This window comes from Paraburkholderia phenazinium, assembly GCF_900141745.1.
Taxonomy (GTDB): domain Bacteria; phylum Pseudomonadota; class Gammaproteobacteria; order Burkholderiales; family Burkholderiaceae; genus Paraburkholderia; species Paraburkholderia phenazinium_B.
Map to the genome: position 1 here is coordinate 3,903,454 of NZ_FSRM01000001.1, position 56,317 is coordinate 3,959,770.

A 56,317-nucleotide genomic window follows, 5' to 3' on the forward strand; every position below is an offset into this window, starting at 1 on the left:
GGTTACGAACTGCTCTACCGGCTCGGCAAAGACTACGAAAAACCCGAATTCAACCTGCATCAGATTGTTAAGGATGGTCATAACATCCCAATCATCGAGCAGACCATCATTGAAAAGCCGTTCTGCCGTTTGCTGCGCTTCAAGCGTTTCGCTGACGACAGCGCCGCTGTCAGTCAACTGAAAGACGAGCCGGTGGTCCTGGTGTGCGCGCCGTTGTCCGGCCACCACGCCACGCTGCTGCGCGATACGGTGCGCACCCTGCTGCAAGACCACAAGGTGTACATCACCGACTGGATCGATGCGCGCATGGTGCCGCTCGAAGAGGGCCGATTCCAGCTCGACGATTACGTTGCTTACATTCAGGAATTCATCCGCCACATCGGCGCGAAAGATCTGCACGTCATCTCCGTATGTCAGCCGACCGTGCCGGTGCTGGCTGCCATCTCGCTGATGGCGAGCCGCGGCGAAGACACGCCGCGCACCATGACGATGATGGGCGGCCCGATCGACGCGCGTAAGAGCCCGACCTCGGTGAATTCGCTTGCCACGCAGCACTCGTTCGAATGGTTCGACAACAACGTGATCTACACGGTGCCGCCGAATTATCCGGGCGTAGGACGCAAGGTTTACCCGGGCTTCCTGCAGCACACGGGTTTTGTAGCCATGAATCCGGAGCGCCACGCGGCCTCGCACTGGGATTACTACCAGAGCCTGATGCGCGGCGACGAAGAAGACGCCGAAGCACACCGCCGCTTCTACGACGAGTACAACGCCGTGCTCGACATGGACGCGGAATACTACCTCGACACGATCCGCGTGGTCTTCCAGGAATTCCGCCTCGCCGAAGGCACCTGGGATGTGGCCGGCGAGCGCGTGAGGCCGCAGGACATCAAGAAGACTGCCCTCTTCACGATCGAAGGCGAGCTCGACGACATCTCCGGCGACGGCCAGACGCGCGCCGCGCAGGATCTGTGCAGCGGCATCCCGCCGGCGCACAAGCAGCATTTCACGGCGGAAAAGTGCGGCCACTACGGCATTTTCTCGGGCCGCCGCTGGCGCACCATCATTTATCCGCAGCTGCGCGACTTCATCCTCGCGCACAACAAGGCGCCGAAGACCGCGAAGGAAAAAGTCGAAGCCTGAACACAACGCAGCATGGCGGCCTTGCTGAAACCGGGCCGCCACGTCGAAAGTTGTGTGCGCATCAAATGTGAAGCAACGGCCCCTGCAGGGGCCGTTGTCGTTTGGAAGCGAACCCTGGCGTTTAACGCCTAAGCAGGTACGCGAGCAGCAACTCGGTGTTCATCTGCACGACTTCGCTGCGCTCCGCGGGTGCGCTGAAATCACGGGCGAGCGTTGCTTCCAGCGTGTAGCGGTTCGACACGATGTAGTAGCCCATGCCCGAAAGCGTGACGTAGAAGCGCAACGGGTCGACATTGGTTCGAAACAGGCCTGCTCGCTGACCACGCTCGAGAATGCCACCGAGTGTTGCAACAATCGGCGAGATCATTTCCCGGATGCGCGTGGACTTCTGCATATAGCGCGCTTCATGCAGATTCTCATTATTCACAAGACGCAGCAGCTCCGGATGATCCCGGTAGTAGTCCCACACGAAATGCGCAAGCCGCGTAATGGCCTCGACCGGCGCAATGCCGTTCAATTCCAGCGTGCGTTCCGCCTCGTTTAACGCGCCGAAGGCGTGTTCGAGCACAGCCGTAAATAGCTGCTCCTTGCTACCGAAGTAGTAATAGAGCATGCGTTCATTCGTTTCAGCTCGGCGGGCGATCTGGTCGACGCGTGCGCCGAACAACCCACCATTCGCAAACTCCTCGGCGGCCGCGAGCAGGATACGGCGCCGGGTGCCTTCAGGATCTCTTTTGATTTTGGGCTGATTCATGGTGGCATTATCGTGAGCCGCGTTATCCGGATCGTGCCGCCGGCCTCTCCTCGGGCCTTGCACCGACAGCACTAAACGGGCTGGTTGGGGGACACCCTTCTGCGGTCTTTCGGAAAAGCGCTTTGATTATGGCACATGGTTTGGTAATGGCAATCGGGGAAATCGGCGATAATGAAGCAATTTCCCTAAGCTTGATTGAGTCAGCCAATTCGCGCGGCTCCCGACTGTCGGCAGGCGCCTTTGGCGCCCCGCCGGCCAGTCTTACCGTCTTCACTGTGACCGATTCCATAACACTCGCAGATCGCATCGAAGATCTGCTTCCCCAGACACAATGTACGAAGTGCGGCTACGCAGCATGCCGGCCGTACGCCGAAGCTGTAGCCGTTGGCACAGCGAACTACAACCAGTGCCCGCCAGGCGGCCACGAAGGTGTCGCGCGGCTGGCCGCCCTGCTCGGCAAGCCGGTCATCCCGCTCAATCCCGCTAACGGCATCGAACGGCCGCGGCCGGTTGCCGTCATCGACGAGAGCCTGTGCATCGGTTGCACGCTCTGCATGCAGGCGTGTCCGGTGGACGCGATTCTTGGTGCACCGAAGCAAATGCATACGGTCATCGAGGCGCTGTGCACGGGCTGCGACCTGTGCGTCGCGCCCTGCCCGGTCGACTGCATCGCCATGCTGCCCGTCACCGGTGAGGCGACCGGGTGGGATGCCTGGACATCGGCCGAGGCCAACGCCGCGCGTGAACGTCACGATCGCCGCGAAGCGCGCCTCGCACGCGAACGCGATGCCGCCGAAGCACGCGCAGCGGCCCGCCGTGCCGCGGGTGGTACGTCGGTTAGCGCTGCCGCTCAGGCATCCGCTGACGGGACTGCTGCGTTGACCGGTACGTCCGCACGGGTTACCACCGACGACCCCGAAGCCAAAAAACGCGCGATCATCCAGGCCGCGCTCGAACGCGCGCGCAAGAAAAAGGAAGAGCTCGCCGCAAAAGGCGCCGGTCCGCAAAACGTGGAGCGCGTGAGTGCCGAGGTGCAGGCGCAGATCGACGCTGCCGAAGCGCGCCGCCGGCGCCTCGGTATCGAAGATAACGTTGCATCCGGTAACGAAGCCAATGAACCGACGCAAGCGGCCAAAGCCGACCCGATCGCCCGTACGCCTAAACCCTGACCTATCCGCCCCGGTATGAACGCGAACAAACGCCGCGCCATCTACGAGACGCTTCAGAGCCTCAACCCGCATCCGACAACCGAACTTGAGTACACCACACCGTTCGAACTGCTGATTGCGGTGATGCTGTCGGCGCAAGCTACCGATGTGTCGGTCAACAAGGCGATGCGCAAGATGTTCCCGGTTGCGAACACGCCGCAGAAGATCTTCGATCTGGGCGAGGACGGCGTGGCGGACTACATCAAGACCATCGGGCTCTACCGGACCAAAGCGAAGAACGTCGTCGCGACCTGCCGGATTCTGCTCGACCAGTACGGCGGCGAGGTACCGGACGACCGCGAAGCGCTCGAAAGCCTGCCCGGGGTGGGTCGCAAGACGGCCAATGTGGTGCTGAACACGGCCTTCGGCCATGCAACGATCGCCGTGGATACGCACATCTTTCGGGTTGCGAATCGAACCGGGCTGGCACCGGGCAAGGATGTGCGGGCAGTAGAAGCGGCGCTGGAGAAGTTCACGCCCGCCGAATTCAGGCAGGACGCGCATCACTGGCTGATCCTGCACGGGCGCTATGTCTGCAAGGCGCGGCGGCCTGAATGCTGGCACTGCGTGATCGAGCCGCTGTGCGAATTCAGGCCGAAGACTCCGCCGCCGGATCTGTGAGATAGTCGTATCTCGCACCCCTCACCACCGTTTTCAGTCCACGATGTTCAATCCCAGCCGCGACGAAGTCCGAAGCTTTTTCACCGAGACCTGGCGCAAGCAGCGCGAAGGCACGATCCTGACACCGCTCGAGGCAATCGCCGCCGACTGGATCGTCGAGCACCCCGAATACCACACCGAACTCACGGATGGCGAGGCCGCATCCGCCCAGGACTACTCGCCTGAACGCGGCCAGAGCAACCCGTTTCTGCATCTGTCGATGCATCTGGCGATCAGCGAGCAACTGTCGATCGATCAGCCGCCTGGCATCCGCGCCGCACATGAGCGGCTCGTGGGCCGCCTGGGCTCAACCCACGATGCACAGCACGCCATCATGGAGTGCCTCGGCGAGACGCTCTGGGAGGCGCAACGCACCGGCACACCGCCCGACACGGACGCCTACCTGCAGCGCATCGAGCGCCGCGCGTCGCGCGACTGACGCGGGTCGACTGTCGGGCGTCGACTAACGCGCATCCCGCGTTGGCACGTCGACCGGCACCAGACACGTCATTCAAGCACCTCGTTCAACCGCCCCAAAGCGAAACACCCCGCCAAGGCGGGGTGTTTCCGTTTTCACATCAGCAAAGCACGCCGCGAGGCGCGACGTGCTTACTTCTTCTCGACCAGGTCGCCACTCAGCGACTCGACATACGCCGCGATGTCCTTCATGTCGCTTTGCGACAGACTCTGCACCTGCGCCTGCATGATCGGGTTGTTGCGGCCGAAGTGCGGGTTGCCGTTGCCCATCTGATACTGGCGCAGCGCCCAGTACACGTAGTCGGCATGCTGACCGGCAAGCTTCGGGTATTCCGGGCTAACCGGTTTGTTCAGGTTCACGCCGTGGCAAGCTGCGCAATTGTGCGCATCGGCCAGCACCTTGCCGTTGCCGGCGTCGGCGGCATACGCCACGTTGGCTGCGGCCAGACCGAGCAATGCCGTTGCTGCACAGGCAGCCTTGAACATCGTATGGAGTGCCAGTTGAGGCTTCTTCATGAATTCTCCTATCCCGCGAAAGTAAATAGCCGAGTGACTGGATGGATGACCGCAGCCGATCACTTGTCGGGATTGTTTTTCGAAGCGGAGGTCTGCGCCGCGTAGTACGCAGCAATGTCGGCGATGTCCTGATCCGACAGCGACGTGGCGATGGCGTGCATCGTTTCGAAGCGGCGGTCGCCTTTCTTGTACTCGTGCAGTGCGTTCTCGATGTACGTCTGATTCTGGCCACCGAGGATAGGCACCCGATAGACCTCTGGGTACGCCGTGCGGTAGTCAGGAATGCCGTGGCAGCCAATACACATCGAGACCTTACCCTGGCCCGCCTTGGCGTTGCCGACGATATCCGCTGCCTGCACAGTGGCCGCGTAGCCCGCTAGCACCGACAGCGCTGTGATCACGACGTGTTTGACGACGAATTTATTCATAGCATGTAACCTGGCTTGAGGGGAAACGGGCGCCCGAAAAGGCAACGGCCTGCACCATTATTCTTCTAAGGTTGCCACGCAGGCCAAAAAAATCGGGCTAATTGTACCGCGCCGCTGCGCGGGGCGTCCACAGAGCGGGGAAGCGCCAGCCGGCGGGGCAAAGCGCCCCGCGAGGCACACGCACTAAGGGCAAACCCGCACGAGACAAACCGCCGCACGCGGCCCGCCCACCGGGCCGCGCACCGGTAGCCGGTGCGGGTGACACCATACGACAGCCCGAATCAGGCCAACAGGGCTTCTGACTTATACTGGAATTTTTCCCCGAAAGAGCGTCTCGTCATGCGTTTCGAAGGCTCATCGCAATACGTCGCCACCGACGACCTCAAGCTCGCGGTCAACGCCGCGATGACGCTGCAACGTCCGTTGCTCATCAAAGGCGAACCCGGCACGGGCAAAACCATGCTTGCCGAGGAAGTGGCGGCCGCACTTGGCATGCCGTTGATGCAGTGGCACATCAAGTCCACCACCAAGGCGCAGCAAGGCCTCTACGAATACGATGCGGTGTCGCGCCTGCGCGATTCGCAACTGGGCGACGAGCGCGTCAAGGACATCCGCAACTACATCGTCAAAGGCGTGTTGTGGCAGGCGTTCGAAGCGGACCAGCAGACCGTGCTGCTGATCGACGAGATCGACAAGGCCGACATCGAATTCCCCAACGACCTGCTGCGCGAACTCGACCGCATGGAGTTCTACGTCTACGAGACGCACGAACTGGTGCGCGCGAAGCACCGCCCGCTCGTCATCATTACGTCGAACAACGAGAAGGAACTGCCGGACGCATTCCTGCGCCGCTGCTTCTTCCACTACATCAAGTTCCCGGACCCGGTGACGATGCAGCAGATCGTCGAAGTGCACTTCCCCAACATCAAGAAAGACCTGCTGAGCGCGGCAATGGCGAGCTTTTTCGAACTGCGCAACGTGTCGGGTCTGAAGAAGAAGCCGTCTACCTCAGAACTGCTCGACTGGCTGAAGCTGCTACTCGCCGAAGACATTCCGCCGGAAGCGCTGCGCTCGTCCGATCACAAGCAGATCATTCCGCCGCTGCATGGCGCGCTGCTGAAGAACGAGCAGGACGTGAGCCTGTTCGAACGGCTCATTTTCATGAACCGCAACAACCGTTGAACGGAGTGCGTGCGCCTGAATCACACACGCACGCCTTGCGACGGCGCACCGGCATCCGGGTGCGCTGAAGCGGAGGAAACCGCATGCTGATCGACTTCTTTTACTCATTGCGCGCGGCCAGGCTGCCGGTCTCCGTCAAGGAATACCTGACGCTGCTTGAGGCACTCAAGAGCAACGTGATCGCGCCGTCGCTCGACGAGTTCTACTACCTCGCCCGTCTGACGCTCGTAAAAGACGAGCAGTATTTCGACAAGTTCGACCAGGCCTTTGGCGCCTATTTCAACGGCGTGGCGGCCAAATCCGAACTGGCGCTCGACGTCCCGCTCGACTGGCTGAAAAAGAAGCTGCAGCGCGATCTGTCGCCGGAAGAAAAAGCGCAGATCGAAGCGATGGGCGGCCTCGACAAGCTGATGGAGCGCCTCAAGGAACTGTTCGAGGAGCAGAAGGAGCGCCACGAAGGCGGCAACAAGTGGATCGGCACCGGCGGCACGTCGCCGTTCGGTAACGGCGGTTATAACCCCGAGGGCATCCGCATCGGTGGCGACGCGGCAGGCAACCGCACCGGCGCCAAGGTGTGGGAAGCGCGCGCCTATCGCGATTACGACGATCAGGTGGAAATCGGCACGCGCAACATCAAGGTCGCGCTGCGGCGGCTGCGGCGCTTTGCGCGCGAAGGCGCGGCCGAAGAACTTGACCTGCCCGACACCATCCGCAGCACCGCGGCGAACGCCGGCTGGCTCGATCTGAAGATGGTGCCGGAGCGGCACAACAAGGTGAAAGTGCTGATGCTGCTCGATGTGGGTGGATCGATGGACGACCACATCAAGCGCACCGAGGAACTCTTCTCCGCCGCGAAGGCAGAGTTCAAGCACCTCGAGTTCTATTACTTCCACAATTGCGTGTACGACTTCCTGTGGAAAAACAACCGCCGCCGTCATGCAGAGCGCATGCCCACCTGGGACGTGCTGCACAAGTTCACGCCGGACTACAAGCTGATCTTCGTCGGCGACGCCACGATGAGCCCCTACGAAGTACTGCAGCCAGGCGGCTCGGTGGAATACAACAATCCCGAGGCCGGTGCGGTGTGGCTGCGGCGCCTCGCCGACCATTTCCCGCATCACGCGTGGCTGAATCCCGAGCCGGAAGGGCTGTGGGAATATCGGCAATCGGTATCGGCGATCCGGGAAGTGCTGGGCCATCGGATGTATCCTCTCACCCTCGCCGGTCTGGAGACCGCGATGCGCACCTTAAGCAAGTGACTGACGCAAACCAGCCGCGCCAATAAGCTGCACCCGCCAGACCTTCACCCATAAGAAAACTGAGACCTCCTGTATGAGTTCGCCCTCCTCCCCCGAGCTGTCCCCTCCGACCTCACGGCCCACGCGCCTGCGGCCGTTCGCGGACACATCGCTATCGACGCTCGTGGCCGGCTTTGTCGCGATGATGACGGGCTATACCAGTTCGCTCGTACTGATGTTCCAGGCAGGTCAGGCGGCGCATCTCTCCGATGCGCAGATTTCCTCGTGGATCTGGGCGCTTTCGATCGGCATGGCGCTTTGCACGATCGGCCTGTCGCTGCGCTTTCGCGCGCCGATCGTGATTGCATGGTCGACGCCAGGGGCCGCGCTACTGGTGTCGTCGCTGCCGAACGTGGCATATCCACAGGCGATCGGCGCGTTTATCGTCTGCGCGCTGTTGCTCACGGTGGTGGGTTTGACCGGCTGGTTCGACACGCTGATGAAAAAGATTCCGGCCGGAATCGCCTCGGCGCTGCTGGCCGGCATCCTGTTCGAGATCGGCATCGAAATTTTCCGAGCCGCGCAATTCCAGACCGCGCTGGTGCTGGCGATGTTTTTCACCTACCTCGCCCTCAAGCGCCTCGCGCCCCGCTATGCGATCGTGACGACGCTGGTGGTAGGGACCGCCGTGGCCGGCAGCCTCGGCCTGCTCGACTTCAGCCACTTTCATGTGGCGCTCGCGCAGCCCGTACTGACCATGCCGGCGTTCTCGGCTGCGGCGATCATCAGCATCGGCATTCCGCTGTTCGTCGTCGCCATGGCCTCGCAGAACGTGCCGGGGATTGCCGTCTTGCGCGCCGACGGCTATACGACGCCGTCAGCGCCGTTGATCGCCACCACCGGCATCGCTTCGTTGCTGCTCGCGCCGTTCGGCTCGCACGGCATCAATCTTGCGGCCATTACGGCAGCCATCTGTACCGGCCCAGAGTCCCACGAGGATCGTAACAAGCGTTACACCGCCGCCGTCTGGGCGGGCGTCTTTTATCTGATCGCCGGCATCTTTGGCGCGACAATTGCTGCACTGTTCGCTTCGCTGCCCAAGGCGCTGGTGGTTTCGGTAGCGGCGCTGGCCCTGTTCGGCTCGATCATGAGCGGACTCGCCAACGCCATGCAGGATCTCAAACAGCGCGAGGCCGCGCTCGTCACTTTTATGGTGACCGCCTCCGGCCTGACCCTGCTGTCGATCGGCTCGGCATTTTGGGGCCTGGTGGCAGGCGTGCTCACGCAACTCGTGCTGAATGCGAGGCGGGCCTGAGCGAAAGCTGAGGCCAGGCATGGCGAAGGCTGAAAGGATCGGCAAATGCACATGTAAAAGCCGCAGCGACCGATCCGCCATAGAATAGAAGTATCGGGCGGCATTCCCCGGCCATATCATGAGGAATGCCGCAGCGTGAAATGCTGCAGTCAGGGGCACCGGAGCATCCGCTCCAGTGGCCTTTGCGGCGACCTCCACCTTTTGGACTATTGCGCCTGTGCGCCTAAAGGCTCGACATGACTACCGCACTCGATCAACTCAAGCAATTCACGACCGTCGTCGCCGACACCGGTGACTTCCAGCAACTCGCCCAGTACAAACCGCAGGACGCGACCACCAACCCGTCGCTGATCCTCAAGGCCGTGCAGAAGGCCGACTACCGTCCGCTGCTGGAAAAAACCGTGCGCGATCACGCGTCGAAACCGGTGGGCGCGATCATCGACAATCTGCTGATCGCCTTCGGCACCGAAATCCTCAAGATCATCCCGGGCCGCGTTTCGACCGAGGTCGATGCGCGTCTGTCGTTCGACGTCAAGGCGTCGATCGAGAAGGGTCATGAACTGATCAAGCTGTACGAAGCCGCCGGCATCGGCCGCGAGCGGATCCTGATCAAGCTCGCGTCCACGTGGGAAGGCGTCCGCGCCGCGGAGCAACTGCAAAAGGAAGGCATCCACTGCAACATGACGCTGCTGTTCTCGCTCGCCCAGGCCGCTGCCTGCGCCGAAGCGGGCGCGCAACTGATCTCGCCGTTCGTCGGCCGGATCTACGACTGGTACAAGAAGAACGCCGGCAGCGCATGGGATGAAGCGAAAGACGGCGGCGCGAACGATCCGGGCGTGCAATCGGTGCGGCGCATCTATGCGTACTACAAGAAGTTCGGCTACAAGACCGAGGTGATGGGCGCGAGCTTCCGCACACCGGGTCAGGTCCTCGAACTGGCCGGCTGCGATCTGCTGACCATCAGCCCGGATCTGCTGCAGAAGCTGCAGGACAGCACGGACAAGGTGGAGCGCAAACTGTCGCCGGAACTGGGCCAGAGCGGGAACATCGAACGCGTGCCGGTCGACGAATCGTCCTTCCGTTTCCTCGTCAACGACGAAGCCATGGCTACCGAAAAGCTCGCCGAAGGCATCCGCGCGTTCGCCGCCGATGCGGTCAAGCTGGAAAAGCTGATCGAAGAACTTCGCTAACTGCGTTAAGTACGCCTGAGCCATCCGGCCCTTCTCCAGGGACGGTCAACACGGCTTCGGCGGATTTCACCTGGTTTCACAAACAACGCCACGACAGACGACTACAATCGTTTGTCGTGGCGTTGTTTTGTCTGCCTCGGCAGCGGCTGCGTCGCGCGTGACCACTTTCGCAATCAGTTGCATGGGACAGGGAGACGACCATGGAAATCCAGCCTTACGTATTTTTTGAAGGCCGGTGTGAAGAAGCGCTGAGCTTCTACACCGACAAGCTAGGCGCCGAGTTGCAGTTCAAGATGCACTACAAGGACGCGCCGCCCAATCCCGACCAGACGCCCAATCCGAAATTCGCCGACATGGTCATGCATGCCTCGGTCAAGTTCGGCTCGACCATCCTCATGATGTCCGACGACTGTATGAGCGAAAGCGTCACTCATACCGGTTTCAGGCTGACTCTGACTGGCAACGACCTCGCCCACGCCGAGAAGCTGTACAACGCCCTGGCCGAAGGCGGCAAGGTCGACATGCCGTGGCAGGCCACCTTCTGGACCAAAGGCTTCGGCATGCTGACCGACAAGTTTGGGATCGGCTGGATGGTGATGGCCCCCGAACAACCCAACTGAGCACCCACTGAAAGTACGCGCCTGCCGCTGCCCGCTCAGGTGACCAGACAGCAAGGCGAAGCGACGCCTCACACGGCTCAGCCTGGCTTCGCCGCGGCGACACGGGCGGCCGTGCCGTGCCGCTCGATATTCCAGTTAGGCTCGGTTTCGAGCAGCAAGGCCCGCAAGCGGTCGACCTGCTCGATCATCCGCTCGCCGAGCCAGTATGGCCCCTGCAGTTCCGGAGCGAGGTGCTCAGGCAGCGCACCGCCCGGCACACGGGCCAGCACCACCTGAGGCGCCAGAAAGCGCGCCGCACCGCCGAAACGCAGGCCGCGCGCCATCGCCAGCAGCATGGCGCGCACCGTGCGCGCCTCGGCACTGCATTGCCGGGAGAACGCCGCACGCGCGGCGATGTCCGCGTGCGCCAGCGCGCCGGTCGCCATCATTTCCAGCGCACTCAGCATCGAGCGGTGAACACGCTGGATCTCTTCCAGTTTCGCCTGCGGCACGCCGGTTTCCTTGGCTACCCAAGGCATCAACGGACGAAGCTGCACCAGCCGCGCGTTCAACTCCAGAAACGTCTTGATCTCTTCGTCTGCGTCAAACGGCGCACCGTTCACAAGGTGGGTGTACGTCCGGGCGCAGCCACGCAGATTTTCCGCGAGCCGGTAACGCCATGAGTAAGTCGCATGCAACGGCAGCGCAAACGAGAACGCCAGCGCAATCGCAATACCGATCAGCACGTTCAGCGTGCGCCATAGGCCCGTGTCGATCTGATTGTCGCCATGGCCCGCGACGATGCACATCGTAATCGCCGTCAGCAGTCCGACATACCCTCCCTTGCCAATGGCGTACCACGCACAGATCCCCGCCACGACGGACATCAGCACGTAGGTCAGCCACAGCGAGCCGAGCAGGTTCTGCTGCAGGATCAGCACGAGCCCAATGGTCGCGCCAAGCATCGTGCCGGCCGCCCGCTCGGTGGCCTTTTTACGAATGTTGCCGTGATGCTGCAAGCCGCCGATCACCACCAGCAGCGTCACCGACGACCAGATCCCATGCGGAATATTGATGCCGGTGGAGGCGAGAATCGACACCATCATCGCAAGGCCCACTCGCACGCTATGTAGCAGCTTGGCGTGCCGGTAACGGTAATACGGCGAGGTGATAACCCTGAGGATGCGGCTCGCGCTCGAGCGGCGCGGCATCATGGGATCGCGTTCGGAATCAGAATCGGCAGAGGACATGGTCGCGCGAAATCGGAAGCTGCGATGTAGCTATCCTGCACCAAAATGCAAAACGCCCGCAATTTTTCGTTGCGGGCGCTTTCGGACGATGGCTTCGGAGGATCAGCTTTCGACGACGTCCAGATAGTCTTCCGGGTTGGTGCGATCTTCGGCGTGCTTCATGCCGATGGCGCGCACCAGCAGGCTCACCACCACCGACACCACCAGGTTCACGATCAGCGACCACACCGCCGCGTAGCCGGGAATCGCAAGGCCGAACAGGTGGATCGTGAAGATCGAACCGGCGAGTTTCAGCGAGATCGCCATCCACGTCCCGGTTGCAATACCGACGGCCCACCCGAGCAGCAGGCCGCGATAGTCGAGCATGCGCGTGTAGAGACCCAGCACGATCGACGGCAGCGTCTGGATGATCCAGATGCCGCCCAGCAACTGCAACTGGATCGCATACGTGAGCGGCAAGCCGAGAATGAACGCCACCGCGCCCACCTTGACGAGCAGCGAAACCAGCTTGGCAATGTTGGTTTCCTGCTCACCCGTCATATGGCGGTTGATGAACTCCTTGTGGATATTGCGTGTGTACAGATTGGCCGCCGCAATCGACATGATCGCCGCCGGCACCAGAGCGCCGATACCGATCGCCGCGAACGCCACCCCGACGAACCACGCCGGGAAGAAATGCAGGAACAGCGCCGGCACCGCGAAGTTCGGGCCGAAGGCCTTGAAGTACGGGGCGAATTCCGGCATGTCCTTCACGCCCGCCGCCAGCGCCATGAAGCCGAGCAGCGCGAGCAGGCCGAGCACCAGCGAATAGGCCGGCAGCATCGCCATATTGCGGCGGATCGTGTTGCCCGATTTCGAGGACAGCACCGCCGTAATCGAGTGCGGGTAGAGGAACAGCGCCAGCGCCGAGCCGACCGCCAGCGTGGCATAAGCGCTGTAGCCGTTCAGGTTCGACACGTCAGGCGCCTTCAACAGCAGCTTGGCCGGCGGCACCGCGGCGAAGATGTGCCCGAAGCCGCCTAGTTGCGGCGGAATCACGATTACCGCAGCTGCGATCGTGACGTAGATCAACACGTCTTTGACCACCGCGATCATGGCCGGCGCACGCAATCCCGACGTGTACGTGTAGGCCGCCAGAATCGCGAAGGCGATGATGAGCGGCAGATCGCCGACAAATCCGCTGGTGTCGAAACCGAGCGCGCCGATCACCACCTCGATACCGACCAGCTGCAACGCGATATACGGCATGGTGGCGACGATACCGGTCAAGGCGACTGCCAGTGCAAGCATTCGGCTGCCATAGCGCGCGTTGACGAAGTCCGCGGACGTCACGTAGCCGTGACGTTTCGCAATGCTCCACAGCTTCGGGAACACGACGAAAGCAAACGGATAGATCAGGATCGTGTAAGGCAGTGCGAAGAAGCCGGTCGCGCCCGCGCCGAACACAAGCGCCGGCACCGCGACGAAGGTGTAGGCGGTGTACAGGTCGCCGCCCAGCAGGAACCACGTCACGATGGTACCGAAGCGCCGGCCGCCGAGGCCCCACTCTTCGAGATGCGCGAGATCGCCGCGCCGCCAGTGAGCCGCGATAAAGCCGAGAATCGTGACGCCGATGAAGAACAGGACAAAGACAAAGGTGGCGACGGGATTCATTGAACGCCCCCTTGCGAGCTATCCGGTGCGCGCCGCTTGGTCTTGAAGTAGACGAGCGCCGTGATGACCGCGCTGATCAGCACCCACAGCAGCTGATACCAGTAGAAGAACGGGAAATCGAACAGCTGCGGTTCAACCTTGTTATATGACGGCACCCAGATCATCGCGATCCAGGGAAGCAACAGCAACCAGAGCCAGCGCTTGCTGGCTCTGTTGGCGTCGGCGTCGTGAGCCATGACGTCTCCTCTTTCCTTTTATTGACTTGCGTCCCGTGGTTGACGGGCAATGAACCCCATACCGGAGAAGCCACGGGCGACCCGAAAGCAATGAAAGAGTATAGGAGTCGCAAAGGTACGGTCAAGCCGGGGCGACCCCGACGCAACGCCTGCTTGCCTCATCCGCCTAAATTGAGAACGACCCGCCGTGTTGCCCGGTCGATTCCCGCAGACCCTTGATCCACTGACGCGCGGGCAAGCCGAGTTCGGCTTCAATCAGCCTGGCGCGCGCTTCGAGCGTCGTGAACGGCACATCAAGTGCCGGGCCCGAAAACGCAATCGCCACGCGGTTGCCGTCATGCACTTCGGGCAGCGCGACCACACGGCCATCGAAGGCCTCGTTCATACGTTTCATGTTGCGCACGAAGCTCGGATGATCCCCGAACAGGTTCACCGTTACGAGGCCCGCGTCCGTCAGACACGCACGCACCGCGCGATAGAACGCCACGCTGTCGAGCACCGGACCGCGTGCTGTCGCATCGTAGACGTCGATCTGCAGCGCGCCGATGGTGCCGTGGTTCGTGCGATCGTTGACGAAGTCCCACGCATCGGTTTCATGCACGGTAAGACGGGCATCGTCGGACGGCAGCTGGAACATCGTGCGCGCGGCGATTACCACGGCCGGATTCAGTTCGACCGCTTCGACGTTCGAGCTCTTCAGGAAGCGATACGCAAACTTGGTCAGCGCCGCCGCGCCCAGCCCAAGTTGTACGATACGCTTCGGCGCTTCGAGGAACAGCAGCCAGGCCATCATCTGCTGCGCGTATTCGAGTTCGATGTGATCGGGCTTGCGCAGACGCATCGCGCCCTGCACCCACTCCGTGCCGAAATGCAGATAGCGCACGCCGCTTTCCTCCGAGAACGTCACCGGGGCAAAACGCGGCTTGCGTGGCGCTTCGATTTGCGGCGCGTCATCAAGGTCTTCGTCGCGTTGCGCGCGCTTGCCTGTCCGCAAAGTTTTCTGCCGGGTGGCGACCGATTCGGCTTCCCGGTTGCGGAATGCACGGGCCTCGGCCGAAGCGCGCTTGATCAGTTTCGTCATGTGAGGATGTCGCGCCAGAGACGCAATATTTTGGTCGAACGAGAGCATAGCATTCGCAGCACCCGAATTTCTTTTCCATGTACCCTGTTTGCAGAGCGTGTGCGGCCAGTTCGCAATCTGCTTTCCCGCACGCTATCCGGCCTTTACATTACTTGAAACTTTATTTCGCCGCGCCGTCATCGAAGCCTGATACGGTCGTCAGGACAGACTCACACCACCACAAAGGATCCTCGAGTATGAGCAACATCCACTTCATTGGCGGAGAAAAAGGCGGCGTGGGCAAATCGCTCGTCGCGCGCGTGCTGGCGCAGTACTTCATCGACACCAACGTGCCGTTTCTGGGCTTCGACACCGACCGCTCGCATGGCGCGTTGCTGCGCTTCTATGGCGATTACGCAGCGCCCGCGGTGCTGGACCGGCATGACAGCCTCGATCCCGTGATGGAAGCCGCACTCGAAGATCCGCAGCGGCGCATTCTGGTGGACCTCGCCGCCCAGACACAACAGCCGCTCGCCAAATGGCTCGACGATTCAGACGTGCTAACCGTGGCCGAAGAAAGTGGCCTCACGCTGACGTGGTGGCATGTGATGGATAGCGGCCGCGATTCGGTCGATCTGCTGCGGCAATGGCTCGACCAGTTCGGCGGGCGTCTCAAGCTGGTGATCGTTCTGAACGAAGTGCGTGGCGATCGCTTCGAGATTCTGGAAGCATCCGGCGAACGCGCACGGGCCGAGGCATTGGGCGCCAGCGTGATCACCCTGCGTCATCTGCCCGATACGACCATGCAGAAGATCGATCAGCAGAGCACGAGCTTTTGGGCCGCGGTCAATCATCCGGACCGCGCCGCTACAGGGCTTGGTCTGCTGGAGCGGCAACGCGTGAAGATATGGCTGCAGCGCGTGTATGGCGAGTTGGCGAAACTCGGGGTGTAGGCTAGGTGCGGCCGGCTAGGTACGACCGCTCTGCACGACCTTGGGCGAGGACGGCTCGACCAGCCAGCCGCGCAACGCTTCCCATGCCTTGAGCTTGTCCGTATAAGGCACGGTGTAGGCGGGGCTGCTCGAAGGAAGGCTGATGAACTCCACCTTGCCGGCTGCGCCGAGTAGTGCTCGCATGCCGAGTCGCGCAGCCGTGCCGCCGTTGAACGCGACCGCAACGAGATGAGGCAGCGATTCAACGAGTGCCGTCAGGTCGTTGCTGGCATGGTTGCGGATCCGGCTATCAAGGCTTCCCTCGCGCTGCGCCTCCGCGACGACGTCCCAGAGACCGACGCGATGACGCAGCAGCGTCTGCAGACGCGCGAGGTAATCGAGGCTGTGAACCTCCTCGCCAATCACGTCGCCGATCAGATGCCAGAAGCGGTTCTGCTTGTGCGCGTAGTACTGCGATTGCGCAAGCGAGACTTCGCCCGGCAGACTACCTAGAACCAGGACTCTCGTATTGGCATCCACGACGGGAGGAAAGCAGCGCTTTTGCGTCGTCATGCAAGCTACCCCTTGCGGGTTTCGCGCTGCACCGGATGGGCACGCGACGCGGTGTGCTCAAGCGGCCGGCCGTGTTCGCGCACGTGGATGCGCTGCGGTTCATGCCCAGACAATTCGGCCTTGGAAGACACCAGATGTGTCCACAAGGCGGGCAACATGCACTCGGTGACCATCAGCGGCGCGCCATGGCGCTCGAACACCGAGCGGCGCGCAACCAGCGCCTGCGGATGCCGATGCCCCTCACCAATCTCGCGCGCAGCCAGCCGATACAGCGGATGACGCGCTGTGAGCCTGCGGCTCACTAGCGCCGAACGCGCGACGCTGCTATCGCTGTAGAGCAGTTCGGCCAGCGGCCGCGTGCGCAACTTGCGCATGGCCTGCCAGACGCCAACGCTCGCGGCCAGTGGCGCAATGCTATGCGCCGCGACGAACGGCGTACCGTCCACTGACAACACCACCTCACGGACCCACACCGGTGCGCGGCACTCGACGCCAAGTGCGTCGCACTCATCGGCCCATGGCAGCGCCACCGCTTCGCGTGTGACCCGCACCGCAACGGCGCCGAGCGTGCGCAGATGCGCGGTGAGCGAGCCACCGCGGGTGAGCCAGTCTTTCTGGTCCCGGCTGAAACCGGGTAAGGGCGCGACGCGCCAATGGGCGTCAGCGGCATTGAAACGGATAGCCATGGTGTCGGATTATAACGGCGCCGTGTAGGGATACGCCTTTCAGCGCGCAGCTTACAAGGTTCCCCACCACCTCGCTTCCAGACTGACCTGCGTCAACCCATCTCCGGCTTTCGGACTGTTCCGATTCTCCGTTCACCGCCCCGCACGATAAAAGATCGCTGCGTTACGAAGTCGGCGGTCCGCTCTTCCATGTGTCGCGGACGCGCCATGTGATCAGATACCAAAGGAGAAGACTAGAGATGAGAAGATTCCTGAGTGCAAGCGCGTGCGCCATGGCCGCGCTGGTTTTGGCCGGTTGCGCCGCGCCGCTGGATCGGGCCAAAGAGACATCGTTGAATCAGGCTGTGGGCATCGAGGTGAAACCGGTTGCCGGCGGCGTCTCCGTCAAACTGCCTGAGACTGCGCTGTTCGACTTCGGCAAGTCGGAGATACGTCCCGACGCGGCTGCAGTCATCAACCGTTCGGCGGTCTTGCTCAATCGCAGCAAGAAGCCGATCCTCGTCGAAGGGTACACCGACAACGTCGGCACGCTCGAGTACAACCAGCAACTGTCGGAAGCACGCGCCACAGCGGTGGGTTATGCGCTGGTGGCACGCGGCGTGGCCACGGAGCGCATCCGCACCAAGGGCAACGCCTACAACAATCCCGTAGCCAGCAACGATACGCCTGAGGGACGCGCGCTGAACCGGCGCACCGAGATCCTCGTGCATGGCGAGACAATGGATACGTTGATGGGACGCTAGGCAGCGAGCTCCTCGCGCGCTACGTTGATGGCGTCCCTGAAGCAGTGGACGCTGTTCAATGCGTGGGCCAACCGCTCGAGCGCATCGGCGTGCTGGTATGGCTGTATCGACTGGTTTGTCTGATGTGCTGCCAGATAGGTGTCAGCGCGAGCAATCAGCGTGTCGAGTTCTTCCATGCTCCACCATCGTTCGCAAGCGTGCCGCCACCCGCTCGACCACCGTCGCCCACGCGCCAGGTTCGGGCTGCCTGTAGAGCTGAACCGAGTCGTACCAGGGCTGCGTTTCCGCGTTGCCCCAGCACCAGTGCGAGACATGATCGAGCATTGCCAGTACCGGACGGCCTAACGAGCCGCCCAGATGCAACGGCGCACTGTCGACAGTCACCACAGCATCGAGTGCAGCGACAAGTGCGGCAACGTCATCGAAGCCAGCCTCGTAGCGCCCAGTGAGATCACGCACGCGATAGCCCTGCGCTGTCATGGCTGCTACATCTGCACTCAGCCCCGGCGTGAGCGGATAGAACACGACGCCCGGCAGCGCGAGAACCGGCGCCAGTGATGCAAGAGGAATCGAACGCTTTGCGTCGCGGCGGTGCGTCGGACTGCCGGACCAGACGAGCCCAACGTGCAGCAAGGGCGAAGGCGCATCGTCCACCCTCACCTTCTTCTGCCAATGCGCCAGTCGCTGCGGATCCGCCTGCAAGTAAGCCCCACCGCGCACCTGGTCCAGTTGCAAACCGAGCGTGAGCGGCAAGCTCATCATCGGCAAACCGAAGTCGGGCTTGCCGAGCGGACCCTCTTCGATCGAAACGCAATCGGCATAAAAACGCCGGAACAACGGCGCGAGCGCCCGCCGCACTGCCAGCACCAACCGGCCGCCTTCGTCGTGTACGCGCGCTGCCAGCTCCGGGAGAAACCGCACCATCTGGATATCGTCGCCATTGCCCTGCTCGCTATGCACGACGAGCGTCTTGCCCGCGAGCGGTTCGCCACGCCAGCGCGGACACAGGTTCGCCATCAAGGCAACGATGTTGTTCACCTCACGATCGTCGCGTTTCAAGCGCGCTTCGAAACGCGGCCACGCTGCCGACCAGTCGCCTCGGCGCAACTCCAGGTCGGCCAGATCGACGGCAGGCAAGGCGGCATCCGGGTCCAGCGCAAGCGAGGCATGTAGCATTGCTTCACTTTCATCGTAGCGCGCCTGCTCGGCGAGGTACTGACCAATGGCGGCGAGAACGGCCGCATTGCCGGGCGCTGCCGCATCGACTGCGCGCATCGTCGCCTCGGCGCCGGCGGCGTCGTTGCGCTGCCATTGCGCGTGACTCAGTTGCCAGGAGATTTCCGCGTCGGCAGGGTGCTTCGCGAGTACCTCACGACACACACGTTCGACCGTGTCCCAATCGCGAATCTCGCGATACGCCAGCGCCAGTTGCAACGGCAGCGCGGGATGAATCGCCGGATCGAGCGCATAGGCTCGCAAGAGCGCCTCGCGTCGCTCCGCACTCGCCACAGGACCCGGCATCGACGAGAGCGCAATAGCGAGCCACCAGGGCGCACGCCCATCTTGAGGCGCATGCCGGCCGTAAGCACGCAGCATATGCGCTGCCGCCGAATGCGCCTGGCACGAGTCGATCAGCCACGCAATCCATTGGATCGACGCCTCAACGGATTGCGCCCCCACCGCCAGTTCGCTGTAGCGCTTTGCGACATCTTGCTTGCCGAGCGCATCGGCAAACAGCGCGAGCCGCGCATAGCGGCCGCCACTGAGGGTTTCGCCGCCGGACAGCGAGGCGCTGTGATATGCCTGCTCGAATTGCCCGGCGCTCGCGCACAGGTCCGCGTGAATCTGCGGTGTCACACCGTCTTGCGCCAGCGCGACTGCGCGATGCTGAGCAGCGTCGAAACCCAGCTCGCAAAGGGCGGACCACACGAGATAAACGGGATCATCCAGCGTGACTGCGTTTGTTTCGGACATGGAAGAAATTGAAGAAGGTGACGATGAGACCTCGGGCCGTCACACACAGAGATCCCTTCAAGATCGATCGTGCGTCCGGGGCCGGAGCGCCACAGCATATGACGAATTTGCGCTAGCGCATCTCATATTCAGATCTCAAATTAATCGCGTTGATAAATTTTAGTTAGTAAACCATACTGATTTTCGTTCGGCCGAACGCGACTCACCCCTTTAATCCACATTAAGAATAATCGCAAAGGAAATGAAATTGAATCAGAGCCTAAAAGAAACATCTGATCGCATTGCGCATCTGGCTGCGGTCGTGCTCGCGCGGCCTAGTTCATCGCATCTGGAAAAAGAACTGGCGGGTTCTGCGCTTGCGCAACATCACACGGCGAAGCAGACTAGCGCGGCTATTGGCAGCCTGGCAGCCAGAGTGCTGGCCGACCACAACGCCTGTATGGAAGCGCGGGAACTGGCCGGGTCGGTGCTCGCGCAGGTTCGTCGGCACGAGCAGGCACCTGCAAGTTAAGTAGCTGCATCGGCAAAAAAAATGCGCTGCCGTGAAGCAGCGCATTTCCCTGAGCCTATTTTCAAACCTACGACTAACGCCTAAAAAACCGGCGTCTCGATCGCGTTTAACCTGCGCGTGCCAACAGCAGCGTGTTGGTCCGCTTGACGAAGCTCGCCGGATCTTCCAGCGCGCCGCCTTCTGCAAGCATGGCCTGGTCGAACAGCAGATGACACCAGTCGTCGAAGTTCGCGCTATCCGTATGCAGGGTCTTCACCAGCGCGTGCTCTGGGTTCACTTCCAGAATCGGATGGAACGACGGTGCCTGCTGACCGGCGGCCTTCAGCATGCGCTGCAGGTAACCGCTCATCTCGCCATCGTCGGCCACGAGGCAGGACGGCGAGTCGGTCAGGCGGAACGTCAAACGCACGTCTTTAGCCTTGTCCTTCAACGCTTCCTTCATCTTCTCGACGAGCGGCTTCAACTCTTCGCTGACCTTTTCCTGCGCCTGCTTTTCCTCGTCGTTCAATGCGCCCAGATCGAGGTCGCCACGCGCGACGCTTTGCAGCGGCTTGCCGTCGAACTCATTCAGGAACGACAGCATCCATTCGTCGACGCGATCGGTCAGCAGCAGCACTTCCACGCCCTTCTTGCGGAACACTTCGAGGTGCGGGCTATGCGTCGCGGCCTGGAACGTGTCGGCGGTCACGTAGTAGATCTTGGTCTGCTCGGGCTTCATGCGCGCGACATAATCCGCCAGCGAGACCGTCTGCTCAGGCGACTCGTTATGCGTCGAGGCGAAGCGGATCAGCTTGGCGATCCGGTCCTTGTTGGCGAAATCCTCACCCACGCCTTCCTTCAGCGCCTGACCGAATTCCTTCCAGAACGTCGCATACTTTTGCTTGTCGGCGTCGTTATCGGCGTTTGCCAGATCTTCGAGCATCGACAGCGAACGCTTGGTCACGCCTTCGCGGATCGCCTTCACATCGCGGCTTTCCTGAAGGATTTCACGCGACACGTTCAGCGGCAGATCGCTCGAGTCGACCACGCCCTTGATGAAACGCAGATACGTGGGCAGCAGTTGCTCGGCATCGTCCATGATGAAGACGCGCTTCACATACAGCTTCAGCCCGCCGCGATGATCGCGGTTCCACATGTCGAAGGGCGCCGCGCTCGGCACGTACAGCAGTTGAGTATATTCGCTGCGGCCTTCGACGCGGTTATGCGTCCACGTCAGCGGCTCCTGATGGTCGTGCGACAGATGCTGATAGAACTGCTTGTACTGCTCGTCGGTGATGTCGCTCTTGGAACGGGTCCACAGCGCGCTCGCCTGGTTGACGGTCTCGTCCTCGTCCTTCGTGACCATCTCGCTCTTTTCCGCATCCCATTCTTCCTTCTGCATCAGGATGGGCAGCGCGACGTGGTCCGAATACTTCTGGATGATCGACTTCAGACGGTGCGACGACAGCAGTTCGTCTTCTTCGGGGCGCAAATGCAGCGTGATGGTCGTGCCGCGCTGCGCGCGCTCGATCGTCTCCACTGCGAAATCGCCTTCACCGGCGCTTTCCCAGCGCACGCCCTCGGCCGCCGACAAACCGGCACGGCGCGTTTCGACGGTAATCTTGTCGGCGACGATAAAGCCCGAGTAGAAACCCACGCCGAACTGGCCAATCAATGCCGCGTCTTTTTGCTGATCGCCGGAGAGCTTGCCGAAGAATTCCTTGGTGCCCGAGCGCGCGATCGTGCCCAGATGCGAGACCGCTTCGTCGCGGCTCATGCCGATGCCGTTGTCGTCGATCGTGACGGTGCGGGCGGCCTTGTCGTACGAAATACGAATCCGCAGATTCGGGTCGTTTTCGTAGAGCGCGTTGTTTCCGATCGCTTCGAAACGCAGCTTGTCGGCAGCATCCGAGGCGTTCGAAATCAGCTCACGCAGAAAAATTTCCTTGTTGCTGTACAGCGAATGAATCATCAGTTGCAGAAGCTGTTTCACTTCTGCCTGAAAGCTCATGGTTTCTTGTGCCATGGTCGGACTTCCTTTCTCTGTTGCGGTTGATTCGGATCGGGGGCTAATTGGGTACTATCGCCACGATTTCAAGAGGCGCGCCGCGCGACGCCATCCAGATAGCGGCACAGGAAGGCCGGCAGCGCCGGATCGCCGCAATTGGCGACGTTAAAGCGGGTCCAGCTCGACGGCGACTGCTGCGGCGAAAACAGGCTGCCCGGCGTCAGCAGAAAGCCGGCCTCATGCGCGGCGGCGGCAAGCACGTCCGAGTCGACGCCAGTATCGGCCCACAGGAAGATGCCCGCGCCGGGTGTCTGGAACAGCTTCATCCCTGTCTTCTCGAGCATCCGCGCGGACTTGTCGCGCACGCCGTCGAGGCGCGCCCGCAGCCGTTCCACGTGACGCCGGTAGTGGCCTTCGGTGAGGATCTTGTACAGCACGCGCTCGTTGAGCTCGGGACTCGTCATGCCGACCAGCATTTTCTGGTCCGTGACGGCCTTCGCGACCTCCGGCGAACAGGCGATGAAACCGACCCGCAGATTGGCCGCCAGCGTCTTCGAAAAGCTGCCGAGGTAGATCACGCGCTTTAACTGGTCGAGGCTCGCAAGCCGCGTAGCCGGATAACCGGGCGGGCAAAGATCGCCGTAGACATCGTCCTCGACGACGATGAAATCGTATTCTTCCGCGAGCCGCAGGATGCGGAAGGCCTGCGCAGCGGTGAGCGAGGTGCCGGTCGGATTCTGCAGCACCGAGTTGATCACCAGCATTTTCGGGCGCCACATCTGCACCAGCGTTTCGAACGCATCCAGATCCGGCCCGTCCGGTGTGTACGGCATGCCGACGAGGTGCGCGCCTTGCGAGACAAAGCGGCCGAACATCTGGAACCAGGCCGGGTCGCCGACAATCACCGCGTCGCCGGGCTGCACAAAAATGCGTGAGATCAGGTCGATCGCCTGGGTGATGCCCGAGGCGAGTACGATCTGATCCGGCGACGCGCCGATTTCCAGCTCCTCGAGCCGGGTCTGCAACTGCTGACGCAGCGGCAGGAAGCCTTGCGGCGTGCCGAAACTGAGCATCTGGGCGCCGCTTTGCCGGCCCAGCGTGCGCAGCGCGCCAGTGATCAGTTCGCCGTCGAGCCAGCGGCTCGGCAGGAAGCCGAGACCGGGGCCGCGTTCCGGCCTGGTCGAAGTCTGGAGCATGTTGCGCAGGAGCCAGACGACGTCGATCGTCTTCGTGGCGGGCGCGGCTTCGGGGTTCTGACGGCGCTCGCCGGGCATGGGAGCGGCCAGACGTTCGCGCACGTAGAAACCGGAGCCGCGCCGCGAATCGAGGTAGCCTTGGGCGACGAGCCGCTCGTAGGCCTCCACCACCGTAAAGCGCGACACGCCCTTGTCCAGCGCGAGCTTGCGGATGGACGGCATGCGCATGCCGGCGCGGAACACGCGTTCCTCAATGCGGCGGCGTGCCCACTGGACGAGCTGATCGACGAGCGTCAACGAAGACGCGTCGTGCGGGGCGGGAATCTGGTCGAGCGCGGCAGACATAGGAGGCTCCAACTGTACCGAACACTATCGGGACGATTGTACCGTTACTGTGCAGGTGGGCAACGCTACATTTGGGCTGAAGGGCCAACCCGCGCCAGCAAACGGTTATGCTTACGGCCCCGGCACACCGCCTGCCTTCCCGCGGGTCCGCCGGCCCCAGCGCAGAATCCGTTTTGTACATCGCCATGACCGCACACACGCTTCGAATCGACCACCTCGTGATTTCCGCCCGCACGCTCGACGAGGGCACCCAGTATGTCGCCGACACGCTTGGCGTGGAGCCGGCCGGCGGCGGCGCACATCCGCTGATGCGCACTCACAACCGGCTGCTGAATCTGTGGGACGGCGTGTATCTCGAGGTGATTGCAGTCCATCCGGACGCCGAGGCTCCCGCCAGCGGCGCCGACGCCCGCCCGCGCCTGTTCGCGCTCGATGCCGCGGCGACCCACGAGCGCCTCGCCAGTGGCCCCTATCTGTCGCATTGGGTCGTGCGTGTCGAGCGGCCGAAGGACCTGCCGCGCTGGCAGGCGCAGTATCCGCAGCGGATCCCGCCGGTCGTGCCAATGAGTCGCGGTGTGTTCACCTGGGGGCTGTCAGTGCCGGACGACGGTGCGTTCCCAGGCTGGCAAGGCGCCGGCGACGGCATCGTGCCGACGCTGATTCAGTGGGACACGCCGCAGCACCCTTCGGACGTGTTGCCGGAAACCGGACTGGCGCTGAAGTCGCTCAAGGGCATTCACCCGCAGGCGGAGACCGTGGCGGCCCACCTGCGCTGGCTCGGCGCGGCACACCTGATCGCCCTGTCGGCGCCGGACATTGCCGAGGGCAAAGGTGACGGCGAAGGTACGGTCGAGACCGCAACGCTAGTGGCCGAAATCGAAACCCCGAACGGCCTGCGCACCCTGAAATAGTTGCACGAGCATTGACGCGAGCGCGCCGCTCGCCGCAGCAAACCAAGGCGCAGTGCGCCTTGCGACGCGCCCGTGGCAAGGCCACTCGCGCGATAATCGAAGCTTTTGACGAATCCGATCCAGCAACACCTGTCGAGGACAACATGGACCATAGCGACCTTCAAGCCCCCACGTGGCAACTTTCCGAACGCGCACGCAAGCTCACCAGCTCGGCGATTCGCGAAATCCTGAAGGTCACCGAACGGCCCGAAGTCATCTCGTTCGCGGGCGGCCTGCCGTCCCCGGCCACCTTCCCTGCAGAAAGAATGCGTGAGGCATCGGACCGGATCCTGCGCGATTCGCCCGCCGCGGCGCTGCAATACAGTGCAACCGAAGGCTACCTGCCGCTGCGCGAATGGATCGCCGCACGCCACTCGGTCAACGGCGCGCAAATCCGCGCCTCGCAGGTGCTCGTCACCACCGGTTCGCAGCAAGCGCTCGATCTGCTCGGCAAGGTGCTGGTTTGCCCAGACAGTCCGGTGCTGGTCGAAACACCGACGTATCTCGGCGCGTTGCAATCGTTTTCAATGTACGAGCCGCGCTACGTCCAGGTCGCGACTGACGACAACGGTTTGATCCCCTCGGCGCTCACGCCCGAGCTGACGGCCGGTGCACGCCTCCTGTACACGCAGCCGAATTTCCAGAATCCGACTGGCCGCCGTCTACCGCTCGAGCGCCGCCGCGCCCTCGCCGAACTGGCGCCGCGCGCGCCGTTCCCGATCATCGAGGACGATCCGTACGGCGCACTCGATTACGCTGGCGAACCGCTGCCCACCATGCTGTCGATGGCGCCGAACCATATCGTCCATCTCGGTTCGTTCTCCAAGGTGCTCGCCCCGGGCCTGCGCGTGGGCTACATCATTGCTCCCGAGGAACTGCACTTCAAGCTCGTCCAGGCCAAACAGGCCACCGACCTGCACACGCCGAGCTTCACGCAACGCATCGTGCATGAAGTGGTGAAGGACGGCTTTCTCGACACCCACGTGCCGACCATCCGCGCGCTGTATCGCGATCAGTGCGCGGCGATGCTGGCGGCACTCGAACGCTACATGCCAGAAGGCGTAAGCTGGAACCGGCCCGAAGGCGGCATGTTCGTGTGGGTGAAATTGCCCACGCAGATCGACAGCATGACGCTGCTCGAGGAAGCCGTTGCACAGAATGTCGCGTTCGTGCCGGGCGGTCCGTTCTATGCCGACGAGGCGCAGCACAACACGCTGCGTCTGTCGTTCGTCACCGTGCCGCCCGCCAGGATCGACGAAGGCGTAGGCCGTCTCGCAGCGCTGATCCGCGCGCGCGTTTGAACGGGTTCAAGCGGGCGTGAGCCGGGCAAGCGCCACGGCTGTCACCCGCTTACCACTCACCATTCACCCATTTACTCATTAGCAAGGACCTGCAATGACTCAAGCAAATGTGTACGACAAGCTGAAGGAACTGGGTATCGAACTGCCCACCGCCGGCGCCCCCGCAGCCGCCTACGTGATGAGCGCGCAGAGCGGCAACACGGTGTACCTGTCGGGCCACATTGCCAAGAAGGACGGCAAGGTGTGGGCCGGCAAGCTCGGTGACAGCCTGACCACGGAAGAAGGCAAGGTCGCCGCGCGCTCGATCGCCGTCGACCTGCTGGCCACACTGCATGCGCACGTGGGCGACCTGAATCGCGTCAAGCGGATCGTCAAGCTGATGAGCCTCGTGAACTCGACGCTCGATTTCACCGAGCAGCATCTCGTCACCAACGGTGCGTCCGAGCTGATCGCGGATGTGTTCGGCGAGCGCGGCAAGCATGCACGCTCGGCGTTCGGTGTGGCGCAGATTCCGTTGGGCGCCTGCGTCGAGATCGAGATGATCGCCGAAGTGGAGTAAAGCGGTCCGGCTACCGGAGCGTCCCACCACGCTCTGTCACGCGCCGTGAAGTGCTCGCGCACTTACGGCGCGTTTTCTTTTGTCGATTGCGCCGCGCGTATCGCTACCATCCATTTTCGCCAATTGACGCCGTTCAATATGCTTGTTCCGCCGCTAGTCAATCGAGCCAATAAAAACACGCAAAAAACTGCACAAAAATTCACGCGAAGCCGGTGGCTCGAAGGCTGATCCCACAGTAGAATCGATCGCTGCGTCAGCCAATTGCTCAATAAATCAAACGCCAGGCCAAATGTCCGCTCGCACTGTCCGCTTCAAGCAGGTTGATGTTTTCACTCCGGTGCCGTTCAAAGGTAATCCGCTTGCAGTCGTGTTCGAGGCCGACGACCTCGACGGCGCCCAGATGCAAGCCATCGCCCGCTGGACCAACCTGTCCGAGACCACGTTCCTCGTCAAGCCGACCCACCCGGATGCGGACTATCACGTACGCATCTTCACCGTCGAAGGCGAGTTGCCGTTCGCGGGCCATCCGACTATCGGCACTGCTCATGCCTTGCTCGAAAGCGGCTATCAGCCCAGGACGCCAGGCAAACTGTTTCAGCAATGCGGTGCCGGCCTCGTGGAACTGAACGCCCAAGCAGGCGGTGCATGGGCTTTCGTTGCGCCACCCGCGCGTGTCACGCCGTTGCCGACAGACTTGTACACAACCTTGACGGATGCGCTGCGTACCGATGCGATCGATTTCAGCGCGGCACCTTGTGGTATCGACAACGGTGCACCATGGCTCGTCGTGCGGGTGAATTCGGCCGCTGCCTGTCTCGCCATCAAGCCGGATGCCGCAGCACTCGAGCGCGTCGTCGAAGCGGTCGGCACCCATGGCGTTGCGGTCTACGGTCCACATGATCCTGACGGCCCCGCCACTTTCGAAGTGCGCTGCCTGATGGTGGGCGGCGGTCTCGGCACGGGTGAAGACCCGGTAACCGGCAGTGCGAACGCAGCAATCGCCGGACTATTGAGCGCGCAGCAACGACGGCCCGGGGCTTCCTACACAGTCCGCCAGGGCACCGTGCTGGGTCGCGCGGGCCAGGTGTCCGTGCGCTATGACGACGCTGCCGGCAAGACGTGGATCGGTGGACCAGCGGTCACGGTAGTCGACGGCACGTTCAGGTTGCCCTGACTCGTAGCGGCGCGCCGAAGGAACGCGAAAGCCTCGCGCATATTGCATGCAAAAAACACTTGAGCGGCGATCGCCCATTTGAGCCAAGCTTGTCCACAAAACGCCTCGTCAGGACAACTCCATGTCGTACGGCTGTAAGGATGGCGAGCACTTTGGGGTAGAGGTCAGTCTCGCCTCGACGAACCCTTCGAAAACGCTTACCCGGCGCGGCGCCTGCTACGGCCGCTGCACGCCCGTCAGAGGTTGTGTTCGTATGCCTGTCGAGGGCCGCGTATACCCGCAGCATGGCCCCTTCCTTAATCCATTGGCATTCAGTAATATCGAAACGTATTCAACGCCCTACGGACGATCTGGCAACACGCCACGCTCTTTCCTCCTGCGCAGTAGTCCCGGCACCTCGCTCACCATGCAGCCAATCTCGAAACCAGCGCAGTCGATGTATGCGAAGCCGCTGCGGAACGGCACACGGGCGCGGTCCTCCCGATGAGTCAGCCCCGCTTCTCAGCTGTGCGCGACGCGAGACACCGCCCCGATGCGGTCGCGCCGCGCCGGCGCGCGCTGCTCGCCATTCCTGCGCTCGGCGTGCTGGTGCTGGTGCTGTTATGGACTGTTATCTTCGCGCGCCTGTCGGTCGAAAAAGACGCCACCTCGCGTGAGGCGATGGCCTCTGCCGCGATCCTCTCGGCAGCGCTCGAACAGCATACGGTCAAGGCCATCCATCAGGTCGACCAGATCACGCGCTTCGTCAAATACGAGTTCGAGAAGACCCCGGATCGTTTCGATCTCGCCAGCACGGTTGAGAAAGGCGTCGTGCAGAGCGACACCCTGGTGCAGGTTTCGATCATCGACGAGCACGGTATTCTGGTTTCAAACACGACCGAACAGAATCCCAAGCAGATCGACCTGTCGGACCGCGATCACTTCAAGGTGCATGAGCACGAGAACGACGACAACCTCTACATCAGCAAGCCGGTGCTCGGCCGCGTGTCGGGACAGTGGACGCTGCAGATGACACGCCGGCTCAATCACCCGGACGGTTCTTTTGCCGGCGTCGTAGTGGTCTCCGAAGATCCGAGCTACTTTACGAGCGATTTCTACAACAATGCGGCGATCGGCCACGACGGTGTGATCGCTGTGGTCTCCGACAACGGCACGGTGCTCGCGCGCCGCACCGGCAACGCCGAAGCCGCCAATGGCAAGTTCTCCGCCAGCGGTTCGTATCCAACTTCCGAGCATGTGTCGGGCACCTATGTCGATTCGATCGACAACGTCACGCGCATCTTCTCGTACCGGCACATCGACGGTTATCCGCTCGGCGTGCTGGTGGGCCTCTCGCAAGCCGAAGAGTTCGCCGACTACAACCACACCCGCGACGTCTATCTGCTGATGGCGAGTTTCATTTCGCTCGCCATGCTCAGCTTCTTTGCGGTGGCCACCGGTTTGATCGGCAAGCTGCTCGGCCGGGAGCGCGAGATGACGCATCTGGTCGAATACGATCTGCTGACCGGCCTGCGCAACCGTTATGCGACGCTGCAGAGCTTGCGCCACGACGTCGCCAACCCGACGAACCTGGGCCGGCTCGCGATTCTCTTTATCGACCTCGACAACTTCAAGACCGTCAACGATACGCTCGGTCACAACGCCGGCGACATCGTGCTGCAGATGACCGCGTCGCGTCTGTCCGAAGCAGTCGGCGACGGCGGTGCGTTGAGCCGCATCGGCGGCGACGAGTTCGTGGTTGTGATCAAAGGCGATGACGTCGAAAAGCGCGCCGTCGATCTCGCGGAGGCCGCGGCCGAAGTCTTCGCCAAGCCGTTCGAAGTGCGCGGCAGCGCCTTCGTGCTGCATGCGAGCATCGGCATTGCGCTCTATTCGGTGCCGAACGAAAGCGAAATCGACCTGCTGAAAAAAGCCGACCTCGCGATGTACAGCGCGAAAGACGCCGGGAAGAATTGCTACCAGTTTTATTCGCCGCAACTGTCGCATCGTGCCGATCACCTGATGAAGTGGGAACAGCAACTGCGTGTGGCGCTCGCCGAAGGTCAGCTGTTCCTCGCATACCAGCCGAAGATCGACCTGACGCGGCGCTGCATCACTGGCTTCGAAGCGCTGGTGCGCTGGAACCATCCGCAGCATGGCCTGATTCCGGCCAATGAATTCATTCCCGTGGCGGAGTCGACCGGCCTGATCGTGCCGATCGGCGACTTCGTGATCGAGACCGCCTGCCGTCAACTGGCGCTGTGGCAACAGCAGGGGTATGACACGCTGTCGCTGGCGGTGAACATCTCGGCGGTGCAGTTCTGGCGCGGCGACCTCTATCAGACCATCTCACATGCGATCGAGGAAACGGGCATCTCCGCCCGCCGCCTCGAACTCGAGATTACCGAGACCGCGATGATGGAATATCCCGAACTGGTCTCGGAGAAAATCTTCGCGCTCAAGCGCCTCGGCGTGCGCATCGCGCTGGACGATTTCGGCACCGGCTATTCGTCGCTGTCGTATCTGAACCGCTTCTCCGTCGATACGCTGAAGGTCGATCGCTCGTTCGTGCAGGCCATTCCTGGCGACCGCAGCGTCTGCGTGATGGTGACGGCCATCGTCAACCTCGCGCGTTCGCTCGGGCTCACGGTGGTAGTGGAAGGCACTGAGACGGAAGAACAGATCGCCTGGCTTGCAGCGCTCGGTCATATCGAAGCGCAGGGCTTCCTGTTTTCACGGCCGGTTCCCGTCGACGCCATTCCGGCACTGCTCGATCGCTTTGGCGTCTGCGGCATGCCGGAGCGGCGCATTGCCCGCGAGCCGACTGCCGACAACGCCAGCACAACGTCGAGCACCAGCGGACTATCGGCTTAAGCTGCGGCGCGGCCCGACGCGCGCGACAGCCTTGCGGTGCACACATTCGCATTTACAGATATATTCAAGAGTACTGAAGCATTCCACGCGCCTTCCGGCCGAGGCTTGGCGCGCAACCTGTTCAGCCTTACTCAGACAGCATGTCCGGAATGTCCGGCGTGCGGACCGCCATGTACATGATCACGAGCCAGGACGCCATCGGACGCGCAGAGCGGGAACCGTTGTGGACGCTGTTCCGGGTCGTGTGCGGCCTGTCGGCGCTCTCTTGGGGTGGGCTCGCGCTGATGGCGCAACTCGAGAACCACTATGTCGAGCGCGAAGGCCGTCTGTCGCGGGTGGCGTTCTCCGATCTGATCGCGCTGGCATGGATGGTGCCCGGTCCAGTGGGCTGCAACGTCGCCGTGCAGGTAGGTCACGCGTTACGCGGACGAGCGGGCGCATGGGTCGCAGGCATCGCCAGCGTGCTGCCCTTCTTCATGCTGATGACACTCTTCGCGATTTTCTACCGTACGCCGTTCGTACGGGCCGTCGCATCGCAGACCCTTCTCAATCACTTTAGCGTCGTACTGGGCACGCTGATCGCGGTGACCTGGTACAAGCAGACGCGCGCGCTCGTGCGCGGCAAGGTGGCGTGGATCGCGGCGCTACTCGGCTGGGTCATACTCTTCTATGCACGCAGCCCGGCCGCTTACGTTGCGATGCTCGGCGTGGCATTCGCGGTGGGCTGGTTCAACAGTCCCGAGCGCGAAGCGAGGCTCAATATCTCGATTGCGCGCAGCGACCTGCAACTGATGGCTGCCCTGTGCGTACTGCTGGCTCTGTTTGCCGTTCCACTCCCGCATCGCTACGAACTCGCGCTGCTGTGGCCGCGGCTTGCAGGCGCGGGCATGACGCTATTCGGCGGTGGCTTCTCTGCGCTGCCGGTGTTGAAGGCGCTCTTTGTCACGCCAGGCATAGGCGTATCGGATAACGATTTCACGCTGGCCTTCTCGCTCTCGCCGATGTCGCCCGGACCGTTGCTGAACGTGGTGCCGTTCTTCGGCTACCTCGTCGATGGCTGGCCTGGCGCGTTGATCGCCACGCTCGCACTGTTCGTGCCGTCAGGCTGCCTCGTCGTGCTGGCGCAACGCAACCTGCATCAATTGAAGGCCAATCCGCGCTTCGAGCACGGCATGCGGATTCTGCGCGCGGTGACCACGGCCTTTCTCGCGGTCGCCGTATTGCGGATTGCACAGCGCGTGCCGTTGCAGCCACAGTACGTGGTGACCGCGCTGTTCTCGTGCATGTGCTTTGCCAAGCTCAAGGTGCCGGTCTATATCGTGTACGGTACGGTGGCTGGTGCGTGCGGGCTGTGGCTCGCTTATGCGGCGATCGCGTAGGCCGGCGTCTCTCGACGCCGCACCCTTGCGCTCAGCGCGAGCGCGCCGCGGCAAATCCGCCAAAGAACGCCCGCGCATTCGACTCGAGACTCTCGAGGTGATATCCCCCTTCCTGAACGATCACCGAAGGCAACGCCAGCGCGCCGATGGCCGCGCCAAGACGACCGAAACCTTCGGTCGTCACGTCCACATGCGATTGCGGATCGTCCTTGTAGATATCGAAGCCCAGCGCCAGCACCAACGCATCCGGCTCGAAACGCTTGATCACACGTAGCGCGTCGTCGACGCGTTCAAAAAACACATCCTCGGATGAACCGTGCGGCATCGGGAAATTGACGTTAAACCCGTCTCCTGCGCCCGTGCCACGCTCGTCCTCGTAGCCGGTCACAACCGGATAGAAGTTGGTGGGGTCCCCGTGAATCGATACGTAGAGCACGTCGTCGCGGCCGTAAAAGATTTCCTGCACGCCCTGGCCGTGGTGCATGTCGGTGTCGAGAATCGCGACGCGCCCGTACTGCTTGCGCAATGCCTGCGCCGCGATGGCCGCATTGTTCAGATAGCAGAAGCCGCCGGCCGCGTCCCGCCGCGCGTGATGACCAGGCGGGCGGCACAGCGCGTACGTCTCACGCACGCCGCTGTTGACCGCCGTAGCCGCGGCGAGCGCGCTTTGTGCCGACCAGTAAGCAGCGCGCCACGTGTGTTCGCCGATCGGGCAACTGCCGTCGGCCTGATAGCGCCCTGCCCGAGCGAGAATGCCGCGCAGCGGATTCGGCTCGCGCACATAGATGTTCGACATGACCTCGTCGCCCCAGTCGTCGGACATTTGCATCCATTCGGTGTGCGCCTCTTCGAGGAAACGCAGGTAGTGGATGTCATGCACCGCGGCGATGGCATCGAGGCCGCCGTCGACCGGCTCATGGATCTCAAAGCCCAACGACTTCACGGCCGCAACGAGGTGCGCGGCACGCTCGGGCACTTCCTGCGCCGGCCGCATCTGCCCGCGCGAAAAGTAGCTGCGTGGATGATGCCGCAGTTGTTCGGGATGGAAGAAAGTTTGCATGGTGTTTACCAAAAGAATCAGCTGGCGCGCAAAGCTTCAGCCGAATCGGCGCGCTGCGAACGACGCGCGTCCAGTGCAACGATGCACAACAGCGAGATAGCTGCGAGACAAGTGTAGAACACAGCAAGCGGCCACCATTGGCCGATGAAGCGATGCGCCAGATAAGTGCCGATCAACGGCGTCAGACCGCCCGCCACGGCGCCGCACACCTGATACGAGAGGGAGATGGCGGAATAACGCACGCGCGTTGGAAACACCCCGCTGACAAAGCCTGCGATCACCGAATAGAAGCTCGACATGCAGACTACTGCAATCGCAATGCCGATCACCATCGGTACGACACTGCCGCTTTGCACGAGCACGAACATCGGATAAGGTGAGAGCATCGCAGCGAGCGCCGCGAACTTGAGGAAACGCGCGCTGCCGATACGCTCGGCAAGCCACGCGGCGACCGGTTGCGCGCACAACTGGATAATCGCGACGGCAAACAGGCAATCGAGAATCAGGGAGCGTGTCACTCCGACATACTGCGTCGTATAAGCGATCATGAACGTGTTGGTGAAATACACGCCTGCAATGCCGATCGTGTTTGCGCCGATACACAGCAGCACGAGCCGCCACGCCGAGCTGAACACCTCGGCGACGGGCAGCTTGACGGTCTTGTTCGCTTCCTTCACCTGAGCGAACTCCGGCGACTCGTTGACGCCAAGGCGAATCAGGATGCCGACCACCAGCAGCACCGAGCTCGCCAGAAACGGCAAACGCCAGCCCCACGACATGAAGTCGGCCTTATCGAGCGAAGTCACCGCACGAAACGCCACCAGCGACAGGATCAACCCTGCCGGGCTGCCAAGCTGCGCGAACGACGCGAAGAACGTGCGACGCCCCTGCGGGGCGTGTTCGCCCGCCATCAGCACCGCCCCACCCCACTCGCCGCCCACGGCAAGACCCTGCACCACGCGCAGCAACACCAGCAGCACGGGAGCCAGCACGCCCACCTTCGAGAAGTCAGGCAGCAGGCCGACGCAGACCGTGGCGATACCCATCATCATCAGCGTAGTCATCAGGGCTTTCTTGCGGCCGAAACGATCGCCCACGTGGCCGAAGATCAGGCCGCCGATCGGGCGCGCGAAGAAGCCCACCGCGAACGTAGCGAACGACGCCATGGTGCTGACAAACGGATCCTGCGATGGAAAATACAGCGCGCCAAACACCAGCGCGGCGGCGGTAGCGTAGATGTAGAAGTCGTACCACTCGATCATGGTGCCGATAAACGCGGCGGTCGCCGCGCGTGCCGGTTGACGGGCGGGGATTGCAGGCTGGTTCATGAGCGCTCCTTGGCTGGTTCGCCGCCCCTCTGCGGGAGCGTGCGACTGACATGCCTGTCGATTGTGGCGATTGTGGCGCCGCCGGGTCGCGCGCGCCGCGCACACTTTTAAAGGTGTACAGATCGTTTATCGGCAGCCATAAAACATTAGTCAAATTTCGAGTTATTATTCTTGATATAAATCTGGCTAATACTTCAACTGCTTAGCAGGGCCATCATGCGCGCCGAAATTGCCTCTTTTCTCAATGACCGGCTCGACTGGAACCTGCTGCGCACCTACCTCGTGATCATGCAGGAGCGCAGCTTGAGCCGTGCGGCGGCGCGGTTGCATGTCACGCAACCGGCTGTCAGCCAGGCGCTCAAGCGCCTCGAAGACACGCTGGAACGCAAGCTGATCGAACGACGCGGCCCACACTTCGTGCCCACCCAGGCGGGCGAAGAGGTCTACCGGATCGCGAGCGATATCTACGGCAACATTTCCCGGCTGGAAACCGAACTCGACGATCGCACCGCAGACATTACCGGCGCGATCCGCCTGTTGAGCGTGAGCCGGATCGATTCGCCGGTCTACGACGAATTTCTCGCCGAATTTCATCGCACCTATCCGCGCATCGATCTGCAGATCGAAGTGATGCGTTCGTCGGACATCATCTCGTCGCTACTGCAAAAGACGGCGACCGCAGGGCTCAGCCTGTGCCGCACGCCGGTCGACAAACTGGAAATGCGCTGTTTTCTGCGGCAACGCTATGCGATTTTCTGCGGACGGCACCACCGCCTGTTCGGCAAGTCGCAACTGACGATGGACGACCTGCTGGCGGAGAACTTTGTCTCGTTCACGAGCGACCAGATCGGCGACAGCCTCTCGCCGCTCACGGTGTTTCGCGATCAGAAGGGCTTCACAGGACGCATCGTGGCGTCGTCACCGAGTCTCGACGAAGTCCGGCGGCTGATTTTCGCAGGCTATGGCGTCGGCTGCCTGCCAGAGCACATCGTGCGGGACGATCTTGCGCAGCAGCGGCTCTGGCGCTTGCCACCGGACGAGGGACTCGCCGATGTCGACGTCCATCTGCTTTGGCATCGCGACCGTAAGATGAATGCAGCGGATCATGCGTTTCTCGACAGCATGGAGCGGTGTATGCAGCGCTACTCGCTGGCGGAGCGGCTCGTGGGGCCGGCGAGTCAGACCGTGGCGCGGATATGAATTGGAATTGAAAAAGGCCGCCTGGCAGCGGCCTTTCGTCTAAACGTAATGCGGTGCGCGACGCTTCGCCTACACGGCACCGGACAACACTGAAACACCGATCGTCACGACGCCCAGCACCAGATTGACGACCACCAGACGCCGCACCGTTCCGACTGCCCTCGCACCATCTGGCCAATTTTGCGCCTGCACCGCGCGACGGATACGCGGAAACACGGCAAAGCGGATATGCCCGAAGATCAGCATCATCACGATGCCGAGACCCGCCATGGCATGCAGTTGCCACGACGCATGAGCGCCGCCGAACTGCGTCAGCATGAAGCCGCCCGACAGCAAGATGATGATTACCGAAGCGGCGACCCAGTTGAAGAAGCGCCCGAACACCGATTCCCACAGCGGCAGGCGCAGTTGCGGCGAGAGATCGGCGAGAGCCGGGCGCAGGCAAAAGTGTGCGAAGACCATACCGCCGACCCACACGGCCACACCCAGCAAATGCAAAAAGAGCGCGAGCTCGACGGCTTTGGTCATGTTGTTTTCCTCTCTCTCGATGATGGGCGTACCGCTTGTGGGCGGACAGGCTGGAGCCTTACGACGCTGTCCACAGCCTTGTCCGACGCGGCTAATGACCGCATTCGACCTCACGCTGTGCGCGCAGTTCCGCAGTCATCGCTTTTCGCCTTTGTTTTATTTGTTGTGCCGACGCGCCGCGTAGCGCGCCGATCCCCGATTTTTGCTCACTGCCTGCCGCGTGCGTGGCCCGTGATTGAAGACTACGCACGCGGTTGCGGCGACACTACGGCTTCTTTAAGCCTTCAGCGCAGGCCGCATGCCCAACAGCTTCAGCTTGCTGTCCGGCGCGCGGCCCTTGCGAGCGCGTTTGCCGATATGCGGTGTGAGCGCCGCGCCGCTCAGCGTTTCTTCATACGCTTTACCACCGCGGCCCGTGCCGAGCAGCACGACGCCGGCCTTGCCGATGGCAAGCGCCTGCGTGAGCGTCTCCTTCTCGTCGAGCGCCATCAGCGTGACGCCGCGGCCACCGCCCGACAGCGTCTTCATCTCCTCGAGGCCGAACACCAGCAAACGGCCACCGCCCGACAGACACGCGACGTGCGTTGCATCCGGGAGCATAGGCATCGGCACGAGCGGCGCCGCGCCCTCGTCGATAGTCATGAAGGACTTGCCGGCCTTCACGCGGCTCACCATGTCGCCGACCTTGGCAATGAAGCCGAAGCCATTGCTCGATGCCAGCAGCAACGCCTGATCCGCGGGCGCCGCGTAGTAGTGCATCAGATGACTACCCGACTCGAGTTCGATCAACGAGGTGACCGGCACGCCATCGCCGCGGCCGCCCGGCAGCAGCGCCACCGCGACCGAATAGACGCGCCCGTTGCTGCCCCATGCGATCAACGTATCGGGCGTGCGGCACTGGAACGCCGCATAGAGCGCGTCGCCGGCCTTGAAGGTGAAGCCGGCCGGATCCAGCCCGTGACCCTTTAGCGCCCTCACCCAGCCTCGCTGCGACATCACCACCGTCACAGGTTCATCCACAACGCGGGCTTCGAAGGTCGCGCGCTTTTCCTGCTGGATCAGCGTGCGGCGCTCGTCGCCGTATTGCTTCGCGTCACCCTCGATTTCCTTGATGAGCAGGCGCTTCATCGCCGATTCGCTGCCGAGCAGTTCTTCAAGCTTGGCCTTCTCGTCGCGCAACTCGGACAGTTCCTTCTCGATCTTGATCTTTTCCAGCCGCGCCAACTGGCGCAGACGGATTTCAAGGATGTCTTCGGCTTGCCGGTCGGACAGCCCGAATGCCTTGATCAGCGCCGGCTTCGGTTCGTCCGACTCGCGAATGATGCGGATGACTTCGTCGATATTCAAAAAGACGATCATCCGGCCTTCGAGGATGTGAATCCGGTCGTCGACCTTGCTCAAACGATGGCGCGTGCGGCGCGTAACGGTGGCAAAGCGGAAGCCGATCCACTCCTGCAGGATTTCGGAAATGCCCTTCTGACGCGGCCGGCCATCCGAGCCGACCATCACCAGATTCAGCGAAGCGTTCGATTCCAGGCTCGTATGGGCGAGCAAAGAATTGACGAACTCGGTCTGATCGATGCGGCTCGACTTCGGCTCGAACACGAGACGCACGGGCGCGTCCTTGCCCGATTCGTCGCGCACGGCGTCGAGCAGCGCGAGCATGGTCTGCTTGGTCTGCAACTGCTCGGGCGTGAGCGTCTTCTTGCCGAGCTTGATCTTGGGATTGGTCTGCTCCTCGATTTCTTCGAGCACTTTCTGCGTAGCCGTGTTCGGCGGCAGTTCGGTGATCACGAGTTGCCACTGACCGCGTGCGAGCTCTTCGATCTTCCAGCGCGCACGCACCTTCAGACTGCCGCGCCCCGCCTCATACGCCGCCGAGATTTCGGCTTCGCTGGAAATGAGCTGACCACCGCCGGGGAAGTCCGGCCCGGGAATGTGCTGCATCAATTCCGCGTGCGAGAGCTTCGGATTGCGGATCATCGCGACTGCTGCAGCGGCCACTTCACGCAGATTGTGCGACGGGATCTCTGTGGCCAGACCTACCGCGATGCCCGAGGCGCCATTGAGCAGCACGAACGGCAGACGTCCGGGCAAGAGGCGCGGCTCGTCGAATTCGCCGTCGTAGTTCTTCATGAAATCGACGGTGCCCTGGTCGATTTCATCGAGCAGCAGCTTGGCGATCGGGGTCAAGCGCGCTTCTGTGTATCGCATTGCCGCCGCGCCGTCGCCATCGCGCGAGCCGAAATTGCCCTGGCCGTCGATCAGCGGATAGCGCATCGAGAAGTCTTGCGCGAGACGCACCAGTGCGTCGTACGCCGACTGGTCGCCGTGCGGGTGATATTTGCCGAGCACGTCGCCGACCACGCGCGCCGATTTGACCGGCTTCGCGTTATCGGAGAGGCCCATCTCGTTCATCGAGAACAGGATGCGCCGCTGCACCGGCTTCTGGCCGTCGCAAACGTCGGGCAGCGCACGGCCCTTGACGACGCTCACAGCGTAGTCGAGGTACGCGCGCTCAGCGTAGTTGCCGAGCGTAAGGGAGTCGCCAGGCGCCGGCGCCACCGTAAAGAGATCAGGCGTGTTGTCGTCCATCTAGATTCCGTATCCGTATGTAGCGTGAAGTTTCGCTGCGCGAGCAAGCCTGCGTCAGGCGCTCAGCTCAGATATCCGCTTCGACTTCGTTACCCTTTTCTTCGAGCCAGCTGCGCCGCGACGCCGCTTCGCCCTTGCCCATCAGCATCGTCATGCGGGCGACGGTGCTGTCGTAGTCGAGCTCGCCCAACGCGACCGGTGACAGACGCCGCGTGTCCGGGTTCATCGTGGTGTCCCACAACTGCTCCGCGCTCATTTCACCCAAGCCTTTGAAGCGGCTGATGGACCACTGCGTTTCGCGCACGCCGTCCTTGCGCAGCTTGTCGAGGATCGCTTCGAGCTCGCCTTCGTCAAGCGCGTACAGCTTCTGCGCGGGCTTCTTGCCGCGTGCAGGTGCATCGACGCGGAACAGCGGCGGACGCGCCACACACACGTGACCGCGTTCGATCAGTTGCGGGAAGTGCTTGAAGAACAACGTCAGCAGCAATACCTGGATGTGCGAACCGTCCACGTCCGCGTCGGACAGAATGCAGATCTTGCCGTAGCGCAGATTGGACAGATCGATGTGGTCGTCGGGGCTGTGCGGATCAACGCCGATGGCCACCGAAATGTCGTGCACCTCGTTATTGGCAAAGAGGCGATCGCGCTCGGTTTCCCATGTGTTCAGCACTTTGCCGCGCAAAGGGAGGATGGCCTGATATTCCTTGTCTCGCCCCATCTTGGCAGACCCGCCGGCCGAATCGCCTTCGACGAGGAACAGTTCGTTGCGCGAGATATCCGTGGATTCGCAATCGGTCAGCTTGCCCGGCAGCACGGCCACGCCCGAGCTTTTGCGTTTCTCGACCTTCTGGCCGGCACGCGTGCGGGCTTGCGCCTGCTTGATGACGAGATCCGCGAGTTTTTTGCCATGCTCGACATGCTGATTCAGCCACAATTCAAGCGCAGGACGCGAGAACGACGACACCAGTTTCACCGCGTCGCGGCTGTTCAAACGCTCTTTGATCTGCCCTTGGAACTGCGGATCGAGCACCTTCGCGGACAGCACAAACGACACGCGCGCGAACACGTCTTCCGCGAGCAACTTGACACCCTTCGGCTGCAGATTGTGCAGTTCGACGAAGCTCTTGACCGCCTGGAACAGACCGTCACGCAGCCCCGATTCGTGCGTGCCGCCTGCGGGTGTCGGAATCAGGTTGACGTAGGACTCGCGCGTGAGCGTGCCTTCTTCGCTCCAGGCTACCACCCAGGCCGCGCCCTCGCCTTCCGCAAAGGTTTCTTCGTTCGAGCGCGAACTCTCGGCGTACCGTTCGCCTTCGAAGAGCGGAATCAGCAGGTCGCTACCGTTCATGCCTTCGAGCAGATAGCCGCGCAGACCGTCTTCATACTTCCAGGTTTGGCGCTCGCCGGTTTTCTCGTTGACGAGCGTGACCTCGACGCCCGGCAACAACACCGCTTTCGAGCGCAGCAGACGCTGCAGTTCGCTGAGCGGCAGGTTCGGCGAGTCGAAGTACTTCGGATTGGCCCATGCGGTGACGCGTGTGCCGGATTTCTTCTCGCCTTTGGCGGCCGGCCGGACAGTTAGTTGCCTGGCCACATCGCCGTTGGCAAAGCCCAGTTCGGCGACCTTGCCGTCGCGCCAGACGGTAACGTCGAGGCGCGTGGACAGGGCGTTGGTGACCGAGACGCCCACCCCGTGCAGACCGCCCGAGAACGTGTAGGCGCCGCCCGCGGCCTTGTCGAACTTGCCGCCTGCGTGCAGGCGCGTGAAGACGATTTCGACGACCGGCACGCCTTCTTCCGGGTGCATGCCGAAGGGGATGCCGCGGCCGTCGTCGTCGACGGACACCGACTGGTCCGCGTGCAGCGTGACCGTGATCTGGCGGCCGTAGCCGCCGAGGGCTTCGTCCGATGCGTTGTCGATGACTTCCTGAATGATGTGCAGCGGATTTTCGGTGCGGGTGTACATGCCGGGTCGTTGCTTGACCGGCTCGAGGCCCTTCAACACCTTGATCGACGCTTCGCTATACGCGGCGTTTGGCTTTTTCGTAGACATGGTTGACTCGGGTCCGTCGGTTCATCGTTGTCCACAGGTCCTGTGGACAGGTCCGTGGACAATGCGTTGAGTTTTCAAAAAAAGCGAAACGAAACAACGGGGTGGGTGGGGTGCCCGCACGGCGGGCAAACTGTTTTATCGCCTGACTCTCTCCGGCGCCGCACTAACGCGGCGCGGCCGGCGCGAGCGCCCGGAGGAAGCCTGTTCGCGGGGTATTTTACTGATTTCGATACGGGGAGCAATTTGCCGGATGGTTGATTGGCCGTTTGGGTGGGGGGTGCCGACCGATCACTTCCGCCGGCTCTCCAGCTCCTCCCACCGCTCCATCGCCGCCAGCAGCTCATCGTCGATCGCCGCATAGCGCGCCGTCAGCCTCGTACCTTCCGCCGCATCCTTCGCGAAGATCGAACCGTCTTCGAGCTGTCCACCAATCGTCTTCTGCTCAGCCTCAAGTGCGGCGATCTGCGCCGGCAACGCCTCGAGCTCGCGCTGCTCCTTGAACGACAGCTTGGCGGCACGCTGCTGCGTGTTGCGGCTCGCGGGCGCCCCGCCGTCCTTCGAGGTCGCTTCCCTGGCGGTTTCCTTTTGCGCTTCCTGCGCCATCTGCTGCGAGCGGTCGCGCTGGATCTGCCAGTCCGTAAAGCCGCCGACATACTCGCGCCACTTGCCCGCCCCTTCCGAGGCGATCACCGAGGTCGCGACGTTGTCCAGGAACGCGCGATCATGGCTGACCAGCAGCACGGTGCCGTCGTATTCCGTGAGCAGTTCTTCGAGCAGTTCGAGGGTGGGAATATCGAGGTCGTTGGTCGGTTCGTCGAGCACCAGCACGTTGGCCGGCCGCGCGAACAGACGCGCCAGCAGCAGACGGTTACGCTCACCGCCCGACAGCGACTTGACCGGCGAACGAGCGCGTTCCGGCGCGAACAGGAAGTCGCCGAGATAGCTCATCACGTGCTTTTTCTGGCCGTTGACTTCAACCCACTCGCTACCCGGACTGATAGTGTCCGAAAGACTCTTGTCCAGATCGAGTTGCGCGCGCATCTGGTCGAAATAGGCGACTTGCAGATTGGTGCCCACGCGCACCGTGCCTTCGTCCGCCGGCAACTCGCCGAGGATCAGCTTCAGCAGCGTGGTTTTACCCGCGCCATTCGGGCCGACGAAGCCGATCTTGTCGCCGCGCATGACTGTGGCCGTGAAATTGTCCACTACCGTGCGCGAACCATAGCGCTTGGTCACATCGGTCAGTTCGGCGACGATCTTGCCGGACCTCTCGCCCTGACCCACGTCCAGCTTGACGTTGCCCTGCACGTTACGGCGCTCCGCGCGATCCTTGCGCATCTGCTCGAGCCGGGCAATCCGGCCCACGCTACGCGTACGGCGCGCTTCGACGCCCTTACGGATCCACACTTCTTCCTGCGCGAGCAGCTTGTCGAACTTGGCCGCTTCCACCTGCTCGATTTCAAGCTGCTGCGCCTTGCGCGTCTGGTAAGCGGTGAAATTGCCCGGATACGACAGCAGACGACCGCGATCCAGTTCGACGATGCGCGTAGCGACCCGGTCGAGAAACGCGCGATCGTGGGTAATGAACAGCAGGCCGGCCCGCAGCGAAACCAGCAGTTCTTCGAGCCAGCGAATGCCTTCGAAGTCGAGGTGGTTGGTCGGTTCGTCCAGCAGCAGCACGTCCGGCTGCACGACCAGCGCCCGAGCCAGCGCCACGCGCTTTTGCATGCCGCCCGACAGCGAGCCGACCCGCGCCTCTCCGTTCAAACCGATCTGCTGCAGCGTGGTGGACACGCGCGTACTCCAGTTCCAGGCGTCGGCATGGTCCAGCGCCGACTGCAGTGTGTTCATGCGCGACATGAGCGAGTCGTGCTCCTGGCCTTCGGGCTCGTCGGCGAGCTGGTTGGCGACCGCGTCGTATTCATCCAGCAGCGTGCGGGCATGAGTAAGACCGGCGGCGACCGCGTCGAACACCGTGTCGTCCGTATCGAACTCCGGCTCCTGCGGCACGTAGACCGAAGTCAGGCCCTGCTGGCGCGTGACGAGGCCGTCATCCGGCTTGCTCAGATCTGCGACGATCTTCAGCAACGACGACTTGCCCGCCCCGTTGCGACCGATCAGCCCGACGCGTTCGCCCGCTTCAAGAGAGAAATCCGCGTGATCGAGCAACGCGACGTGACCGAACGCCAGCTGCGCCCCGGTAATGGTGTAAAGCGACATGGAGATTTGGCAGAAGACAGCAATGAGCAGGAACCGCTCATTGTACCGGTCGCGCAGGCGGATGCCCGGATGCCGGAAGACATAGGCGTTCTTACAGCACCGCGGCGGCGGTTCGACGCGGCGATTCAAATCAGCGCTTTGTCAAATTCCGGTAATATTGCGCGTCGCCGCGCGCCCCAAAAAGGGGCAGAGTGCGCGGACCGTTGCATTGAACTGAAGAAAGAGTGTGTCGTGAGCGAAGTTATTGTTGAGTACAAAAGCTGGGTCTGCCTGATTTGCGGCTGGATCTATAACGAGGAAGAAGGTCTGCCGGAGGACGGTATCGCCGCGGGCACGCGCTTCGCCGATATCCCCGAGGATTGGCGCTGCCCGCTGTGCGATGTGGGTAAGGCGGAGTTTGCGGTTGTGGAGTTTTGAGGTGGCCATATTGCTGTAGGTGCGCGGCTTGACCGCTGATGCGCCCGGCGATATGGACGGCCCGGCCGGGTTGGTACCCGCCGGGCTGTTTTGTTTCGTGGGGCGATAGTTCGGAACGAATGCCGGCGCCATTCGCAGGCGCAGATGGCTTTGCTATACTCTGGCCCCTGCGGCGCAATTCATCCAGACGCGTGCCGGCGGGTCATCGATGCCTGACAACGCCCGCTATGCCGACGTTAGAATTGAACGCGTTCCGCGCTACGGCGGGTCAACTTAGGAACGTAGCGGTTTGGCGGAACAGATGCGCTCGCGGTGCCTCTCCCCGTAGTTCAGGGGGTGGAATGATAGGCGCAAGGCTTGTTAGATAAGACCTCGGTCTATCGCTATAGCAGATCTGTAGCACCCCAAAATCCCCGATCGCATCACTGAATTTTCACTACGTCCAACATTGCGGGCTCATCCGGCAGCGGTCGGCCAGGAAGGGACACCCGGCGCCGCCGCCTACATCTTCAACAATCGATGGTGAAGACGTGATTACGTCAGTCGTTCGAACCCGTGCTTGACCCGCGATGGAACCGCCCTTGCCGCGACCGGTGCGAGACCAAGCACAATCACGAGGAATCCGACCTGGGCTAAATAGAATGGCGCGAGCCATTGATCGTTCGCCGCGACATAGTACGTGTTATGTATTACATCGCTAACGATGATCGCAACAGTTAGCCAGATTCCCGCCCTCGGTTTAACGAACAACAGCACGGCGGCGAGAGGATCAAGAATAGTCAGCACAGCCCAATAGAGCCTGCTGGTAAGGGCAATTTTGCTTCCGTAGCCATAGTCCCAGAGCACACCGTGCTGCAGAATGGCGCGGGCATGATTGAAGGTTGCAACAAGAAGGCATACTGCGAAGAGAGTGCGGATGAAAATCGATGCACGGAGCATTCTGACTCTTATAGAGAGGGTTGGCGCTTAGCTTAACAGACCGAAATCGGTCGCCGTTATCACTGCTGGAGGCGGTTCCGCGTCGTCTTATGCAGGACGCATTGCCCAGCAGTCGGCCAGTAGGGGACCTTCGACAAGATCGCGGGAATCCGCAACAATCTCTTCTAAACCGTCATTCGACTTCCGCTGGTTCCTTGTTTCAAAGGTTACATGCAATGCCACATCACGCGCTGTCGATTGTGAAGCCCGCCGTCGATGACATATTGGAGGGAAGGAAGCTTGTAGAAATTCGCTCTTGGGCTCCTCCCGCGCTCCCCCTGATTGACCTCGTACTGGTGCAAAACGATGTTTTCTTGCGGCAGGACGGGCAGGAAGACCCCAAAGGCGTCGCTCTCGCATTGGTCGACGTTGTTGCGACGCACGATTGGACGCCAGAAGAGGCTCTATCGCAAGGCAAGCAATGGTGTGCGGGCTATATTTGCTGGGAGTTGCGGAATGTGCGAACGATTGATCCGGCTGTTCAATGCGTCGCAAAGCGAGGGATTTACGCGTTGGAGTTAATTGCCACCCCAGAAGCATAGGTCCGCCGCCCGCTATGCAGCAGAAATGATGCATCGCTTCGCACCGTGATTCCGTCGTCGGACGTGGTTCGGCCATGAGCCGCCGGTCGACGACGGCAGTTCAATCGCCGACAATTTGCAACGATAGCCACGCAATGCGCTCACGAAATATGTGAGGACCGCCGCTGTCGCCGCTGTCGCCGCGCTCGCGGATTTTGCGCTGCGTGGTAACGACGAAACGCAAAGGGCATTGGCTGTCCGCCACCAGCCTAGGGGGCTGAATCTTTACCGGACTGACGGCCGGTCGCTATGGTGGTCAAAAGGAGGGGCAGCTTGATAGGTTTCACAAGGTGATGGTCGAACCCTGATCTGATTGATTCAGCCTGTTCGGAGGGCGATGCCAGCGCGGTGGCCGCCACCAGTAGCGGGAAGGGTGTGGATTGCAAGCGCCGAATCTCTCTTGCCACCTCGCGTCCGTCCATAAGGGGCATCTGGATGTCGAGAACAACGACACCTGGCCGCCACGCACGGTATGCGTCAAGCGCTTCGACTCCATCGCCGGCCGTTTGAATGTCGTAACCTTGCGCACTGAAGAACAGCACGTATGCGTCCAGCAAATTCGGGTCGTCGTCCGCGATAAGCATACGCGCTGCGTTCTCAGTAGGCATCGGATCCTCCAATCGCGAACTCTACGAGCAGCAATTGCCGGACCCGAATGGGTCGGTGCAATTCGTTTGCGTGTGGCGACGGATTCCGCAAAAATGAACTACATTGGCGCATTTCGAACTTCGGGGCATGCATGCGACTGGCTGACTTTATTCTGCGTGATATGGAAAGCATTCTGGCGCAATGGGAGGCGTTCGCCAGTACGCTATTGCCGGCAGCGGCGAACATGCGATCGTCGGCCTTGCGCGATCACGCGCAACAGATTCTGGAGGCCGTGGCAAAAGACTTGTCAACCTCCCAGACCAGCCAGGCCCAGTTCGAGAAATCGATCGGACAGGCGCTCAAGCTGACCGGGGCCGACGAAACCGCCGCACAAACGCACGCTCTTCTGCGCGCTCGCGGTGGGTTTGACATCAACCAGTTGGCTGCCGAGTACCGCGCGCTTCGCGCCAGCGTGCTTCGGCTGTGGACGAAGGAATGTCAGCCCGACGCCGCTCATCCGGAGGACATCATCCGCTTCAATGAGGCCATCGACCAGGCAATTGCCGAATCGATTGCCTTTTTCAGTGCGCAGGTAGACCAGGCTCGTAACCTGTTGCTTGGAATGCTGGGCCACGACATGCGTAGTCCGCTCCAGACCATCCAGATGACGGCTTCGTATCTCGCAGCGCTGAACGCCGGTGAGAAAGTGTCGGTTGCTGCTTCCCGACTAATCAGAAGTGGCGTGCGTATGCAGGCGCTGCTGGACGACATGCTTGATTTCAACCGAACCAGGCTGGGTTTGGGTGTCAATGTTGCGCCAACCGAGGGAGACCTGGCAAAACAGCTTGCCGATGAATTGGACCTGTTGCGAGCTGTGCACCCGGACCGGGAGCTTGAGCTGGACATCGTTGGCGACTGCCAGGGCGTTTGGGACGGCCGGCGCCTGCAGCAGTTACTTGGTAACCTGGTTCTGAATGCGATCAAATACGGGTCGCCCGACGCGCCGGTGCGTGTAACGCTGACGGGCGAGCAGGCGGAAGTCCTTCTGGAGGTGAAAAACAGCGGGACTGCGATCGAGCGCTCAACCCTCGACAGGATCTTTGATCCGCTCCAGCGTGGCCCGAACCATCTGGACAGAAATACCGATAGTAGCCTGGGGCTCGGACTATATATCGCGCGCGAGATTGCCAAAGCCCACGGGGGCGGCATCGAAGCGCGCTCCGACGAAACAGAAACCGTGTTCGTTGTACGTCTACCCCATCGTCAATAGTGGTCGCGCGTGCGCATCGATCGCCGGTCGTGCTTTGAATACGCGCACGGAGGGAGCCAAGGTTCGGGACTACGCAGCGAAGTCTTTGCGGATCATTCTTCCCCGTTGCTTCACCGAAGCAACGGCTCTTCCTGTACGGCTCTCGGATGTCCGCTTTCGATGAACGCCTGTGGCGGCTCCGGGTCGATCAGGGACGTTCAAAGTCACTTTGACTGCAGGAGGTACTCGGCGGACTCGACCCGACCTAAACGGCTTTGCAGGCCGCTGCAATTCCTTATACATCAAACACATACAACGATTGACCACCAACTTAACCACACGACGCTGTCGTTTAAAAGAAACACGATCAGCCCAGAACAGTTCTCCAAACTGAAGCTCGGCCAGTCGAATCTTGGCAAACTACCGACAGATGCCTCGAACTTGCAGTTGACGTAGCCTGCACCAGGGCAGCATTAAAGTCCGCCTCAGTAAACAGCGCTTTGACTCGGTTGGGGACGAACGCGGCCCAACGTCCAGCCCTGCGTGGCTTGAGCGTCAAAAAATCGACGTCCGCGCCGGTAACCAATGTCGGCAAAACACCATGCGCGATCTGTGACGTGCTCAGACGCTTGGTCGCTGCAGAAACAAGCGTGTCAAAGCTGAGAGCAAGTGTAAGCGCTTGCGGCAATGCTGCCACGAGTTGGCTATGCGGGACATTGTGAGACGGCACGTGCGCCGCTTTGTGACGCTCTCGTGCCAATTGCTTAAATACCTCATCAACGTTCCCCGGCATTGCCATGCCCGCCTTCTGACTCACAATGCCGGCCGCCTTCCAGAAATTGTCGACACCAAAGCTCTTCGCAATCTTTGAGACATCGTCCGAGGTAATATTGGATTTGTCGCGACCGAACGAATAATGCGTGAACTGGTAGGGCTGCCCCATCGCACCCGATGCAACGGCCACAGCGGCTTGCTCGAATTCGGAAAGTTTTTCGCTCATCGGTAACCCACGAGGTAGATTTCCGAGCCCTTCGAATGTCGCGATCAGCGACGCAGCTTTCAGGCCGGCGGGCAAATGCGTATATGGTACCGCCGCTTGATCAATAGCTTTCGCGCACTCCAGACTTCGATCTCGGAGAAAGCCCTCCAACGCACTGAACAGCATAACCATGCAACCGTTTCGTATAACGACCGCAGGGCTATTCGGAGTAGGCACTGGAGAGATATCGGTAGACAGAGGATCGGACAGGACGCTTTGGATAGCTCCGATTCTCCCGACAAGCTGATCACGCGCGGTCGACATTTCTACCTCACGCTATCGAGTCAAGCATGTTTTTAATCGCGCCTATACGACCTTCAACACTAGAACGGGTATTCGTGCCCGAACGTACCCACCCCTCGAACTGTCCACCTTCAAATAGCTTCCTCGTGGCCCTGCGAATCTGTGGAACCCTCAACGTCAGCTTTTTCACTTTAGCGGCGCTCAGTAGGGATACACCGACCATCTGTGCGTCATACATGCCGGCGAGGAATTGGTTACGTGCAGACGCTCCATCGTATCTCTTAAAGGCGTCCGCTCCCCAAAACACTTCACAACGGGTAAGCGCATCTAGGAATACTTTCCTGATAGCTCCAAGCTGGACGGGAGAAGGATCGCGATTCTTCTCCATAAACTTGTCCATGGACCTCCGGTAGTCACCCGAGAAATTCGTCCACGAGTCACGCATAGTAATAAAGCGCAAGACGTACTCTACGTCCTGCATCTGAAGATATGCAGGCTCGTTGTTTTTCGAAATTTTCAGTTGCTGTCGTAAAAAATTAGAGGTTGAAAGCTCGAACAGAAGATCGTTTAGCTTTCCTCGAAAAGCCGCATTTCTGATTTCTTGCGCATAAAGAGCCTCGCCTCCCGTATTGAGGCGCTCAAAGACCTCGTACTTCAGGTCCGGGTCGGACTGCTTCAGTAGTGTGATTACGCGAACATAAGGGCGAATCTCGAGCGCATTTCTAGGCTCGGTCGGTAGCTTCTCAAAAGTGAATCCCGTCAGCGCGGTAAATTTCTCCAACTCACCCAGCGAAAACTTGTTCCGCATGAACCGGGTAATAGTTGATAAACGCTGTTTCCCGTCAATCACGGTGTACTTGCCGTATGCCTCCTCAGCGAGATATACGGGTGGAATCGGAATGTTCAGCAGGAACGACTCAATTAACGCGGACTGCCGTTTTGGACTCCAGCGCTCTCGCCGCTGATACGACGGCTGCGTATCGATTGCTCCCTTCTCAACCATCGCCGCTACTGTCTCCAACGACATATCGGAAGCCTGCAAGACGAGACGATCCTGAGCAGCGTTGAAGATCCTCGTAATTTCGATCTCTTTCTGAGATGTATTAGCGGGGGCAGCCATTTTTGGCTCCTAGCGTCAAATTATTTAAGGGGCTGGATCGGCGGGTAGCGTAGCACATCCGCTAGTGGGTGTTTCTTCGAACGCAGCTCTCCAAACGCTTAATGCAGTGTGGACCCACATGCGGGTGACGTTGCAGGTCCGCCATGCTTCACCGATCAAAAAAGCCCCGCAGGTTGCGCCGCGTCGTCCCAACTGAAAATAATGACTTCCTTCCGCGCTGCCTCGCGCCCTCCGCCGCCAACGGTGTATTTAATGTCCACCGCTTCGATGTGAAACCCCTCGAATGCCCGCCGGATATCCGGATGGTCATTCAAGCTCACGATCGCCCTACCTTTCAACGATCGCAGTCGCGACGCCATTTCGACGTATTCGGCGTAGGGAAACGGCACGCCGTACCCTTCCGTTTCCCAGTACGGTGGATCCAGATAAAACAGCGTGTGAGGCCGGTCATACTTGTCGATACACGTCTTCCAGTCGAGTCGCTCGACGAACGTGTTGGATAAGGCACGCAAGCGAGCCGCGTGAAAGGCACTCAAATGATAACGGCCCTCGACGGGCCGTTGATCCTGTTGAGCATTCAATGGCACGTCACGGTCCAGTTCCTGACTGCGCTGTGACGAAATTGTAGAAATCATCGGCCTGCTGGAAAAAGGCCGGGCAGAGCGCAATCAGGTCAGTTGCATCCGCTTGCGTGAAGGCCTTTGTCAGCTTGTAGTCCGCACGCGTACGAACTTTCTTGTGATCGATCAAAACATAAGCGAGTGATTTGCCCTTATTCCCTTGCTTCTTCAGCCGCTCCGTAAGCCGTTCATGCTCACCCATCACCACGTTGTAGACGGGCAGACAACCGTCGGCCACTTCTAACGCCTTATGAAAATCCGCGTAATACGCGCGAGACGCCGCCGAACGCCACTCCTGCTCCGTAGCCCCGTTTGCCAGTTGTCCTGCGAGCGTCACAAGATCATTGATTGTTATGCTCACCGTCTCACCGTGATGAATTCACCATCAAATTTATAGGAGCTAAGAGGGCGACACGCGAACGTAATCGCCTCGGGCGCGGGGTCGTCAAAGCGCTCACAAAGTGCATCGGCTATCGCCAAGTTCACCGCGCCACATCCAGCCGGGCTTTCCTCGATGAACATTTCATAGCGCAGCTGGTCGTCATACTGCTCCAAGTTCGTTTGTCGAATCGTGTAGCCGAGCCCGCGCACTGCACGGATCGCGGTCTCAAGCATCGTCTGCCGCATCTCGACCGTGATATCGCGCGTAATACGCGCATCGAGTAGGCGAGCATTTTCTACCGCGAACGGATTCTCGTTAAACGACTTGGCCTTCGCCATTTCTGCAGCCTCCTCGAAACGAAGCGCCTTGCGCATGACGATCAAAGCGTTTAGCCTAGGTCGGGCACCTGCCCGGTCATCGAATTCGGCGAGCTGCCACGCAAACGGCAGAGCTGCAATCGCGTTGCCAGTGTTACCGAGCGTGGCCACCACGTTCCCTACGATAGCCAAATCCTTCGGTGCCAAATTAACTGCGTTTTCGGCTGCGCGCGCTGAGTCCTCCACTTTCCCCTGCGCCGCAGTGGCAACGCACAGGACCATGAACCACATAGGCAGCTCGAACGCTCCCTTTGCAATATTTGCCTTTGCTTCACGCTCAAAGCGTTTTGCCAGCAAATCGTTGGTCTTACCCAACGCTACCAGCTGAAGTAACTCCCCGAGCGCGGCAACGTCAGCACGAGCGACCTGATTCAATGAACTGCCCCTAATTAATAAGCCTTTGCTAATTTGGATAGTATCAAAACTCAGGCCTGAGCCTATATTTCGGTACAACCCATGTGTTACCGACCGTCCATAACGGTTATCGGCAGCGCAAGGAACATTCTTCAACAGAGCCACAACCGGCGCACCCCGTTAAGTGCGCGATTAGCGAAATAGTTGCGGGAGAGGCCCGGCACGGAGCGGCGCGAAATCACCGAACTATCGTCAGGCCGGTTTCGCATCGCGCTTCTCGATCGCTTTGCGGGCCGCTTCCGGCAACTCGTCATATTGCGCGCGGATTCGTTTTGGTATCGCAACGCGAACCTCAACGATCACATTCAGCATTTCGAATAGGGCCAACGCGACCTCGGGCGTATCGTCGATCACTATCTCACCCGGATGGACTGCGTTGTTACCGACGACCCGACAATAATCGAGCGCCTGCTGAACGAAGTCGGGCACGCCTTTGGCGACGAGTGACTTGATGTCATCGTTGATGTTTACACCTTTCTCGCCGAGCTCCCGCATGAGCTTTTGCAACGACAGCCGCAACAATGCCGCTGCCGCCTTCGGCGATCGGCCGACAATGTCGCGCGCCTCGTCGTAATCTACCTTTGGCGCTTCCGGAAAGTCCTCGTGCGGTGGCGGAACCGATGCCACAGCCGGCACCAACATGCGACCTTCGTACCAGATTGACCATGCCGAACAATGGAGACACTCGCAGTAGTCCAACTTGGGGTGTGTCAAAAATGAACCTTGACTACGGTACTGAAAGCCACCCCAGTACTGTGCTGAGAAAACGCCGCAGTGCACGCAGTGGAACTGCTGCTCCTTAAACTTCGGTGGATAGAACTTGGTCACGCGTTGCCCCTTTTTTATACTTCGTCTTCAGCGCTGACAATCTAAGCTGCCTTCACCAGCTTTAGCCTTCCCTTCTTTGCAACCTGAGCCGGGTCCAGATTCGTGTACCGCTTCAGGTTGCGCCAGTCCTTGTGCCCTGTCACGGCGGCCACTTCCGGAATCTGCCACCCTGCCTCAAACAACGCGCTAGTCGCTTCGTGCCTTAGATCATGTAGATGCAGGTTCGCGATTTCCTTGGCATCACAGGCCTGCTTGAAATATTTGCTTGCCGTGCCTTTGTCAAACCGGAAGATAAACTCGTTTTTGTGTGGCGGCAATGACGCATCTTGCCGGCGTGACTCCGCATAAAGCTCCGGCACGGGGTAACGTGGTTGCCGCATGATGACCTCGAAGCTGTCGCCGATCAGTGGAATCCACTCGTTGTTACCAATCTTCTGACGGGGATGCTTGCGATCGCGTACAAGCGCGAGATGGTTTTCGGCATCGATATCATCCCATCGCAGGTTGAAGAGCTCGCCACGACGGAACGCACACTGGATCGCCACGCGCAACAGATCCGGCATGGCCTGCTCACGCTCCGGATGCTCGGCGAACCACTGGAAAATCTTCTCGATTTCCTCCGCTGTCGGCCGGCGGTCGCGCTTGTTGCCGGCGTCGATCAGACGCAGGTGATGAAGCGTTGGACGCGCCGCACCTACGGCGTCCGGTAACGGCAATCCGAGCAGCGAACTCGTATGCCGCAACACCGTGCCGAGCTTCGAGATATCCATGTCGACGGTGTATCCACCCGCGCCGGCCTTCTTTCGATCCTGCGCAAACTTGACGATCTGCTGCGTCGTCAAGCGCGACGCAAAGTGACTTTCGAATGCATCCTGCAACCGTTGGAGGATGTAGTCTTCATTCGACTTTGGTTTAACTGCCCGGTCTGATTCGGCCCGCGCCTCACGGTACCGCTTGACGAGATCGCCGACGGTTACTGTTGCAGCGTCAACCGCGTTCTGCCCCTTGTCGATCTCGACTTCTTTCTCCCGCGCCCAAGCTTCGGCAGCTCCTTTGGTTTTGAACGTTTTTGCTATACTCTGCCCTCGCTTGCGTACCTGAGCACGCCAGCGACTGCCCACCGGCAGGATTGAAGCCATAATTTTCCCCGTCTCAGAAACTGTAGCAGTGCCAGATCGCTTTTCGCTGCTACAGGGTCGGTTTGTAGCAAAAGTGTAGCAGAGACGGGTATAAATTAGGGTTCACAAGGTGTCACGGCGCTTCATTTAGGACGAAGCGAGAAAGCCGGAAACGCCCACGGGATAAGGCGGAAGCCACGAGCAGCAAGGCCCCGGTCCACCCCGTTAAAACTATCCTCTCCCCGTAGTTCAATGGATAGAACAAGTGCCTCCTAAGCGCTAGATACAGGTTCGATTCCTGTCGGGGGGACCATCCTTACTCTCACCCACTCCCACCTAAAGCCGTTCGAGACCCTGTCGCGGTGCGTGGACCGAAAGCGGCCTCGGCATTTGATGCTGCCGCGAAAATGAACAGCCCCGCTCGGGGCGGGGCCTAGTGCGACACCCTCTCCAGATATTCGAACGGTTGCGTCGCCGTAGGTTGGTTGGTCGACTTCAGTAGGGTTTAAATTATGCCTGTCTTCAGATCCCAAAAATGACCTCGACGCGGCGTGCTTTCGCCGTCACGCCCCCCCAATCTTTCACCCCCTTCGCCCACCCCAACCCGCGCCCTTACCCGTGCTATGTTCCGCCCCGACCCCCACCAGGTCGCGTTGGAACAGACAGGCAGAAAGGAGATGGAGCAGTTTTTCATGAGACGGGGCAGCGCCGTCACGTATTTACTGGCGCGTCGTCGCGCATGGTTCGCCGCGATCGCGGACACGTCCCGCGGCAACATCGAAATGGAATCGAGAGAGATCGAACAGATCGAGCGTCTGATACTCGACGTCCGCGCAGGCCGGGTCCGCGCCTTCGAGTTGACCCGGCCAAAACGCGTTGCGATTTTCGTCACAGACTAGCGACCAACCAGGTTCGCCTTAAGCCACTCCGCGATCTCACCCAGGGTCTGCACACTCTGCGGAAACCGGACAACCTGGCTCGGCGTCACCGGAAAGTTATGCCCCATATCGGGCGCATGCAGATGGGTCACCGCCACGCCCGCTGCCTTCAGCTTTTCCGCATACGCGATACCCTCATCCCGCAGCACATCGTATTGCGCTGTCGTCACCAGCGTTGGCGGCAGCGCGGGGACATCGCGCAATTGCAGCGGTGCCACGCTCGTATCATCCGCTGACACACCGGGCGCATACAGTTCCCAGAACCAGCGCATCGTGTTCGCCTCGAGCCCGTAGCCAGTCGCATTCTCCGGGTAGGACGGATGACTCGCACTCGGATGATCCGTGGCCGGATACAGCAACAGCTGGCCACGCAGCGCATGCGCCCTCGACTCGCCGCAAAGCCGGTTGGCAGTCACCGCCGCCAGATTCGCCCCGGCGCTATCGCCACCCAAAGCCAGCCGCGACGCATCCCCGCCCCACTCGTGCGCATGCGCGGCCACCCAATCAAACGCCGCAAGGGTGTCCTCCAGCGCCGCCGGATAGGGATGCTCCGGAGCCAGTCGATACTCCACCGAGACGATGATCACGCCCGCCGCCTCGCTCAACAACCGGCAAAACGGATCGACCGTCGCCACTGCGCCGATGACCCAGCCGCCGCCATGCAAGTACACCATCACAGGTAGCGGTTGTGCCTCTCCTGACGGCAAATAGATGCGCGCATTTAAACCGCTGGCAATCTCCACGTCACGGGTCTCGACGCCGTTAGGCAAGCCGGCAATCGACACCCGGCTTTCCAGCGCACGCATCATGAGGGCGCGCGCCATACGCACCCGCTCTTCATTCGTCGCACCGACCGGTGGCGCGACCGCGGCCGCGGCCTGCTCGTCCAGCACGCGACGTACTGCTGCATCAAACGGCTTGCGCTCGTTCATAAAGGATTCCTGGGATGTTGGGCCACGCGGGCCTCGTTGGAGTCTCGGAAAAATACTGCAAATTCCGCCTGGCTGCCACGAACCACGCAACACCCGCAAAACGCCTCGACCAAAACAATCAGGCCCGCATCTCGTAGGAGATGCGGGCCTGATTCTTAACAGCTGGCGTCTAACCAGACGCTCGCCCTGCCTGCAACGGCGCAGGCAACGCTCGATTAGCGAGCGTTAGAGACCGGCGGCGAATACGGGCTAACGGTCGTGTCGGCACGGGTTCCTGCCTGCGTCGAGCCGCTGACATTCGAACCATAACCGGTCGTGTTGCCGTTTTGTGCGGCGACACGTGCTTCAGCAGCCTGGATGTCTTGCGGATAGTCGTTTTCGTCTGCAGTCGACGGGTTATAACCCGCCTTTTCCAACTGGACCAGTTGCGCACGAACTTCTGCGCGCGTCAGCGGCTGGTTCGTCTGGGCAAACGACACAACCGGGGCAGCGAGGACAGCAGCAACAGCGATAGCTTTGATGAGCGATTTCATGGTGATACCTCCGAAGATTGTTTTGTGCGGCGCTACAAACAATGTTGTTTGCAGCCGGTAACGACAGTCTAGAAGGACCGACACCTAGGGTAAATACCTAAATCTCGAATTCACTGTTGTGACGAATAGCACAATCGGAGGAAGCCGCGCTCGAGTCATAGCGCATGAATTGATGCGATAAATCCACGCTGTTCGTCCGATTGACCGGCTTGCCGCGGCGGTAATCTTCAATCCATGGATTCCCATGATCGATCGGATTCCTAGCTAATTTACGCAGGCAGACGAAAAGTACGCGCATTGCGATTCCTGGGATTCATCAGACGGATCGCACGTAGCAGATACCCGGCACACACGGCTCGACCACAGGATCTACGAGGAAAATATGAACCCGTTTATCGACGAAGGCATCGCCCACATCGCTCGCGTGATGAGGCCGGCGTTGTACGGAGAGCTCGGCGGCACATATTTGCCGTCCGCCTACTGGCGTCAGCGGCTCTATCAGATCCTGGACACTACGCACCTGTCGAACGCGCAGCTTCGCACCGTCGACGGCCTGCTGCTCGAACTCGACGAGTTCGATCTGTGCACCAAAGTCCCTGCGTCCCGACAAGCGCAAGTCGAACTTGCGTCATAGGGATGCAAGGCTAACCAAGGCTTCGTCACTGCAGCCACTTGCGCACATCCTGCTCCCATGCAGGCTGGCCGCATCCGGAAGGGTTCTCCGGCCCCAGCACGGTAATATAGCCGCGCGTTTTCATACACGCTTCGTACGCGCGCACTTTCACACAGCGGCCTCCCGCGGTACTTTGGGACACGGCCTTGCAGGCGGCGATGGAATGGTCCATCGGACCGAAATCCATATCGTCGGCGTTCGACAAGCCTGGGGAATCGGCACCGGTAGCCG

At 61.1% G+C, this 56,317-nt stretch carries 54 protein-coding genes, 1 tRNA gene and 1 pseudogene (2 of these 56 running past the window's edge); 25 read left to right on the forward strand and 31 right to left on the reverse strand.

Features of this window, described 5'->3' with window-relative positions; translation table 11 throughout:
- On the forward strand, positions 1 to 1,143 hold the 3' portion of the coding sequence (locus tag BUS06_RS17445) for a polyhydroxyalkanoate depolymerase (RefSeq protein WP_074265393.1). Its footprint begins 135 nt before the window's first position; only the last 1,143 of its 1,278 coding nucleotides appear in the window; the start codon falls outside the window, past its left edge; it ends in the stop codon at positions 1,141 to 1,143.
- A 121-nt stretch (positions 1,144 to 1,264) separates the two neighbouring features.
- On the opposite strand, the gene BUS06_RS17450 is transcribed toward BUS06_RS17445, so the two are convergent.
- Positions 1,265 to 1,897: a TetR/AcrR family transcriptional regulator gene (locus tag BUS06_RS17450; RefSeq protein ID WP_074265394.1), complete on the reverse strand. Its 633-nt coding sequence runs from the start codon at positions 1,895 to 1,897 to the stop codon at positions 1,265 to 1,267.
- 275 nt (positions 1,898 to 2,172) lie between these two features.
- On the opposite strand from BUS06_RS17450, the gene rsxB reads away from it, so the two are divergent.
- From rsxB to BUS06_RS17465, 3 genes are read left to right on the forward strand one after another with little or no spacing between them, the layout of a single operon-like run.
- Entirely contained in the window at positions 2,173 to 3,066 is an 894-nt protein-coding gene (gene rsxB / locus BUS06_RS17455) for an electron transport complex subunit RsxB (RefSeq protein ID WP_074266161.1), read from the forward strand.
- Between the two features lie 15 nt (positions 3,067 to 3,081).
- A complete protein-coding gene (gene nth / locus BUS06_RS17460) occupies positions 3,082 to 3,726 on the forward strand; it encodes an endonuclease III (protein ID WP_074265395.1) in 645 nt (214 codons plus the stop codon).
- Positions 3,727 to 3,769: 43 nt separating this feature from the next.
- Positions 3,770 to 4,204 carry a DUF1841 family protein gene (locus BUS06_RS17465; protein ID WP_074265396.1) on the forward strand — a complete coding sequence of 145 codons (435 nt, stop codon included), beginning with the start codon at positions 3,770 to 3,772 and terminating at the stop codon, positions 4,202 to 4,204.
- A 170-nt stretch (positions 4,205 to 4,374) separates the two neighbouring features.
- Here BUS06_RS17465 and BUS06_RS17470 read toward each other — a convergent pair whose 3' ends face one another.
- On the reverse strand, positions 4,375 to 4,758 hold the full coding sequence (locus BUS06_RS17470) for a c-type cytochrome (RefSeq protein ID WP_074265397.1): 384 nt from the start codon (positions 4,756 to 4,758) through the stop codon (positions 4,375 to 4,377).
- A gap of 59 nt (positions 4,759 to 4,817) precedes the next feature.
- Positions 4,818 to 5,186 carry a c-type cytochrome gene (locus BUS06_RS17475; protein WP_074265398.1) on the reverse strand — a complete coding sequence of 123 codons (369 nt, stop codon included), beginning with the start codon at positions 5,184 to 5,186 and terminating at the stop codon, positions 4,818 to 4,820.
- Between the two features lie 339 nt (positions 5,187 to 5,525).
- Here BUS06_RS17475 and BUS06_RS17480 point away from each other — a divergent pair, with 339 nt between their 5' ends.
- The 5 genes from BUS06_RS17480 to BUS06_RS17500 all read left to right on the forward strand — a co-directional run bounded on the left by BUS06_RS17480 (position 5,526) and on the right by BUS06_RS17500 (position 10,731).
- Positions 5,526 to 6,368 carry an AAA family ATPase gene (locus tag BUS06_RS17480; RefSeq protein WP_074265399.1) on the forward strand — a complete coding sequence of 281 codons (843 nt, stop codon included), beginning with the start codon at positions 5,526 to 5,528 and terminating at the stop codon, positions 6,366 to 6,368.
- Positions 6,369 to 6,451: 83 nt separating this feature from the next.
- Positions 6,452 to 7,627, forward strand: coding sequence for a vWA domain-containing protein (locus tag BUS06_RS17485; protein WP_074265400.1), 1,176 nt, complete (start codon positions 6,452 to 6,454; stop codon positions 7,625 to 7,627).
- Positions 7,628 to 7,700: 73 nt separating this feature from the next.
- Positions 7,701 to 8,921, forward strand: coding sequence for a benzoate/H(+) symporter BenE family transporter (locus BUS06_RS17490; protein ID WP_074265401.1), 1,221 nt, complete (start codon positions 7,701 to 7,703; stop codon positions 8,919 to 8,921).
- A gap of 236 nt (positions 8,922 to 9,157) precedes the next feature.
- Positions 9,158 to 10,111, forward strand: a complete 954-nt coding sequence (gene tal / locus BUS06_RS17495) for a transaldolase (RefSeq protein WP_074265402.1) — start codon at positions 9,158 to 9,160, stop codon at positions 10,109 to 10,111.
- 200 nt (positions 10,112 to 10,311) lie between these two features.
- Entirely contained in the window at positions 10,312 to 10,731 is a 420-nt protein-coding gene (locus BUS06_RS17500; RefSeq protein WP_074265403.1) for a VOC family protein, read from the forward strand.
- A 77-nt stretch (positions 10,732 to 10,808) separates the two neighbouring features.
- Here the strand turns inward: BUS06_RS17500 and BUS06_RS17505 are convergent, their stop codons facing one another.
- The 4 genes from BUS06_RS17505 to BUS06_RS17520 all read right to left on the reverse strand — a co-directional run bounded on the left by BUS06_RS17505 (position 10,809) and on the right by BUS06_RS17520 (position 14,930).
- Positions 10,809 to 11,960: an FUSC family protein gene (locus BUS06_RS17505; RefSeq protein WP_083611454.1), complete on the reverse strand. Its 1,152-nt coding sequence runs from the start codon at positions 11,958 to 11,960 to the stop codon at positions 10,809 to 10,811.
- 102 nt (positions 11,961 to 12,062) lie between these two features.
- Entirely contained in the window at positions 12,063 to 13,613 is a 1,551-nt protein-coding gene (mctP, locus tag BUS06_RS17510) for a monocarboxylate uptake permease MctP (RefSeq protein WP_074265404.1), read from the reverse strand.
- Positions 13,610 to 13,849, reverse strand: coding sequence for a DUF3311 domain-containing protein (locus BUS06_RS17515; protein ID WP_074265405.1), 240 nt, complete (start codon positions 13,847 to 13,849; stop codon positions 13,610 to 13,612). Before BUS06_RS17515 ends, mctP begins: the two co-directional genes overlap by 4 nt.
- Before the next feature lie 166 nt (positions 13,850 to 14,015).
- Positions 14,016 to 14,930, reverse strand: coding sequence for a class I SAM-dependent methyltransferase (locus BUS06_RS17520; protein ID WP_074266163.1), 915 nt, complete (start codon positions 14,928 to 14,930; stop codon positions 14,016 to 14,018).
- Between the two features lie 236 nt (positions 14,931 to 15,166).
- On the opposite strand from BUS06_RS17520, the gene BUS06_RS17525 reads away from it, so the two are divergent.
- Complete coding sequence (locus BUS06_RS17525; RefSeq protein WP_074265406.1) at positions 15,167 to 15,862, forward strand: P-loop NTPase family protein; 696 nt, start codon at positions 15,167 to 15,169, stop codon at positions 15,860 to 15,862.
- A gap of 15 nt (positions 15,863 to 15,877) precedes the next feature.
- On the opposite strand, the gene BUS06_RS17530 is transcribed toward BUS06_RS17525, so the two are convergent.
- Positions 15,878 to 16,414, reverse strand: coding sequence for a DNA-deoxyinosine glycosylase (locus tag BUS06_RS17530; protein WP_074265407.1), 537 nt, complete (start codon positions 16,412 to 16,414; stop codon positions 15,878 to 15,880).
- A 5-nt stretch (positions 16,415 to 16,419) separates the two neighbouring features.
- Positions 16,420 to 17,100: a chorismate--pyruvate lyase family protein gene (locus BUS06_RS17535; protein WP_074265408.1), complete on the reverse strand. Its 681-nt coding sequence runs from the start codon at positions 17,098 to 17,100 to the stop codon at positions 16,420 to 16,422.
- Positions 17,101 to 17,339: 239 nt separating this feature from the next.
- On the opposite strand from BUS06_RS17535, the gene BUS06_RS17540 reads away from it, so the two are divergent.
- Positions 17,340 to 17,843 carry an OmpA family protein gene (locus tag BUS06_RS17540; RefSeq protein WP_074265409.1) on the forward strand — a complete coding sequence of 168 codons (504 nt, stop codon included), beginning with the start codon at positions 17,340 to 17,342 and terminating at the stop codon, positions 17,841 to 17,843.
- Here BUS06_RS17540 and BUS06_RS17545 read toward each other — a convergent pair.
- Both BUS06_RS17545 and BUS06_RS17550 read right to left on the reverse strand, forming a co-directional pair.
- Entirely contained in the window at positions 17,840 to 18,019 is a 180-nt protein-coding gene (locus BUS06_RS17545; RefSeq protein ID WP_074265410.1) for a hypothetical protein, read from the reverse strand. The genes BUS06_RS17540 and BUS06_RS17545 overlap by 4 nt on opposite strands.
- Entirely contained in the window at positions 17,985 to 19,817 is a 1,833-nt protein-coding gene (locus tag BUS06_RS17550; RefSeq protein ID WP_074265411.1) for a tetratricopeptide repeat protein, read from the reverse strand. The genes BUS06_RS17545 and BUS06_RS17550 overlap by 35 nt, the downstream gene beginning before the upstream one ends.
- A 241-nt stretch (positions 19,818 to 20,058) precedes the next feature.
- Between BUS06_RS17550 and BUS06_RS17555 the strand changes: the two genes are divergently transcribed.
- Positions 20,059 to 20,328 carry a hypothetical protein gene (locus BUS06_RS17555; RefSeq protein ID WP_074265412.1) on the forward strand — a complete coding sequence of 90 codons (270 nt, stop codon included), beginning with the start codon at positions 20,059 to 20,061 and terminating at the stop codon, positions 20,326 to 20,328.
- Between the two features lie 106 nt (positions 20,329 to 20,434).
- On the opposite strand, the gene htpG is transcribed toward BUS06_RS17555, so the two are convergent.
- Together htpG and BUS06_RS17565 are read right to left on the reverse strand one after the other, a co-directional pair.
- Positions 20,435 to 22,333: a molecular chaperone HtpG gene (gene htpG / locus BUS06_RS17560; protein ID WP_074265413.1), complete on the reverse strand. Its 1,899-nt coding sequence runs from the start codon at positions 22,331 to 22,333 to the stop codon at positions 20,435 to 20,437.
- A 68-nt stretch (positions 22,334 to 22,401) separates the two neighbouring features.
- On the reverse strand, positions 22,402 to 23,856 hold the full coding sequence (locus tag BUS06_RS17565; protein ID WP_074265414.1) for an aminotransferase-like domain-containing protein: 1,455 nt from the start codon (positions 23,854 to 23,856) through the stop codon (positions 22,402 to 22,404).
- A 185-nt stretch (positions 23,857 to 24,041) separates the two neighbouring features.
- Between BUS06_RS17565 and BUS06_RS17570 the strand changes: the two genes are divergently transcribed.
- The 6 genes from BUS06_RS17570 (at position 24,042) to BUS06_RS17595 (ending at position 32,072) form a co-directional block, all read left to right on the forward strand.
- A complete protein-coding gene (locus tag BUS06_RS17570; protein ID WP_074266164.1) occupies positions 24,042 to 24,767 on the forward strand; it encodes a VOC family protein in 726 nt (241 codons plus the stop codon).
- Positions 24,768 to 24,910: 143 nt separating this feature from the next.
- On the forward strand, positions 24,911 to 26,107 hold the full coding sequence (locus tag BUS06_RS17575; RefSeq protein WP_074266165.1) for an aminotransferase-like domain-containing protein: 1,197 nt from the start codon (positions 24,911 to 24,913) through the stop codon (positions 26,105 to 26,107).
- Between the two features lie 94 nt (positions 26,108 to 26,201).
- A complete protein-coding gene (locus tag BUS06_RS17580; RefSeq protein WP_074265415.1) occupies positions 26,202 to 26,666 on the forward strand; it encodes a RidA family protein in 465 nt (154 codons plus the stop codon).
- A 289-nt stretch (positions 26,667 to 26,955) separates the two neighbouring features.
- Positions 26,956 to 27,840: a PhzF family phenazine biosynthesis protein gene (locus BUS06_RS17585; protein WP_074265416.1), complete on the forward strand. Its 885-nt coding sequence runs from the start codon at positions 26,956 to 26,958 to the stop codon at positions 27,838 to 27,840.
- A 483-nt stretch (positions 27,841 to 28,323) separates the two neighbouring features.
- Positions 28,324 to 30,693 carry a bifunctional diguanylate cyclase/phosphodiesterase gene (locus tag BUS06_RS17590; RefSeq protein WP_074265417.1) on the forward strand — a complete coding sequence of 790 codons (2,370 nt, stop codon included), beginning with the start codon at positions 28,324 to 28,326 and terminating at the stop codon, positions 30,691 to 30,693.
- A gap of 170 nt (positions 30,694 to 30,863) precedes the next feature.
- Entirely contained in the window at positions 30,864 to 32,072 is a 1,209-nt protein-coding gene (locus BUS06_RS17595) for a chromate transporter (protein ID WP_074265418.1), read from the forward strand.
- 31 nt (positions 32,073 to 32,103) lie between these two features.
- Here BUS06_RS17595 and BUS06_RS17600 read toward each other — a convergent pair whose 3' ends face one another.
- Entirely contained in the window at positions 32,104 to 33,132 is a 1,029-nt protein-coding gene (locus BUS06_RS17600) for a histone deacetylase family protein (protein ID WP_074265419.1), read from the reverse strand.
- Between the two features lie 17 nt (positions 33,133 to 33,149).
- Positions 33,150 to 34,460 carry an MFS transporter gene (locus tag BUS06_RS17605; protein WP_074265420.1) on the reverse strand — a complete coding sequence of 437 codons (1,311 nt, stop codon included), beginning with the start codon at positions 34,458 to 34,460 and terminating at the stop codon, positions 33,150 to 33,152.
- A 216-nt stretch (positions 34,461 to 34,676) separates the two neighbouring features.
- Between BUS06_RS17605 and BUS06_RS17610 the strand changes: the two genes are divergently transcribed.
- Positions 34,677 to 35,660 (forward strand): LysR family transcriptional regulator, encoded by a 984-nt coding sequence (locus BUS06_RS17610; RefSeq protein WP_074265421.1) that lies wholly within the window; start codon positions 34,677 to 34,679, stop codon positions 35,658 to 35,660.
- Between the two features lie 69 nt (positions 35,661 to 35,729).
- Here the strand turns inward: BUS06_RS17610 and BUS06_RS17615 are convergent, their stop codons facing one another.
- The 4 genes from BUS06_RS17615 to BUS06_RS17630 form a co-directional block, all read right to left on the reverse strand.
- Positions 35,730 to 36,188, reverse strand: a complete 459-nt coding sequence (locus tag BUS06_RS17615) for a CopD family protein (protein WP_074265422.1) — start codon at positions 36,186 to 36,188, stop codon at positions 35,730 to 35,732.
- Between the two features lie 276 nt (positions 36,189 to 36,464).
- Entirely contained in the window at positions 36,465 to 38,783 is a 2,319-nt protein-coding gene (parC, locus tag BUS06_RS17620) for a DNA topoisomerase IV subunit A (RefSeq protein ID WP_074265423.1), read from the reverse strand.
- A gap of 67 nt (positions 38,784 to 38,850) precedes the next feature.
- Positions 38,851 to 40,836: a DNA topoisomerase IV subunit B gene (locus BUS06_RS17625; RefSeq protein WP_074265424.1), complete on the reverse strand. Its 1,986-nt coding sequence runs from the start codon at positions 40,834 to 40,836 to the stop codon at positions 38,851 to 38,853.
- A 288-nt stretch (positions 40,837 to 41,124) separates the two neighbouring features.
- Entirely contained in the window at positions 41,125 to 43,056 is a 1,932-nt protein-coding gene (locus BUS06_RS17630; protein ID WP_074265425.1) for an ATP-binding cassette domain-containing protein, read from the reverse strand.
- Positions 43,057 to 43,287: 231 nt separating this feature from the next.
- Between BUS06_RS17630 and BUS06_RS17635 the strand changes: the two genes are divergently transcribed.
- A complete protein-coding gene (locus BUS06_RS17635) occupies positions 43,288 to 43,473 on the forward strand; it encodes a rubredoxin (RefSeq protein ID WP_074266166.1) in 186 nt (61 codons plus the stop codon).
- A gap of 534 nt (positions 43,474 to 44,007) precedes the next feature.
- Here BUS06_RS17635 and BUS06_RS17640 read toward each other — a convergent pair.
- Positions 44,008 to 44,412, reverse strand: a complete 405-nt coding sequence (locus BUS06_RS17640; protein ID WP_074265426.1) for a hypothetical protein — start codon at positions 44,410 to 44,412, stop codon at positions 44,008 to 44,010.
- Positions 44,413 to 44,627: 215 nt separating this feature from the next.
- Here BUS06_RS17640 and BUS06_RS17645 point away from each other — a divergent pair, with 215 nt between their 5' ends.
- Positions 44,628 to 44,993, forward strand: coding sequence for an ASCH domain-containing protein (locus tag BUS06_RS17645; protein WP_074265427.1), 366 nt, complete (start codon positions 44,628 to 44,630; stop codon positions 44,991 to 44,993).
- Positions 44,994 to 45,241: 248 nt separating this feature from the next.
- Here the strand turns inward: BUS06_RS17645 and BUS06_RS17650 are convergent, their stop codons facing one another.
- Complete coding sequence (locus BUS06_RS17650; RefSeq protein WP_074265428.1) at positions 45,242 to 45,640, reverse strand: response regulator; 399 nt, start codon at positions 45,638 to 45,640, stop codon at positions 45,242 to 45,244.
- Between the two features lie 131 nt (positions 45,641 to 45,771).
- Between BUS06_RS17650 and BUS06_RS17655 the strand changes: the two genes are divergently transcribed.
- A complete protein-coding gene (locus tag BUS06_RS17655; RefSeq protein WP_074265429.1) occupies positions 45,772 to 46,890 on the forward strand; it encodes a sensor histidine kinase in 1,119 nt (372 codons plus the stop codon).
- 346 nt (positions 46,891 to 47,236) lie between these two features.
- Here BUS06_RS17655 and BUS06_RS17660 read toward each other — a convergent pair whose 3' ends face one another.
- From BUS06_RS17660 to BUS06_RS17690, 7 genes and pseudogenes are all read right to left on the reverse strand, one after another.
- Complete coding sequence (locus BUS06_RS17660) at positions 47,237 to 48,172, reverse strand: HEPN domain-containing protein (RefSeq protein ID WP_302050855.1); 936 nt, start codon at positions 48,170 to 48,172, stop codon at positions 47,237 to 47,239.
- 7 nt (positions 48,173 to 48,179) lie between these two features.
- Positions 48,180 to 49,271 carry a DUF262 domain-containing protein gene (locus tag BUS06_RS17665; protein ID WP_074265431.1) on the reverse strand — a complete coding sequence of 364 codons (1,092 nt, stop codon included), beginning with the start codon at positions 49,269 to 49,271 and terminating at the stop codon, positions 48,180 to 48,182.
- 155 nt (positions 49,272 to 49,426) lie between these two features.
- Positions 49,427 to 49,792, reverse strand: a pseudogene (locus BUS06_RS17670) (DNA adenine methylase); the annotation flags it as partial.
- 67 nt (positions 49,793 to 49,859) lie between these two features.
- Positions 49,860 to 50,252: a hypothetical protein gene (locus tag BUS06_RS17675; RefSeq protein ID WP_143787545.1), complete on the reverse strand. Its 393-nt coding sequence runs from the start codon at positions 50,250 to 50,252 to the stop codon at positions 49,860 to 49,862.
- Entirely contained in the window at positions 50,249 to 51,025 is a 777-nt protein-coding gene (locus BUS06_RS17680; RefSeq protein WP_074265433.1) for a hypothetical protein, read from the reverse strand. Before BUS06_RS17680 ends, BUS06_RS17675 begins: the two co-directional genes overlap by 4 nt.
- Positions 51,026 to 51,256: 231 nt before the next feature.
- Positions 51,257 to 51,892 carry a DUF4145 domain-containing protein gene (locus BUS06_RS17685; protein ID WP_074265434.1) on the reverse strand — a complete coding sequence of 212 codons (636 nt, stop codon included), beginning with the start codon at positions 51,890 to 51,892 and terminating at the stop codon, positions 51,257 to 51,259.
- A 41-nt stretch (positions 51,893 to 51,933) separates the two neighbouring features.
- Entirely contained in the window at positions 51,934 to 53,031 is a 1,098-nt protein-coding gene (locus BUS06_RS17690) for a site-specific integrase (protein ID WP_074265435.1), read from the reverse strand.
- 217 nt (positions 53,032 to 53,248) lie between these two features.
- On the opposite strand from BUS06_RS17690, the gene BUS06_RS17695 reads away from it, so the two are divergent.
- A tRNA-Arg gene (locus BUS06_RS17695) sits at positions 53,249 to 53,323 on the forward strand.
- Positions 53,324 to 53,702: 379 nt separating this feature from the next.
- Positions 53,703 to 53,909: a hypothetical protein gene (locus BUS06_RS17700; protein WP_074266167.1), complete on the forward strand. Its 207-nt coding sequence runs from the start codon at positions 53,703 to 53,705 to the stop codon at positions 53,907 to 53,909.
- Here BUS06_RS17700 and BUS06_RS17705 read toward each other — a convergent pair.
- Positions 53,906 to 54,880: an alpha/beta hydrolase gene (locus BUS06_RS17705; RefSeq protein ID WP_074265436.1), complete on the reverse strand. Its 975-nt coding sequence runs from the start codon at positions 54,878 to 54,880 to the stop codon at positions 53,906 to 53,908. The two genes, BUS06_RS17700 and BUS06_RS17705, sit on opposite strands and share 4 nt — an antisense overlap.
- A gap of 215 nt (positions 54,881 to 55,095) precedes the next feature.
- Positions 55,096 to 55,413, reverse strand: a complete 318-nt coding sequence (locus BUS06_RS17710; protein ID WP_074265437.1) for a DUF4148 domain-containing protein — start codon at positions 55,411 to 55,413, stop codon at positions 55,096 to 55,098.
- A gap of 382 nt (positions 55,414 to 55,795) precedes the next feature.
- On the opposite strand from BUS06_RS17710, the gene BUS06_RS17720 reads away from it, so the two are divergent.
- Positions 55,796 to 56,047, forward strand: a complete 252-nt coding sequence (locus BUS06_RS17720; RefSeq protein ID WP_074265439.1) for a hypothetical protein — start codon at positions 55,796 to 55,798, stop codon at positions 56,045 to 56,047.
- A gap of 25 nt (positions 56,048 to 56,072) precedes the next feature.
- On the opposite strand, the gene BUS06_RS17725 is transcribed toward BUS06_RS17720, so the two are convergent.
- Positions 56,073 to 56,317, reverse strand: partial view of a hypothetical protein gene (locus tag BUS06_RS17725; protein WP_367946955.1) — the 3' portion only. It continues 232 nt past the right edge of the window; the window shows 245 of its 477 coding nt (coding positions 233-477); its start codon lies off the right edge, out of view — the gene reads right to left on this strand; its stop codon occupies positions 56,073 to 56,075.

Excerpts from the sequence above, each read along its gene's own strand:
- BUS06_RS17450 (WP_074265394.1), bottom strand. The coding sequence starts at position 1,897 with ATGAATCAGCCCAAAATCAAAAGAGATCCTGAAGGCACCCGGCGCCGT.
- nth (WP_074265395.1), top strand. The coding sequence starts at position 3,082 with ATGAACGCGAACAAACGCCGCGCCATCTACGAGACGCTTCAGAGCCTC.
- BUS06_RS17465 (WP_074265396.1), top strand. The coding sequence starts at position 3,770 with ATGTTCAATCCCAGCCGCGACGAAGTCCGAAGCTTTTTCACCGAGACC.
- BUS06_RS17470 (WP_074265397.1), bottom strand. The coding sequence starts at position 4,758 with ATGAAGAAGCCTCAACTGGCACTCCATACGATGTTCAAGGCTGCCTGT.
- BUS06_RS17475 (WP_074265398.1), bottom strand. The coding sequence starts at position 5,186 with ATGAATAAATTCGTCGTCAAACACGTCGTGATCACAGCGCTGTCGGTG.
- BUS06_RS17480 (WP_074265399.1), top strand. The coding sequence starts at position 5,526 with ATGCGTTTCGAAGGCTCATCGCAATACGTCGCCACCGACGACCTCAAG.
- BUS06_RS17485 (WP_074265400.1), top strand. The coding sequence starts at position 6,452 with ATGCTGATCGACTTCTTTTACTCATTGCGCGCGGCCAGGCTGCCGGTC.
- BUS06_RS17490 (WP_074265401.1), top strand. The coding sequence starts at position 7,701 with ATGAGTTCGCCCTCCTCCCCCGAGCTGTCCCCTCCGACCTCACGGCCC.
- tal (WP_074265402.1), top strand. The coding sequence starts at position 9,158 with ATGACTACCGCACTCGATCAACTCAAGCAATTCACGACCGTCGTCGCC.
- BUS06_RS17500 (WP_074265403.1), top strand. The coding sequence starts at position 10,312 with ATGGAAATCCAGCCTTACGTATTTTTTGAAGGCCGGTGTGAAGAAGCG.
- BUS06_RS17505 (WP_083611454.1), bottom strand. The coding sequence starts at position 11,960 with ATGTCCTCTGCCGATTCTGATTCCGAACGCGATCCCATGATGCCGCGC.
- mctP (WP_074265404.1), bottom strand. The coding sequence starts at position 13,613 with ATGAATCCCGTCGCCACCTTTGTCTTTGTCCTGTTCTTCATCGGCGTC.
- BUS06_RS17515 (WP_074265405.1), bottom strand. The coding sequence starts at position 13,849 with ATGGCTCACGACGCCGACGCCAACAGAGCCAGCAAGCGCTGGCTCTGG.
- BUS06_RS17520 (WP_074266163.1), bottom strand. The coding sequence starts at position 14,930 with ATGACGAAACTGATCAAGCGCGCTTCGGCCGAGGCCCGTGCATTCCGC.
- BUS06_RS17525 (WP_074265406.1), top strand. The coding sequence starts at position 15,167 with ATGAGCAACATCCACTTCATTGGCGGAGAAAAAGGCGGCGTGGGCAAA.
- BUS06_RS17530 (WP_074265407.1), bottom strand. The coding sequence starts at position 16,414 with ATGACGACGCAAAAGCGCTGCTTTCCTCCCGTCGTGGATGCCAATACG.
- BUS06_RS17535 (WP_074265408.1), bottom strand. The coding sequence starts at position 17,100 with ATGGCTATCCGTTTCAATGCCGCTGACGCCCATTGGCGCGTCGCGCCC.
- BUS06_RS17540 (WP_074265409.1), top strand. The coding sequence starts at position 17,340 with ATGAGAAGATTCCTGAGTGCAAGCGCGTGCGCCATGGCCGCGCTGGTT.
- BUS06_RS17545 (WP_074265410.1), bottom strand. The coding sequence starts at position 18,019 with ATGGAAGAACTCGACACGCTGATTGCTCGCGCTGACACCTATCTGGCA.
- BUS06_RS17550 (WP_074265411.1), bottom strand. The coding sequence starts at position 19,817 with ATGTCCGAAACAAACGCAGTCACGCTGGATGATCCCGTTTATCTCGTG.
- BUS06_RS17555 (WP_074265412.1), top strand. The coding sequence starts at position 20,059 with ATGAAATTGAATCAGAGCCTAAAAGAAACATCTGATCGCATTGCGCAT.
- htpG (WP_074265413.1), bottom strand. The coding sequence starts at position 22,333 with ATGGCACAAGAAACCATGAGCTTTCAGGCAGAAGTGAAACAGCTTCTG.
- BUS06_RS17565 (WP_074265414.1), bottom strand. The coding sequence starts at position 23,856 with ATGTCTGCCGCGCTCGACCAGATTCCCGCCCCGCACGACGCGTCTTCG.
- BUS06_RS17570 (WP_074266164.1), top strand. The coding sequence starts at position 24,042 with ATGACCGCACACACGCTTCGAATCGACCACCTCGTGATTTCCGCCCGC.
- BUS06_RS17575 (WP_074266165.1), top strand. The coding sequence starts at position 24,911 with ATGGACCATAGCGACCTTCAAGCCCCCACGTGGCAACTTTCCGAACGC.
- BUS06_RS17580 (WP_074265415.1), top strand. The coding sequence starts at position 26,202 with ATGACTCAAGCAAATGTGTACGACAAGCTGAAGGAACTGGGTATCGAA.
- BUS06_RS17585 (WP_074265416.1), top strand. The coding sequence starts at position 26,956 with ATGTCCGCTCGCACTGTCCGCTTCAAGCAGGTTGATGTTTTCACTCCG.
- BUS06_RS17590 (WP_074265417.1), top strand. The coding sequence starts at position 28,324 with ATGAGTCAGCCCCGCTTCTCAGCTGTGCGCGACGCGAGACACCGCCCC.
- BUS06_RS17595 (WP_074265418.1), top strand. The coding sequence starts at position 30,864 with ATGTACATGATCACGAGCCAGGACGCCATCGGACGCGCAGAGCGGGAA.
- BUS06_RS17600 (WP_074265419.1), bottom strand. The coding sequence starts at position 33,132 with ATGCAAACTTTCTTCCATCCCGAACAACTGCGGCATCATCCACGCAGC.
- BUS06_RS17605 (WP_074265420.1), bottom strand. The coding sequence starts at position 34,460 with ATGAACCAGCCTGCAATCCCCGCCCGTCAACCGGCACGCGCGGCGACC.
- BUS06_RS17610 (WP_074265421.1), top strand. The coding sequence starts at position 34,677 with ATGCGCGCCGAAATTGCCTCTTTTCTCAATGACCGGCTCGACTGGAAC.
- BUS06_RS17615 (WP_074265422.1), bottom strand. The coding sequence starts at position 36,188 with ATGACCAAAGCCGTCGAGCTCGCGCTCTTTTTGCATTTGCTGGGTGTG.
- parC (WP_074265423.1), bottom strand. The coding sequence starts at position 38,783 with ATGGACGACAACACGCCTGATCTCTTTACGGTGGCGCCGGCGCCTGGC.
- BUS06_RS17625 (WP_074265424.1), bottom strand. The coding sequence starts at position 40,836 with ATGTCTACGAAAAAGCCAAACGCCGCGTATAGCGAAGCGTCGATCAAG.
- BUS06_RS17630 (WP_074265425.1), bottom strand. The coding sequence starts at position 43,056 with ATGTCGCTTTACACCATTACCGGGGCGCAGCTGGCGTTCGGTCACGTC.
- BUS06_RS17640 (WP_074265426.1), bottom strand. The coding sequence starts at position 44,412 with ATGCTCCGTGCATCGATTTTCATCCGCACTCTCTTCGCAGTATGCCTT.
- BUS06_RS17645 (WP_074265427.1), top strand. The coding sequence starts at position 44,628 with ATGCCACATCACGCGCTGTCGATTGTGAAGCCCGCCGTCGATGACATA.
- BUS06_RS17650 (WP_074265428.1), bottom strand. The coding sequence starts at position 45,640 with ATGCCTACTGAGAACGCAGCGCGTATGCTTATCGCGGACGACGACCCG.
- BUS06_RS17655 (WP_074265429.1), top strand. The coding sequence starts at position 45,772 with ATGCGACTGGCTGACTTTATTCTGCGTGATATGGAAAGCATTCTGGCG.
- BUS06_RS17660 (WP_302050855.1), bottom strand. The coding sequence starts at position 48,172 with ATGTCGACCGCGCGTGATCAGCTTGTCGGGAGAATCGGAGCTATCCAA.
- BUS06_RS17665 (WP_074265431.1), bottom strand. The coding sequence starts at position 49,271 with ATGGCTGCCCCCGCTAATACATCTCAGAAAGAGATCGAAATTACGAGG.
- BUS06_RS17690 (WP_074265435.1), bottom strand. The coding sequence starts at position 53,031 with ATGGCTTCAATCCTGCCGGTGGGCAGTCGCTGGCGTGCTCAGGTACGC.
- BUS06_RS17700 (WP_074266167.1), top strand. The coding sequence starts at position 53,703 with ATGAGACGGGGCAGCGCCGTCACGTATTTACTGGCGCGTCGTCGCGCA.
- BUS06_RS17705 (WP_074265436.1), bottom strand. The coding sequence starts at position 54,880 with ATGAACGAGCGCAAGCCGTTTGATGCAGCAGTACGTCGCGTGCTGGAC.
- BUS06_RS17710 (WP_074265437.1), bottom strand. The coding sequence starts at position 55,413 with ATGAAATCGCTCATCAAAGCTATCGCTGTTGCTGCTGTCCTCGCTGCC.
- BUS06_RS17720 (WP_074265439.1), top strand. The coding sequence starts at position 55,796 with ATGAACCCGTTTATCGACGAAGGCATCGCCCACATCGCTCGCGTGATG.